This window comes from Streptococcus sp. SP1, assembly GCF_030440005.1.
Classification (GTDB): Bacteria; Bacillota; Bacilli; order Lactobacillales; family Streptococcaceae; genus Streptococcus; species Streptococcus parasanguinis.
The window spans coordinates 57,672-115,342 of the sequence record NZ_JAQFJJ010000006.1 but is presented as its reverse complement, the minus strand read 5'-3'; the positions used below and the strand labels follow the sequence as shown (position 1 = coordinate 115,342).

Sequence of the window (57,671 nt, the reverse complement as noted above, 5' to 3'; positions counted from 1 at the left end):
ATAGTGGAGCACGCCATGTTTTTCGTAAACTGGCTCCGTATGCGTTGTGACACGGTCTGCTGTTTCGATAACACCACCTTGGTCAACGGCCACATCGACGATGACTGAACCGGGACGCATTTGTTTAACCATATCGTCTGTCACTAATTTAGGAGCTTTAGCACCAGGAATCAAGACAGCACCGATGACAACATCGGCATCACGGACGCTGGCTTCAATGTTAAATGGATTAGACATAAGGGTTTGGATTTGATGACCAAAGACATCTTCCAGAACAGCCAAACGTTTAGCGCTGATATCTAAGATGGTCACTTGGGCACCGAGTCCAAGGGCGATACGAGCTGCGTGGGTTCCAACGACCCCGCCTCCGATGATGGTGACTTTCCCTTTGGGAACACCTGGCACCCCACCTAGGAGGACTCCTGATCCACCTTCTTGTTTGGTCAGGAAGTGAGCACCGATTTGCACGGCCATCCGTCCAGCAACCTCACTCATTGGCACCAAGAGTGGCAACTGTCCATCTAAGTCACGAACGGTTTCGTAGGCCACCCCAGTTGTTTTAGCTGCGACCATAGCGTCCGCTAATTCAGGTGCGGCAGCCATATGCAAGTAGGTAAAGAGCAAGAGGTCTTCGCGAAGGAAGTCGTATTCTTCAGCGAGAGGTTCTTTGACTTTGACCACCATCTCAGCGGCCCAAGCTTCTGCTGCAGTCGCAACGATGGTTGCCCCTTGCTTCGTGTAATCTTCATCCGCAAAGCCAGAACCAAGTCCAGCATTTGTTTCCACCAAAACTTGATGTCCTTTCTTGACCAAGCTTTGTACGCCTGCAGGTGTCAAACCGACCCGATTTTCGTTGTTTTTAATTTCTTTAGGAATTCCAATGAGCATTATTTTCTCCTTGCTCAGATTTAGGTGTAAAAAGGTCATTGGTGTGAGATTGCTCTCTTGACTCAATGACCTTTTCACTCCTTATCTGATTGTTTTGATTGATTTTATTGTATAGAAAAGTGGGTTAAAAAGCAAGAAAAATTTGAGCTTGCCTTCCTTTAGCTTATTTGCTAAACTAATCCCTAAAGAAGGAGAGTCAAATGGAAAATTTATATGTGAAGTTAGCGGCTTGTCGTGAAGTGGAGACAGAGCGCTTGCACTTGCGTCCGGTCACTCTTGAAGACGCACCGGCTATGTTTGAGTATGCTTCTGATGAGACAGTTACGCGCTATACCTTTGCAACCAATCAAAGTCTAGAAGAGACGCGTAATAATATTGCCCTCTTTTACCTAGCGAGCCCACTTGGAAGATGGGGGATCGAACTCAAAGAAAATGGAAAATTTATCGGGACGATTGATTTACTGGATTTGGATCTTTGTCTGAAAAAGGGGAGTATCGGCTATGTTCTGAATAAAGACTATTGGAACCAAGGTCTTGCGACAGAAGCTACCAAGGCAGTCATTGCTCTGGCTTTTGAACAGTTAGGGATGAACAAACTCATTGCCGTTCATGATCAGGACAATCCAGCTTCTGGACGGGTGATGGCCAAATCAGGTATGAAATATTCCCACGAGGAGCCCTATGCGATGCTAGACCTGCATGAAGAAGGGCGAATGGTGACGAGAGTTCATTATGTCCTCACGAAGGAAGAATATTTGGCAGAAAAATGAGTCAGGATATTGACAAAAGACCTATCTCCATGATATAGTAGATAGGTACTGCTGGTTTAGCTCAGTCGGTAGAGCGCATCCATGGTAAGGATGAGGTCGCCGGTTCAATCCCGGCAACTAGCATAGCAGAAGAGAGAAGCTTAGAGAAGATCTAGGCTTCTTTTTTTGCGAGTCCATCTTTAAAAGTCTTGCTTTTTTCAACAATTTTCAAAAAAGCGTTGACAAGCAAGGAAATAAGTGGTAAAGTTAGAACAACAAAGAGAAAGGAGAAAACCATCATGAACAAAGTAGATGTTTTGATGACACAATTGAATACACAGCTTCTCCAATCTCAGTTGAGTTCGATGTAAACTATAAATGGAACCCAAGATGGAGGAGTCTGTCTTGGGTTTTTTGTATGCATTTTTACCTGCCTTAACTGAATTGGTGATAGGCATCAGAAGGCCCAAGTGTGGACTGAGTACGTACTCAGCTCCTTGCTTGGGTTTTTTCTGTGCCATTTTGAAAAGGAGAATATATGATCAGAGCTATTTGGGAGTATATCAGGGAGCGCAAATGGCGATATGTGAAGATCGCTATGGTCCTGATTCTTTATGATTACACCTTATTGATCCCGACGCAAGTCATCCAGCGTTTAGTGGATCATTTGAGTCAGCGGACGCTGACGCAATCCAACTTTGTATGGGATATGGTCCTCTTGGTAGGATCAGCCATCCTCAATTACCTAACGGCTTTTTATTGGCAGTTGCGACTCTTTCAGTCGTCAGTCCATTTCAAGGCGACCCTCCAGGAGCAAGCATTTCGTAAGCTAGTAGCCATGCGGCGCCCTTTTTTTGAGAAATTTCGCTCAGGAGATCTCTTGACGCGCTTTACGACAGATGTCGATGGCATGGCCGATATGGCTGGTTACGGGATGATGGTGCTCCTGTTTGGCGGTGGCTTGTTTGCCTTTATTATTCCGACCATGTTTTTCATTTCTTGGCAATTAACCTTGATTTCCTTTATTCCTATGATCTTCCTCGTCGTCTCTACCTATTTTTTGAGTAGAAAGCAGGAGGAGTATGTTGAGCAAAACCGGGAAGCAGTCGCTCAGTTGAATGATGAAGTCTTGGAGTCGATCGAAGGAATTCGGGTCATGCGGGCCTATAGTAGACGGGACCAGCAGGTCAAACAGTTTCAGAAAAAAACAGCCAGTCTATCCAAAACAGGGGATAAAATTGCCTCTATCCAGTATTCTTTTGGACCTTTAGCCCTGTTGTTTATTGGATTCTCGACGGTCTTGCTCCTGCTATTTGGAGGCCAGTCCCTGGCAAGCGGGCAGTTGAGTCTTGGCAAGTTATTGGCTTTACAGTTGTATTTGGTCTTTTTAATTGAGCCTATGTGGATGATGGCGGACCTGATCTTGGTCTACCAGACAGGGCAAATGTCCTATAAAAAATTAAAAGAAGTGATTGATGAGACAGATGATCTGGAGCCAGATGGTCCTCACTACCTAGAGCAGATTGATTCGGTGCAGTTTAAGGACTATTCTTTCAGCTATCCTGGTGCTGAGCGAAAGAGCCTGTCAGGCATTGATTGGACTATCCAGCGAGGACAGACGGTAGGGATTGTTGGTCGTACCGGTGCAGGAAAGACTACCCTGGTTCGACAATTCTTGCGGCAGTACCCAGTTGGTGAGGGAGAATTCTTGATTAACCAGCAACCGATCGTGGACTACAACCGACACTCCATTGAAGATAAAATTGGCTATGTTTCCCAAGAACATATTTTATTTTCCAAGTCTATCCGTGAGAATATAGCGCTTGGTAAAAAAGGAGCCAGCCAAGAAGATTTGGTGGAAGCAATAGCCCAAGCTGCTTTTGCGGATGATCTCGAGCGGATGTCTCATGGAATGGACACCTTGATCGGTGAGAAAGGGGTCTCTGTATCAGGAGGTCAAAAACAACGGATCTCTCTGGCACGTGCCTTCTTAAGAGATGCAGAGCTCTTGCTGTTAGATGATTCCCTTTCTGCAGTGGATGCGAAGACTGAACAGGCCATTATTGACACGATTCAAAAGGAACGAAAAGACAAGACGACCATCATTGTTTCTCATCGCTTGTCTGCTGTTCATCAGGCTGATTGGATCATCGTCTTGGATCAAGGGCAGATTGTAGAAGAAGGCAGGGCTAGTGATTTATTGGCTCAAGAAGGATGGTATTATGAACAATACCAACGGCAACAAAAACAGGAAGGAGAATAAGATGAAAGTATTGAAACGATTATTATCGAGGATCACGCTTTATCCAACTGTCTTTCTTGCTGGCTTTATTTGCCTCTTGCTAGCCACCATTTTTTCTGAATTGTCACCCTTTCTTCTCCAAAAGATGATCGATGGGCCTTTGACCGCACTGACCCACGGTGGCGGGCAAGGGGACTTGCTTCAGATGGGAGGATTCTATCTCTTGGTCTTGAGCATCGGACAGCTGATTAGCTACCTAGGGAATCGGATCTTGCTACACGGAAGCAATCAAGTGACGGCTAACCTAAGAGACCAAGCCTTTCAAGTCATGCAAGGGCTGCCTATTTCTTATTTTGATGATAAGCCGGCTGGGAAGATCGCGACAAGAATTGTCAATGATACGGAGACCTTGCGGACCCAGTTTTATAACTCTTGTATGATTTTAGTCATCTACTTGGTGCGTTTCCTCTTTATCCTAGGGATTCTCTTTTACCTGAGTCCTATGATGGGCCTTCTCTTGTGTTTGGTCTTTCCGATTTTCTATGGGATCCAGTATCTCTACAAGGTCATGACGGACCAGCCTATGAAGGATTTCTTTGATGCGCGAAGCGAGGTCAATACCCAGGTCAATGAACTCTTGCATGGTGCCAGTATGATTCAGCTCTATCATCAAGAGCCTGGTGTGGTGGAGGAGTTTGAAGCCACTACCCAGAAGATGTTAGGAGCCAATGATCGAATCCTCCTGGCCGATTCCATTGCTTCTTGGACCTTAACGGAATTGCTCAAGTTTTTAGTGATTGCGGGCATTTTGACCATCGCTGGGATTTCTTTCCTACAGGGCAATATCGGTGTGACGGCTGGTTTCTTATTTATCAATATTAACTATGTGATTAATCTATTTGATCTCATGGCCAATCTCAGTCGTCAATTCCCAAATATTCGGCGATCCTTAGAAACAGGGAGCCGCGTCCTTGCTTTCTTAGACCAACCGTTAGAGGCCGATGGTGCATTGGAACTGAAGATAGAAAAGGCAGAAGTCGTGTTTAACGATGTTCAATTTGCCTATGAAGAAGGCAAGCCAGTTCTGCGGGATATTGCCTTTCAGGCAAGTCCTGGGCAAACCATTGCTCTTGTGGGTCATACTGGATCGGGTAAGTCTTCGATTATGAACCTGCTCTATCGTTTTTATGATCCTCAAGAAGGAGCGATTTTGATCGATGGTCAAGATATTCGCCAAGTCTCTCGTGAGAGCCTACGAAGCCATATGGGGATTGTTCTACAGGATCCTTATCTATTTACAGGAACCATAGCTAGTAATGTGGCCATGAGTCAGGAACACATTGATCGGGATGCGGTCAAAGATGCCTTGAAAAAAGTCGGGGCTTGGCCCTTTGTAGAGCGCCTTGAAAAGGGGATCGACCATCCAGTCGTAGAAAAAGGATCTGCCTTTTCAAGTGGCGAGCGCCAATTGATTTCCTTTGCGCGGACGCTCTATATGAATCCGCAAATTCTGATTTTGGATGAGGCAACTTCTCACATCGATACGGAAACAGAAGAAATCATCCAGAAGGCTATGGCAGTCCTGCAAAAGGGCCGGACCACCTTTATCATTGCTCATCGCTTGTCCACTATCCAAGATGCGGATCAGATCTTAGTCTTATCCGAAGGACGTATTGTGGAGCGTGGTAGACACGAGGAACTGGTTGCACAAGGCGGTATCTATGCCCAGATGAATGCCATTCAGCAAACAGTGGTGTAAGATGAGTTCCACTGTTTAAGACGAGGAAAATCCCTAGCTAATTTATCTTTGTAATAAAACAGACTATATTTTAGATATAAGCTGGTTAATATCTGGGATAAAAGATTCTTAGAAACTTTCCTTATGTGATTACGGACGTTAGGTGAAATTATCCAGTGGATGATTTCAGCAGTCCAGGAAGTTCCATGACTAAATCAAGATACAAAGGGCGTCTGCGGATAAAGTCAAAATAGGAAGTTTGACGAAGAATCTTTAGATTCTAGGAGAACTTGTCTTTTTGACACGATCCGTAGCCCGTGTTCAATTGGTTTTGAGCTCCTTCGCTCTTTAATTTCTTGGCTCAGGCTAAAACAGTTTCCCAAACTGTTTTACTCTCAAAACTCCCGAGTGCTTGAAACAGTACTGTTTCAAGCACTTTTCTCACGGCGGAAAGTTTTATTAGTGTCTTGACTGATCAAAAAAATAAAAATTATTATATCTTTCTTGATATTTTGATATGAAAAACTACGGATCTATATTTTAAACCAGTCTGTATCTAGTATATAGGCTGGTTTTTGTGATATAATAAAGTGATAATAGTGAGGTGATCCAGATGTATATTGAAATGGTAGATGAGACTGGTCAAGTCTCTGACGAAATCTTAAAACAAACGCAAGAAATTTTAGAATTTGCTGCTCAAAAAATTGGGAAAGAAGACAAGGAAATGGCTGTGACTTTTGTAACCAATGAACGCAGTCATGAACTAAATCTTGAATACCGTGATACGGATCGTCCGACGGATGTCATCAGTTTAGAATACAAGCCAGAGATGGAGATTTCTTTTGACGAGGAAGACCTTGCAGAAAATCCAGAATTGGCAGAGATGATGGCTGAATTCGATACCTATATTGGTGAGCTCTTTATTTCAATTGACAAGGCGCGTGAGCAAGCCGAAGAATATGGCCACAGTTTTGAGCGCGAAATGGGATTTTTAGCAGTGCATGGTTTTCTTCACATTAATGGCTATGATCATTATACGCCGGAAGAAGAAAAGGAAATGTTTGGCTTACAGGAAGAGATTTTGACAGCCTATGGACTCACAAGACAATAAGCGAAAATGGAAAAATCGGGACTTTATTTCCAGTTTGGAGTTTGCGATAACAGGAATTTTCACGGCGATCAAAGAAGAGCGCAATATGCGCAAACATGCCTTATCAGCCCTTGTAGCAATTCTTGCTGGTTTGGTATTTAGGATTTCTGCGACGGAGTGGCTCTTTTTGTTGCTCAGCATCACCTTGGTGATTGCTTTTGAAATTATGAATTCAGCCATTGAAAATGTGGTGGATCTAGCTAGTAACTACCATTTCTCCATGTTGGCAAAGAATGCCAAAGACATGGCGGCTGGAGCAGTCCTCGTCGTATCAGGCTTTGCCCTACTAACAGGACTGGTGATTTTTGTGCCCAAATTCTGGGCCTTGGTATTTGGATAAGAGGGAGTATGCCCTCGTGAAAGGATATTATGACATTTAAATCAGGCTTTGTAGCCATTTTAGGACGTCCCAATGTTGGGAAGTCAACGTTTTTGAACCACGTCATGGGGCAAAAAATTGCCATCATGAGTGACAAGGCGCAGACAACGCGTAATAAGATTATGGGGATTTATACGACGGATAAGGAACAGATCGTCTTTATCGATACCCCAGGGATTCACAAACCCAAGACAGCGCTTGGAGACTTCATGGTGGAGTCGGCCTATAGCACCCTTCGGGAAGTGGATACCGTTCTCTTTATGGTGCCAGCAGATGAACCACGTGGGAAGGGCGATGACATGATTATCGAACGCCTCAAGGCTGCTAAGGTGCCGGTTATTCTTGTGGTCAATAAGATCGACAAGGTGCACCCTGACCAACTCTTGGAGCAAATCGATGACTTCCGTAGTCAGATGGATTTCAAGGAAATCGTGCCGATTTCAGCCCTCCAAGGAAACAATGTTTCGCGTTTGATTGATATTTTAAGTGAAAACTTAGAAGAAGGTTTCCAATATTTCCCTGCCGACCAAATCACTGACCACCCAGAGCGCTTCTTGGTTTCTGAAATGATCCGCGAAAAGGTCTTGCACTTGACGCGGGAAGAAATTCCCCACTCTGTTGCTGTAGTGGTGGATTCTATGAAGCGGGATGAAGAGACAGATAAGGTTCATATCCGCGCAACCATCATGGTCGAGCGCGATAGCCAAAAAGGCATTGTCATCGGAAAAGGCGGGGCTATGCTTAAGAAGATCGGAACCCTTGCGCGTAAGGATATCGAGCTCATGCTAGGGGACAAGGTCTTCCTAGAAACCTGGGTGAAAGTCAAGAAAAATTGGCGGGATAAGAAATTGGATCTTGCCGATTTCGGATACAACGAAAAAGAATATTAAGAAGAGGTGGGCAGAAGGCCTGCTTCTTGTTTTTGAAAGGAGTTCTATGCCTGAATTACCAGAAGTAGAGACCGTTCGACGAGGTCTTGAGAAATTAATTCTTGGAAAAACCATCCAGTCCGTGGAAGTAAAGTATCTAAAGATGATTCAGACGGATCGGGATGCTTTTCGTCAAGATCTTCCGGGGCAAGAAATTCGGGCCATGGGGCGCCGTGGGAAATATCTCTTGTTTTATCTGACGGATCTGGTCCTCATCTCGCATTTGCGGATGGAAGGCAAGTATTTCTTTTATCCAGACGAAGTCCCTCTTCGCAAGCACGCCCATGTCTTCTTTCATTTTACAGATGGCAGCACCCTGGTCTATGAAGATGTCCGCAAGTTTGGGACCATGGAAGTCATCATACCTGAGCTTGTCGACAGCTATTTTTTGGCGAAAAAAATTGGTCCAGAGCCGACAGAAGCGGATTTTAAAGCGCCAGCCTTCCAAGCAGCTCTTAAAAAATCAAAGAAACCCATTAAATCAGCCCTTTTGGACCAAAAATTAGTGGCTGGTCTGGGCAATATCTATGTAGATGAGGTTCTCTATCGAGCCAAGGTTCATCCAGCCCGTTTGGGTCAAAGCCTGACTGCTAGAGAAGCCACAGCAATCCGCAAAGAAACGATTGCTGTGCTTGCTCAGGCTGTTGAAAAGGGTGGCTCCACCATTCGCTCCTACAGCAATGCTTTTGGAGAAGATGGTACCATGCAGGAAGAACACCAGGTCTATGGGAAAACAGGCCAGCCTTGTTTGCGCTGCGGGACACCGATCGAGAAAATCCAGCTCGGGGGACGCGGAACCCATTTTTGCCCCCACTGCCAAAAGGAGAACTAGATGGCGAGAATCATCGGATTAACAGGAGGGATTGCTTCAGGAAAGTCCACTGTGACCTCCTATCTGAGAGAAAAAGGGTATCCTGTCATTGATGCGGATCAAGTGGTTCATGATTTGCAGGCACCAGGTGGAGAACTCTACCGTGTCCTAGTGGATCATTTTGGAAAAGAGATCCTTACCAAAGAAGGAGAGCTGGATCGCCTAGCTTTGGGTCAGCGGATCTTTTCAGACCCTAGTGAAAGAGACTGGTCCAACCGCGTCCAAGGCAGACTCATTCGTGAGGCTCTAGCTGAGGTAAGAGACAGACAAGCTGCACAATCCGATCTCTTTTTTATGGATATTCCTCTCTTAATCGAGCAGCACTATGAAGGGTGGTTTGAATCTGTCTGGTTGGTAGCTGTATCAAAAGAAACCCAGCTTAAGCGCCTAATGGAACGCAACCACTTATCAGAACTGCAGGCCCAAGAACGCATCGCTGCTCAAATGCCGCTAGATGAAAAAAGAGCACATGCAGATCTGGTCTTAGACAATAATGGCGATCTAACGGCCCTCTACGCCCAATTAGATGCAGCCCTACAACAATTAGAAAGAAGATGATTTTATCACAAGAGAAATCAATTGGCGTAAAAATCTATATATTGCCTGGATCGGGTGCTTTTTCATCGGAGCTAGCCTTTCGTTAGTTGTGCCTTTTATGGCCCTCTTTGTAGAAGAGTTGGGCGTTACGGGCAAGGCTGTTCCCTTTTATGCAGGCATTGCTGTTGCGAGTTCTTCTGTGACCTCTGCGATCATGTCTCCCATCTGGGGGAGCCTGGCCGACCGCTATGGTCGAAAACCCATGATGCTCAGGGCTTCTATTGCTATGACTCTGACCATGGGAGGGATCGCCTTTGTGCCATCCGTCTTTTGGCTCTTGGTTTTGCGCTTTCTCAACGGTGTCTTTTCAGGCTTTGTCCCTAATAGTACAGCCTTGATTGCCAGTCAAGTATCAAAGGACCAATCCGGTTATGCCTTGGGGACTTTGTCAACCGGTGTTGTAGCAGGCACCTTGATGGGACCTTTGATTGGAGGACTGATTGCTGAAAATCTAGGCATGCGCAATGTCTTTCTCTTGGTCGGCTTCTTCTTATTTTTGGTTTCCCTCTTGACCTTATGGGGCATTGAGGAAGACTATGAGCCCCTTCCAAAAGAAGAACAAAAATCCAGTTGGCAGTTGCTCATGTCCATTCAGCAAAAAGATATCCTCTTGGGCCTCTTTTTGACCAGCATGACCATTCAAATGATCGCTCAATCTATTTCTCCGATCCTGCCTCTTTATGTGCGGGCTTTGGGACAAAGAGATAACCTGATCTTCGTATCAGGGATGATTGTTTCGGCTATGGGAGTCTCCAGTATGCTCTTTTCAGGTTGGATGGGAAAACTCGGAGACCGAATCGGGAATCACCGGCTTTTATTAATCGCCCTTCTTTATAGTGGATGTCTCTATATCCTTTGTGCCCAAGCACAAACACCCCTTCAATTAGGAATTTTACGCTTCCTCTTTGGGATCGGGACTGGAGCCCTACTACCAGGAGTTTCTGCATTATTGAATCGTTTAACCCCTCCTGAAGGGATTTCTCGGATCTTTAGCTATAACCAGCTCTTTTATTATTTAGGTGGCGTGTTAGGGCCAATGATGGGATCGAGTATTTTCATGCATTTTGGCTATCATTGGGTTTTTTACGGCACAGCCCTCTTGGCCTTTACCGATTTGATTTTCCTCTTATTCTTATTTAGAAAGTATTTGAAAGTGAGAGACGTACGTGCGAATTAAAGTTCAACTGACCTGCTCCAGCTGTGGGAGTCAGAATTATTTGACCAGTAAAAATACCAAAACCCATCCTGAAAAGATCGAGGTCTTGAAGTATTGTCCTAAGGAAAGAAAAGTAACCTTACATATTGAATCCAAATGATTTTCGTGGTATAATAGTAAGGATTTTAAGGAGTTTTGAATATGAGCGGAGCATTAACAACTATTTTACTAGTATTATCAGTATTGATTATTATCGCAATTTTTATGCAACCAACTAAAAACCAATCGAGCAACGTCTTTGACGCTAGCTCAAATGACTTGTTTGAACGTTCAAAAGCGCGTGGGTTCGAAGCCGTTATGCAGCGTTTGACGGCAGTTATGGTCTTTACTTGGTTATTGATTGCGATGATCTTAATGGTACTTTCTAGTAAATAAGATAGGCTCAGACAATGTCTTTGCCTATTTTTATTTTGCAAAACGATGATGACACAACTAGATAGAAAAAAGGAGGCTGGATAACCAGCAAATACATTCATGAAAACAAGTATTAAAGAATATTTACAAGAGCATGACAAAGCCCAGATCAATGATCTGGCAGCAGCTCTAGGAAAAGAAGGGTCTAAGGATTTCCGTGACTTGGTCAAAACCATCTCTCTGATGGAACGCCGTCATGAGTTGAAATTCGAAGATGATGGCTCTCTTCGTTTGGCTCAAAAGAAGGCCCCAGCCATTACCCTCAAGGGGATCTTTCATGCCCATAAAAATGGCTTTGGTTTTGTCAGTTTAGAGGGCGAAGAAGAGGATCTCTTTGTTGGCCGAAATGATGTCAATCATGCTATCGATGGTGACACCGTTGAGATCGTCATTAGCAAGGTGGCAGACCGAAACAAAGGAACGGCAGCGGAAGCTAAGATTATTGATGTCTTGGAACATAGTGTCAGAACGGTAGTTGGACAAATTGTTCTGGATGAGGAAAAGCCTAAATATGCCGGCTACATTCGTTCGAAAAATCAAAAAATCAGCCAGCTGATCTATGTGAAAAAGCCAGCCATCCAATTGGAAGGGACCGAAATCCTCAAGGTCGAAATTGATCAATACCCGAGCCGCAAGCACAATTATTTTGTGGCAACTGTGCGGGATGTGGTCGGTCATGTAACAGATCCAGGAATCGATGTTTTAGAAGTGCTAGAATCCATGGACATTGTCTCAGAATTTCCAGAAGAAGTGTTGAAAGAGGCTGAGCAGGTTCCAGATGTACCATCTGAAAAGGATTTAGAGGGACGATTGGATCTGCGAGAGGAGATTACCTTTACGATTGATGGGGCAGATGCCAAAGACTTGGACGATGCGGTCCATATCAAGCTACTCAAGAACGGCAATTTTGAGCTGGGTGTTCACATCGCAGATGTTTCTTATTATGTTACAGAAGGTTCAGCACTCGACAAGGAAGCTCTAAATCGTGCGACCTCTGTCTATGTGACCGACCGAGTAGTACCCATGCTTCCAGAACGCTTGTCCAATGGGATCTGTTCTTTGAATCCGAATGTGGACCGCCTGACCCAGTCTGCCATCATGGAGATTGATCCCCATGGAAAGGTTGTCAAGCACACCATTACCCAAACGGTGATCAATACGACCTTCCGAATGACCTATAGTGACGTCAATGATATCTTAGCAGACGACGAAGAAAAGGCTCAAGAGTTTAAGAAAATTGTCCCAAGTATTCATCAAATGGCCACCCTGCATGGTATTCTAGAAAGCATGCGGATTCGCCGAGGAGCCCTCAATTTTGATACCAATGAGGCTAAAATCCTAGTCAATAAAGAAGGAAAACCGGTCGACATTGTCCTCCGTCAAAGAGGGATTGCCGAGCGGATGATTGAGTCCTTTATGCTGATTGCCAATGAGACAGTGGCGGAGCACTTTACACGAATGAAACTGCCGTTCATCTACCGGATCCACGAAGATCCAAAGGCAGAAAAAGTACAGAAGTTTATCGATTATGCTTCTAGCTTTGGGATCCAAATCTACGGAACGGCTAGTGACATGAGCCAAGAAGCCCTGCAAGAAATTATGCGCAAGGTTGAAGGAGAACCTTATGCAGATGTCCTTTCTATGATGTTGTTGCGCTCGATGCAACAGGCCCGTTACTCAGAGCACAACCATGGCCACTATGGGCTCGCTGCGGAGTATTATACCCACTTTACTAGTCCCATTCGCCGGTATCCGGACCTGATGGTTCATCGAATGGTGCGTGAATACGGTAAATCCCAAGAAGTGGCAGAACACTTTGAACAAGTCCTTCCAGACATTGCCAGCCAATCCTCTAGTCGAGAGCGCCGGGCTATTGACGCCGAGCGCGAAGTTGAGGCTATGAAAAAGGCCGAATACATGGAAGACTATGTTGGGGAAGAGTACGATGCTGTGGTTTCCAGTGTAGTGAAATTTGGCCTCTTTGTGGAGTTGCCCAATACGGTCGAAGGCTTGATCCATATTACTAATCTTCCTGAATTCTACCATTTTAACGAACGGGATCTAACCCTTCGCGGGGAGAAATCGGGAGTGACTTTCCGTGTTGGTCAGCAAATCCGGATCAAGGTCGAAAGAGCTGACAAGATGACCGGAGAGATTGATTTCTCTTATATTCCAAGTGAATGGGATGTCGTCGAAAAAGGCCTCAAGGCCAAAGGACGTGACCGAGATGGCAATCGCAGGGATCGCAGACGCAAAGACAAAAAAGTTTCTAAGGGTTCGACTGCTAGAAAAGATGACAAACGGAAAGATTCTTCATCTAAATCCAAAAAGAAAAAAGGGAAGAAACCATTTTACAAGGAAGTAGCAAAGAAAGGAGCCAACCATGGCAAAGGGCGAAGGAAAGGTAGTCGCACAAAATAAAAAGGCGAGACATGACTACACCATCGTGGATACAATAGAAGCAGGGATGGTGCTGACAGGTACAGAGATCAAAAGTGTCCGTGCAGCACGCATTAACTTGAAAGATGGTTTTGCACAAGTTAAAAATGGAGAAGTTTGGCTCAGTAATGTCCATATTGCCCCTTATGAGGAAGGCAATATCTGGAACCAAGATCCAGACCGTCGCCGCAAGCTCCTGCTTCACAAAAAGCAAATCCAAAAGCTGGACCAAGAAACCAAAGGAACTGGGATGACCTTGGTGCCATTGAAAGTCTATCTTAAAGACGGTTATGCCAAATTGCTTTTGGGGCTTGCCAAAGGGAAACATGATTATGACAAGCGTGAATCCATCAAACGTCGGGAACAAAACCGGGATATCGCACGGGTCATGAAACAATACAATACACGTTAAACTAAAAAGGCAATTCTGAAACTTGTTTCAGAACTGTTTTTTTATGGTTTTTAATTGTAATCGCTTGCAAAATAATTACTTATATTATATACTAAAATTAAGGTGTTGGTATAGTTGTTTTTCTTAGGCTTGAAAGTTTTTCTAGTCTCTTTTGTAGTCAACAAGGAGAAAGACTATGAAGAAAATCCTATTCAAACTACTGTTTGGGCTCATGCTGATCGCTCTCTTTCCTGTGCAGGTGGCACAAGCTTGTTCGGCCTTTATTGTAGGGAAGGACTTAACCACGGATGGCTCTATGCTTTACGGTCGTACAGAGGACTATCCCTATGCACCAGATGGCGGGCGCCACAATCAAAACTTTGTTGTAGTTCCAGCAAAAGACTACAAGGAAGGGGATAAGATTGAAGATGAGTCCAATGGCTTTGCCTATCCACATTTGACTCATGAAATGAAGTACACAGCGACCTATGATGCTGCGCGTGGTGATGGTAGCAACGGAAACTTCGGAGCTCATGGTTTTAATGAAGTGGGCGTGTCGATGACAGCGACGGTATCAGCGACTCCTCATGACAAAATTTTGAAAGCCGATCCTTTGGTCAAAGATGGCCTACCAGAAGCTTCCATGATCGACTTGGTCTTGCCTCGTGCAAAAACTGCTCGAGAAGGAATCGAAATCGTTGCCAAGACTCTGGATGAAAAAGGTTCTGCTGAAGGGAATATTATTGTCGTAGCAGATAAAAATGAGCTCTGGTACATGGAAATCCTCTCAGGTCACCAATATGTTGCCATTAAATTCCCACAAGACCGCTATGCTATTTTTGCCAATACCTACTATCTGGGACATGTGGATCTCAAGGACAAGGACAATGTCATTGCTTCAAAAGATGTAGAAGCAGTAGCTAAGAAAGCAGATCACTATAAGACGGATAAGGATGGCAAGTTCCATATTGCGGATTCTTATGGTCCGGATGAATACACGGAACGCAACCGCTCACGGACCTATGCAGGGATTACCCTAATGGATCCAAAAGCGGATGTCAAATATGATGATCAACACTTTGATCTACTTCGTAAACCAACGGATCCTTCTAAAAAGTATAGTCTAGAAGATGTCTTTGCAGAACAACGGAACCGTTTTGAACACCTCAAACAATTTACAGCAGATGATTTGGCCGAACCAGGTAAAAAAGTCGATACCAAGAAATACAAGTATGCTTTGGGAAATGAAAATGTTATTGATGCCCATGTCTATCAAATCAAGAAAGACTTGCCAAGTCCATTTGGTGGAATCGTTTGGTTAGGGCTCGCCCAAAGTCGCAATACTCCGTATGTTCCATTCTATGGCTTGGTCAATGACACCTATGGTGCCTTTAAAGTCCGCTCTGCTAAGTATGATCCAACTTCATGGTATTGGGCTGTTTGGCATATCGACCAAATGGTCATGAAATATCCAGACCTCTTTGGTACCAGTATCCAAGATAAATGGAAAGAAATGGAAGCCGGCTGGATCAAGGAACAAGCTGCTTTGGATCAAAAATACAGTGGTCTTACAGATGAGCAAGCCAAAGCCCTTCAAGGTGAAGTCACCAAGGAATCCATGGACCGTGCGGATATAATCTTCAAACAAATCAAGGCCACTGAAAAGGAAATGGAAGATAAGATCCGTGAAGAAAAGGGCTTGGAAGCTGACTTTGTCTATGATGGCTATAATAAAGCGAACTTAATGGCTGCTGCTGAAAAAGGTAGTTCAGACAAGAAGCCAGAAACTTGTCAGGAAGCTCTAGGAGATACTCCTAAAAAGGCTAGCCAGACTCAAGATTCAAGTGTAGTCTTCTCAGTACTTCTTGGAATATTGGCCGTTTGTGGATTTAGTTTAGCTGGATTCTTTTATAAGAAATCAAAAAAATAAAGAGGATGAATAGATCCTAACAAGGAGGTTCCGCTAGAAAGCGAGGCCTCTTTTTCCAACTTGTAAAAAAGGTCTTTTTTCTGTATGATAAGGGTACTGAAAGAAAAAGGAGAAGCAGCATGACACAAAAATTGATCGCTTACAAACGCATGCCTATCTGGACCAAGGATACCATGCCAGAAGCTCTTCAAAGAAAGCACAATACCAAGGTAGGAACCTGGGGGAAGATTACGGTTCTAAAAGGTCAGTTAAGATTTATTGAATTGACCGAAGAGGGGGAAGAAATCGCGAGCCACCTTTTTGAAGCAGGAGCAGAGAACCCCATGGCCGAGCCCCAGGCCTGGCACCGTGTCGAAGCAGCGACTGATGATGTGGAGTGGTACTTGGAATTTTACTGTGAGCCAAAAGACTATTTTCCTAAAAAGTACAATACCAACCCTGTCCATTCAGAGGTGCTAGAAGCAGTGGATATTGTCCCAGCTGGAAAGGCGCTGGATCTAGGATGTGGGCAAGGACGCAATGCTCTCTTTTTGGCCCAACATGGCTTTGATGTGACAGCAGTAGATCAAAATGAATTGGCTCTTGAGATCTTACAAAGTATTGTCGCTGAGGAAGATATGGACATGCCAGTAGGACTTTATGATATCAATGCTGCTGCACTCACCCAAAACTATGATTTCATCGTGTCAACTGTGGTCCTTATGTTTTTAGAGGCAGAGCGGATCCCAGCGATCATTCGCAATATGCAAGAGCATACCAACCCAGGTGGCTACAATCTCATTGTCTGTGCCATGGATACAGAAGATTATCCTTGTCAGATGCCCTTCTCGTTTACCTTTAAAGAAGGAGAATTGGCGGAGTATTACAAGGATTGGGAATTGGTCAAATACAATGAAAATCCAGGCCACCTCCATCGGCGAGATGAGAATGGAAATCGAATTCAACTTCGATTTGCAACCATGTTGGCAAAGAAAAAATAAGAAATTAGGAGCTGGATAAAGAGTTTGAAAGAAAAATTATCCAGTTTTTTTCTGTAAACGAAAAACCTTCCCGCCATTATGAACTGTGACTCAAAAGTTAGATACAATAACTCTAACTTTTGGGGTCAGTACATGATGGGGAAGGTTCAGGAGACTTAGTTCCAGCTCGTGAAATCAGAAATGCTGAGAATAATAGTTGCGATTTCAATTGGATCTTCTTTTGCACCCGATTCTAGCCAGGTCACAATAACAGATTCAATCGTAGCTATGAAAATTTCTAGACCATACTTGTAAGGAACCTGGAAATCTGCAATGATGTGCTCCTTAGCATTAGGGGTATCATCTAATGCATGAAGTGTAAAGCCTCTAACAAATTTACGGAAGTCTAAGTAACTAGATTGTGAAAGAGCATAGATAAAATCGTAATTTTCTTTAATCCTTGTCAAAACGTTGAGAAAATTAACTTTTACTGGGCTTCCTTCAACAAAAAGACTATCCAATTCTTGCACTAATTCTGTTTTCATTTGTTCAAACATATCGTATTTGTCGACATAGTGCAAGTAGAAGGTACCTCGATTAATCCCAGCTTTTTCTGTCAATTCACGAATAGTGATGCTTTCAAAATTTTGCTGTAATAGTAGCTGTGAAAGTGCATTTCTTAAGTCAATCTTTGTTGTTGTTTGTCTTTGTCTTGCCATAAGATTCCTTCTATTTCAATTTGCATATATTAACATTAATTTGTTGAGTAAAATATTTTACTGTTTAAATAACTTTACCTAACCAACAATAAGCATTATACTCTAAAAAAAAAAAATGGACAACTCAATCGATTTTTCTAAAAAAAAAAAATGGCTTCAATTTTCACAAAGTTAAGAAAGACGGGCGATGAGAGCAATAGCAGTTTTTTTCATAAAAAATGGATATTTAAAAATATTCCCTCTTTAAAATTTAATCAGGAAATTTTGGGGAAAATAGTGGGTTGATGGAAATCATAAGCAAGATTTTAAAAGAAAACCAGCACGAAAAAAGTGCTGGTTTCTTTATTTGATAAAAGTTGTCACAATCAAATTGAAATTTAAGATAGTTAAGATTATGGCAACGAGGTAGCCTAAGAAAGTATTCCACTTCGCATTGACATGCTCTCCCATGATTTCTTTGTTGGAAGTAAAATAAACCAAAGGGAAGATAGAAAAAGGAAGAGCCGCTGATAGGAAGACTTGAGAATAAACCAGAAGGTCATCGAGGACATGTTCTTGGTCACCGAATAAAATTGCAACGACGATGACAGGAAGAAGGGCAATGATCCGAGTCATGAGACGAACGACCCATTGTGGTAAGCGGAATCGTAAGAAACCTTCCATAACGATTTGACCGGTTAAGGTCCCAGTAATGGTTGAATTTTGACCACTGGCTAACAATGCGATGGCAAAGAGGGTGGATAAGAAGGGACTAGCGATAGCACCGGCAATATGGTTGTCCTTGAGGGCATTGTACATGCTAGAGAAAGCACCGATTTTATCTCCATGACCAAAGAAGAGGGCCGCTCCAAGAATCAAGAGGAGGGAGTTGACGACGAAAGCCAAACTCAATTCAATATTTGAATCCCAGGTCATAAAGCGCACTGCCCGTTTGATATCTGCTGGATCCTTGTAATCAACTTTTCGCGTTTGCGAAATGGAAGAGTGGAGATAGAGATTGTGGGGCATTACGGTTGCCCCGATGATTCCAAGTGCCAAGGTCAAGGCTTCATTTCCTTTTGGAAGACCAATTCCCAGTACTTCTTTTTGAGGCAGGAATCCAGCAAAGATTCCCCCGATATCTGGTTTCGATAGGAAAACCAGATAGCCGAAAATTGCAAGGATCGTGAGGATCAAGGTTGAAACGATGGCCTCGATCTTTCGAAATCCTAGATGCATGAGCCCCAATAAGAGGAAGACATCAAAGATGGTGATCAGAATGGAAAAAAGCAAGGGCCAGCCAAAAAGAAGGTGGAGGGCAATCCCTGATCCGATGACTTCTGCTAAATCTGTCGCCATCAGGGCAAGCTCGATCACAATCCAAAGGGTATAGCGAAGCCATTTTGGCAAGTGATGGGCGGTTGTTTGGGCCAGGTCCTTACGATGGACAATTCCTAGTTTACCAGCCATTTGTTGCAACTGCATGGCGATTAAAGAGGAGAGAAGAACCACTGATAAGAGTAGGTAACGGTATTGGGCCCCTCCGACGACACTAGTAATCCAGTTTCCCGGATCCATATAGCCGACAGCTACTAGACTTCCTGGTCCTGAAAAGAGCAGGAGGGTCTTCCAAAAAGGGATGCCTTTTGGTACGTCAATAGATTGGTTGATTTCTTGAAGTGATTTCCTTTCAAACTGTTGTAAACTCACGATGAGCCTTCTTTCTAAGAATAAATCAAATTTGTCTCTAATTATAGCATAAAATTTATAATAGTTCATGATTTGGGATTACCTTGTTTTCTACTACCTCGATTCCATTGTAATCTATCGAAAAAGGATTATAATATAGTTAGGAAGTAGAGGGAGGAAAGAGAAAATGCCCTACATCGAAATGCAGCATTGTTACAAGCGCTATACGAGTGGAGAGACAGAAATTTTCGCTAACCGGGATGTTTCCTTTGAGATTGAAAAAGGCGAGTTGGTCATTATTTTAGGGGCTTCAGGAGCTGGAAAATCAACGGTTCTCAATATCTTAGGAGGGATGGACACCAATGACGAGGGTCAGGTTCTGATTGATGGGGTGGATATTGCAAAGCTAAATTCTCATCAACGAACCAATTATCGACGAGATGACGTTGGCTTTGTCTTTCAATTTTATAATTTAGTAGCCAATCTGACAGCCAAGGAAAATGTCGAATTGGCTTCAGAAATCGTCTCTGATGCCTTGGATCCGGAAGCCGTTTTAAGAGAAGTAGGACTTGGCAATCGTCTTGATAATTTTCCTGCCCAATTGTCAGGCGGAGAACAACAACGGGTGGCGATCGCTCGGGCAGTGGCGAAAAACCCTAAAATTCTCCTTTGCGATGAGCCTACGGGAGCCTTGGATTACCAGACGGGTAAGCAAGTATTGGGGATTTTACAGGATATGTCTCGAAAAAAAGGAGCGACGGTCATCATCGTAACCCATAATGCTGCTCTAGCTCCGATTGCAGACCGTGTGATTCGCATGCATGATGCCAAGGTCAAGTCGGTAGAAATCAATGAGCTTCCTCAAGATATTGCTACACTAGAGTATTAGAAGAGGTGGTAGCATGAAACGAAAAGTCTATTGGAAGGATCTATTTGGTTCTTTTACACATTCAAAAGGACGCTTTCTCTCCATCTTAACCTTGATGTTGTTGGGAAGCTTGGCCTTGGTAGGCTTAAAGGTGACTACTCCAAATATGCACCGAACGGCTAACCAGTTTATTCAGCAACAAAAGATGCTAGATCTTGCTGTCATGGGGGACTTGGGATTAGACCAGGTAGACCAAGAGGAGCTTTTAGGAGTCAAAGGGGCGCGTATCGAATTTGGTTCACTGCTAGATCTGACAGTGAAAGGAACAGGAGAGGCAATTCGACTTTTTTCTGCCCCAAAGAGCCTTTCTTCTTTTCGTGTGACCAAGGGTCGCCTACCAAAGAAAGAAGAGGAACTCGCTCTAGCTAGTTTTTTGGAGGATCGCTATCAGATAGGGGATACCCTCACACTTGAAGAAAAGGCTGGAACTCGCTCTAGTTTAAAGCGAAAGCAATTCACCATTGTTGGTTTTGTTCAATCTTCTGAGATGTGGTCTCAAAAGAATTTAGGCACTGCCATGAGTGGCAGTGGGAATCTGGATGCCTATGCTCTGGTTTCAAAAGAGGTCTTTACGACTAAACTTCCTGTGATAGCGCGGATCCAGTTTGATGATCTGCGATCTTTGGATTCTTTTTCGCAAGTCTACCAAAAACGGCTCAAAGCTCATCAAGAAGAGTTAGAAATACTTTTGAAAGACAATGGAAGGGCTCGCTATCAAAGACTCAAACAGGAGGCTGATGGACAGATTCAAAAAGGCCAGAAAGAACTCAATCGTGCCAAGGAAACACTCCAGTTAGCCAAGAGTCAGATTGATCAGGCTCAAAAGCAATTAGATTTGCAGGAGGCCCAGTTCAAGAAACTAGCCCCATTCCTGCCAGCTAAAGAGCACCTAGCCAGTCAAGAAAAGGTCCATCAAGCCAAAGAACAACTGGATCAGAAAAAGAAGGACTGGACTGCAGGTGAAACGGAGCTTGCAAAAAAAGAGGAGGAGCTAAAAAAAGCCCAAACCGAGCGAGATCAGCTGGAAATTCCAACTTATCATGTTTATAATCGCAAGACCATGCCAGGCGGACAAGGTTACCTGATGTATAGCAATGCTAGTAGCAGTATCTCTGCTGTCGGAAATATTTTTCCAGTCGTTCTTTATCTGGTAGCAGCCATGGTGACCTTTACCACGATGACCCGTTTTGTCGATGAAGAGCGGACTAATGCAGGTATTTTTAAGGCGCTGGGCTATCGTACCAAGGACATCATTCTCAAATTTGTTCTCTATGGATTCTTTGCAGGGACGATTGGTACTCTTCTAGGAAGCTTGCTGGGTCATTATTTCCTATCGGGGATCATTTCCAATATTATTACGCAAGGGATGGTTATTGGAGAGAGCAGAGAGTATTTTTATGGGGATATGACTCTGATTGCTCTCGGACTGTCTTTCGTCGCGAGTGTGCTTCCGGCTTACTGGGTTTCTCGCAAGGAATTAAAAGAAGAAGCCAATCTTTTATTACTGCCCAAACCACCGGTATCCGGTTCGAAAATTTTTCTGGAGCGTCTCCATTTTGTTTGGAAGCGTCTGAGTTTCACCCACAAGGTCACTGCTCGTAATCTCTTTCGTTACAAACAACGGATGCTGATGACCATTTTTGGAGTGGCAGGTTCTGTTGCTCTCCTCTTTGCAGGGCTAGGAATTCAATCTTCTGTAGGAGGTGTTCCCAAACGCCAATTTCAAGAGATCCTATCTTATGACGTGGTTGTGGCCACAAAAACGAATGCATCAAGCCAAGAAAGCAAAGAACTAACCAATCGTCTGGCAAAATCAGACATCAAGGATTATCGAGCCATCTATAGTAAGGTTATTGAAGCTTCTTTAAAAAATGGACACGACAAGCAGACCATTACGATGATGGTAACGGACCGTACAGATTTTTCTCCCTTTGTAAGCTTACGGTCTCTTAAGCAGGAAGAGTCTTTGTCTCTAAAGAAAGGGGTCATCATCAGTAGTAAGCTAGCGCAACTAGCAGGGGTTACAGTCGGTGATCGACTGACCTTAGATGGCCACTCTTTTAAGGTAGCAAGGATCACTGAAAATTATGTCGGCCATTTTGTCTATATGGATCAGGCAAGTTACCAAAAAATCTACGGAAAGCGGACTTCAGCAAATAGCTATTTGGTGCAGTTGAGAAATCCTTCTACACGAAAAGTGCAGACTGTCAGTCGGGACATGATGGCACTTGCAGCTGTGAAGGCGGTTAGTCAGAACGCTTCGATGATTTCCCTCTTTAATTCAGTTGCCAAATCTTTGGACACCACTATGATGATTCTAGTAGTTGTATCGATCTTACTAGCCATCGTGATCTTGTATAATTTAACCAATATCAATGTGGCAGAGCGAATCCGGGAATTATCGACTATTAAGGTCTTGGGATTCCATAATAAGGAAGTAACGCTCTATATTTACCGCGAAACCATATTATTGTCTATCATAGGGATCCTCATGGGGTTAGTGGGTGGCTATTATCTTCATCAATTTCTTATTGCCATGATTGCACCAGATGCCATTCTCTTTTACCCTAAAGTGGGACTTGGTGTTTTCCTCTTTCCTGTTGGAGGACTGATCCTTCTTTTGGTCCTGTTAGGAATTTATGTTAACCATTATCTCCGAAAAGTAGATATGCTCGAAGCCCTCAAATCAGTAGACTAAGATACAAAGCCCGTAAAATGCAAGGTGAAAATAGGGAGCGGGACAGAAGCACTGTTGTATAGAATACTTCGTTGTTTTGCCCCCACAAGGCTGATTAGGATTTTTCCGAGCTCTTAAAGCGAGAGAAAAATCCAATCAGCTACTGTGCTTTTGAAGTTAGTACTATTACAGTTTGCGTTTTTCACACAGCATTTAGGGCGTGTTCAATTTGTGTAACCGCAAGCACTATGGTGGCTTGCCTACATGAATTACTAACTCTTCGGGAGGATAGTATCGATCCTCCCTCATCCTGTCGCAATTCACTAAGATACAAAGTCCGTAGCTGATAGCAACAAAATGAGTCCTCTAGCCTTATTTTTCATTTCGAGCAGATAGAGTTCTCATAAAATTTTCACCTCAGGGTGGAAGTTTTTCTTCTCTTTGTTATAATGGAGAGTAGGAGAAGATCATGACTAAAATTGCTTTACTTTCAGATATTCATGGAAATACGACAGCTTTGGAAGCTGTCCTAGAGGATAGTCGAAAAGCCAAGGTGGATGAATATTGGCTCTTGGGAGATAGTTTGATGCCTGGAACAGGCAGACGCGCTCTTTTGGAGCTGTTAGAGGAGCTTCCTATTACGGTGAAAGTCCTTGGAAACTGGGAAGATAGTCTTTGGCGGGCTATGAGGGGGATGTTGGATGAGACCAGACCCAGCCATCGCTACCTCATGCGCCAGTGTCAATATATTCTGGAAGAAATCACACCCCAGGAAATTGAAGTCATGCAGGAAATGCCCATGCAGGTCCATAGAGAAATCGCAGGTTTAAAGATCGGTATTACCCACCACTTACCCGATAAGAATTGGGGTCGCGAATTGATTCACATTGGTGACCAGAAGGATTTTGACCGCTTGGTGACAAACCCGTCTTGTGATATTGCAGTCTACGGACACATTCACCAACAGTTTTTCCGTTACGGGACAGGCGGAGAACTGATCATCAATCCTGGCTCGATCGGTCAGCCTTTCTTTCTGGAAAAGAATCTTCGCAAGGACCTTCGGGCCATGTATGCTATTCTTGAATTTGATCAAATGGGGCTAAAAGATGTAGATTTTAGACGGGTGGATTATGATGTCCAAAAAGAACTGCAACTCGCAAAAGACCTCCATCTTCCTTATTACCAAGTGTATTATGAAAGTTTGGTCAATGGCATTCATCATACCCACAATCATGAGCTTCTTCATGAGATTGAGCAGAGAGAAGGTCATGATCGAGAAATCGATGCTTGGTTAGAGGACTTCTTTCAATAGTGTAACTGTTGACATTACAACTAAAAAGAGTATAATAGGAATAACGGAAGTCGTTCCTTGACGGTTGTTCAATAGACTCTACCTTCAAAAACGGGTAGAAAGGAGTGAAGTTATGCAAATTTCGAGTCGCTTTACCATTGGGACTCATGTCTTGATCATGATTGCTCTACAAGGAGAAAAAACAAAAGTAACCAGTGATTTTTTGGCAGGAAGTGTCGGCGTGAACCCTGTTATTATTCGAAAGACCTTGTCTCAGTTGAAGAAAGCAGGATTGATCCATGTAGCGCGTGGGACAGGCGGAGCTGAGCTCGCACAAGCAGCCGATGAGATCAGCCTGCTGGATATCTATCAAGCGGTAGAATGCTTAGGTTCGACAGGTCAATTATTTGGTTTTCATGACAATCCGAATCCTGCCTGCCCGATTGGCCACAATATCCACAATGTTTTAGATGGGAAGCTTGAGGACATTCAGACTGCTATGGAAAAAGAAATGGCCCAAATCACTTTAAAAGACGTCGTGGAAGATACGCAGAAAAGAATGAATCTCGAATCCGTTTCATAAGAAAAAGATCGAAGAAGTGTAACCTTCTTCGATCTTTTTTGCTGAGATCGGAACTTGAACCTCTATTAGTCTATAGCTTTTGCCCACTTTTTGGATAAGTGGTGAGAAAAACTAGAGAGAGCAAAGTTAAAGAGAAAATAGACTGCTACGATCAATAAGTAGAGAGTAAAGATTTGCGAGGGTTCAAAATAACCTCTTATTAGAATTTGCCAGCTTCCAGACAGGTGAACGGCTTAGAATTTTCTATTATCTTTCACTATTTCTTTTTTTGATGAGGGAGAATCCAAGGAAACCTGTTAAGGCACCCAAGAAGCTAAAGAATACATTGCTACTAGAATCTCCGGTTTTTGGCAATCCTACTTGCTCTAAATCCATTACTGATTTAGTAACAGAATTCTGAGATGGTTGAGGCTCTACAGTTCCTTCGTGAGAGAGCGGATTTTCTTTTTTAATTTCTTTTTTAACTTCTTTTTGGCTTGGTTGAACTGGTTCAGGGACTATTGGTGAAACGGGTGTTGGAGTTGGTGTTACGGGAGTAACAGGATTAGAAGCTTCCTTCACATATTCGTATACTACATGGAGCGTCCCCTCTTTCATAGGACCAATCTCTGGTGCAGATGAGGATGAAATCCCTACTAGAAGATATTTTTGTCCATTAAAAATAATATAGTCTGGGCGTTCGAGATTATTTTCTGTTGTGTTGTAGTTTTTAAGTCTACCATCCAATCCATAGATAGAAGTCATGGCAGTATCAGTATATGTAGGTTTGATGGATTGGTTAGATCCTTTGATCACATAGTCGATCAGAACGTTTCCTTGGTAAAAAGCAGATACGTCTTGATCAGCCATATCTTCTGTTTCAGATGCATAATACGTAACCGATGGATTATTCTTTAATGTAAATATTTCCACATAGTTAAAGAAAGTATTGGGATCAATATTGGTGTCATTTGGAATTTTGGTCCAGTCCCCATTATTAGGTGTAATGTAGGTATTTGGACTTGCAACGGACTTGATGAGATGACCATCCTGTACGTAACTTTCATCCACTAGGGTAGGATTGCCCAACCCACCATAACTTAGATTACCATCCTCATCAGCAAAATAAACCTGATTAGATTTATATTCTTCTAAACTCTGACAGCCTTCTTCATAACTGGCTATCCCACCTTCTTGGCTACATTTCCATGCAAAACGGGCATCAATCGGTAAGTATTTGATTTTCTTTGCCTCTTTTAATGGAAGTGTGATAGCTACACGAAAAGCAGTACTTTTAAGGGTTTTAGAGCTAATTCCATATAAATGAACGATTCCGTCTCCTGGATAAAGGTGTTCTCCAGGATAACCATTTTCATTTGCATCCATATTGACAATTGCCGGTTTTTTACCTGCTCTTAATTCTTCTGCAGTTGGAACAACTGAGGAATCTGAATTAAGGGTAGTAGTAGGATCAGTGTCAGAATCCGAAACAATTTCATCAGGAAGAATGACTTTCATTGGTACATTGACGGGAACAGGATTTTCATTGGCATCTCGTGTTCCAATCAGTGTGAAATCAACTTTAGCGCCTGGAATGTCTGGAATGCGGAGTCTGATATCGCGAACTGTTTGCCCACGATCACTAGAATGCATCCCTTTAAACGCAACTGTATAAGAATAGACAACACTTTCACCATCATCTGTTAAAGCTGCGGGATGTCCCTCAATATTGACATATCCATCTTCGTTTACGATATTACTTTTTGGAGGAGTCGCTGTACTCCTAGTAGTTTCCGAAGTGGTTGTAGCTAGAGTATAGTCTTCATCACTAGAGGGAACATTGTCCTCAGCGCTTGAAGAACCATTGTTCGTTACGATAGAATGTTCTCCCTGTGGTGCATTTGCTTGAGTTGTTGATAACTCTACTGTTACAGAAGTATCTGAACTCCTATTCTCATCAGCTTTCACAATCGTATGAGTATAAGTATTTAATACAAATACGGAAATCGATGCGATACCTAATTTCGTTAATTTTTTCATATGATGAGGTCTCCTAAATGTAATCAAAATTTCCATTATAAAAATAGAAATTTGTTAAACTTTTCATCTGCATTATAAACTAAAATCGGTTGATTTACAATCAATTATTTATAGTATAATAGCTGTTTTTCCTGTACAAAAAGAAAAAAATTAGAAAGTGACTGAGCTATTCAATAAAAAAATTAAGTTGTGAATTCCGAAGCATCTTGTTAAAGAAGAAGTAAGGAGGATATGGATGGATTTCTATGCAAGAAAAACTGACTAAGGCATCATTCATAAAGAAGGACCTAAAGATGTTCTATGGATGATTCATCGATTTTTCAGGAAATAGGAAGAACATATGATGGCAATGGAAGATTCTAGGGACGAGGTTCAAATAGGGTGTGCTTTTTTGCAGTTCATAGAGGTTATCTTATTTAAATAAGATAATTTTTTATTTCTAAGTTCTTTCAAAGAGGTTATATGACCTCTTTTGAAAGAAGGCTATAAGATTCACGTTTCAATAAAGTCTTATACTATCTTTTTTGATTATATTGAAAAGAGGCTAGGACTTTTGTCCCAGCCTCTTTTCTTAAATGATTTGTCTAATTTTTTGGGTCAGTACACTTTAGTGACCTGATTTTTTTCTAGTTGATTGCAAAAGGATTAGTCGAAGTAAAGTAAGTCTTTGCTGGTTTCTGTGAAGAGTCCAAATCCGTCTTTTGTGACATACCCACAATCTTCGATACGGACACCGACTTTACCTGGAATATAGATTCCTGGTTCGACTGAGAAGCACATTCCTTCTTCAAGCACCATATCATTTCCTTCCATAATAGAAGGGAATTCATGCACGTCCATTCCGATACCGTGTCCGAGGCGGTGGTTGAAGTATTCACCATAACCAGCTTTTTCGATGACACTCCGAGCAGCACGGTCTACGTCATGTGCTGTTACACCTGGTTTGATCATGTCAATGGCTGCTTGTTGAGCTTCTAACGTCAAGTGGTAGATTTCTTTTTTGAAATCATCAGGTTTTCCAACAGCAACGGTACGAGTCATATCTGACGCATAACCATTCACCATACAGCCAAGGTCAAAGAGCAAGAGAGCATCGTTTTCGACTTTGTTGCTTCCAGGAATTCCGTGTGGGTTAGCTGCATTATTTCCAGTCAAGACCATGGTTTCAAAGCTCATTTCATAACCCAAGCGTTTGATACCAAAGTCGATTTCTGCTACGATATCAGTTTCTGTTTTATCCAGTGAGATGGCGTCGAATCCCATATTGACAGCTTTATCTGCATATTGACCAGCCACTAACATTTTTTGGATCTCATCAGCTGATTTGATCAAGCGCATCCGATTAATCCGTGGCGTCAAGTTGGTAAATGTTGCTTTTTCAAAGACAGTGCGCAAGCCATTGTATTTTGTAAGGATCAAGTTATCATATTCAAGTGCAACGGTTTTGGCATCTGGTTTTGCGATAGCTCCTTTAATCTTTTCCCAAGGGTTTTCAGAATCTACATAGCCAACCACTTGGAAATCGACAACTGCAGTCGCCCGTTCCACTTCAAGGGCAGGAACGAAAAGAAGTGGTTCGTGGTCTGTGTAAACGAACAAAAAGAGTTGACGTTCGTGGGGATCACTGTAAAATCCAGTCAAGTAATTGATCGTGACAGGATCGGACACAACAGCGACATCTGTTTTTTCAGTTTCAAGAAAATCGACGATTTGATCTAATTTAGACATAATGCTACCTTCTTTCTATGGATCTATTTTGTCAAATTTTCCATAAAAAAGCAAGAGTTTACAAAATTTTGCCAAAATGCTTGAAAGTGTTTACAATAAGTGATAAAATAAGATTAATTAGAGAGTGAAAACGAAATTTTCAACAATGAAAGGAAATCTTATGAATACAGACGATACAGTAACGATTTATGATGTCGCCCGTGAAGCAGGGGTTTCAATGGCAACCGTTAGTCGTGTAGTAAATGGAAATAAAAATGTTAAAGAAAATACACGAAAAAAAGTTCTGGAAGTGATCGAACGTTTAGATTACCGTCCAAACGCCGTTGCACGTGGTCTTGCCAGCAAGAAAACAACAACAGTAGGTGTTGTTATTCCAAATATTACCAATAGTTATTTCTCTACATTGGCTAAAGGGATTGATGATATTGCAGAAATGTACAAGTACAACATTGTTCTTGCAAATAGCGATGAAGACGATGACAAAGAAGTTTCAGTGGTAAACAACCTTTTTTCAAAACAAGTGGATGGGATCATTTTCATGGGTTATCACTTGACTGAAAAAATTCGCTCAGAATTTTCACGCTCTCGGACGCCAGTTGTCCTTGCTGGGACCGTGGATGTTGAACACCAATTACCAAGTGTCAATATCGACTACAAGCAAGCGACCGTTGATGCTGTTACACAGTTGGCAAAACACAACAAGAAAATTGCTTTTGTAAGTGGCCCATTGGTGGATGATATCAATGGAAAAATTCGTTTGTCAGGCTATAAGGAAGCTTTGAAAGCAAAAAAATTGAGCTATAGCGAAGGGCTTGTGTTTGAATCCAAGTACCGTTACGATGAAGGTTACAACTTGGCAGAACGAATCATTGCGTCAAAAGCAACAGCTGCTTTTGTGACAGGTGATGAATTGGCTGCAGGTCTCTTGAACGGCTTGTCTGATCACGGTATCAGAGTACCAGAAGATTTCGAAATTATTACTAGTGATGATTCACAAGTAACCCGATATACGCGTCCAAATCTATCAACAATTGGACAACCTTTGTATGACCTTGGTGCGATCAGTATGCGCATGTTGACCAAGATCATGCACAAAGAAGAGTTGGAAGAACGCGAAGTACTGTTGTCTCATACGATCAACCAACGTGGAACGACCAAAAAATAAGGATTAGTAGACTAGAGTCTCGACTTGGGAAGACGTGTCTACTAGTCTGGGAAGCCAGAACAGATAGGTTCTGGCTTCTTTTTTATACTACAAACAGGTAGAAACTTGCTGGGCACTCTTTATTTCGGTATAATAGGAGGTATGAAAGTTTTACTGTATTTAGAAGGAAAATCCGTATTACAAAAATCAGGAATTGGTCGAGCCTTGCAGCATCAAATGCATGCGCTTGATTTGGCTGGGATTCCGTATACGACAGATATTTTAGGGGACTATGATGTGGTGCATATCAATACCTATGGCCCACGGAGTTTTCTTTTGCTCCATGCAGCAAAGCGTCGTGGAAAGAAAGTCATTATGCATGGCCATTCAACCCGTGAGGATTTTGAAAATTCCTTTATCGGGTCTAACTTTTTTGCACCCTTGTTTGGAAAGTATTTGGCTCACATGTATCAAAAGGCAGACTATGTGATCACGCCATCTGAGTATTCCAAACACCTGATTCAGTCTTATGGGGTGACTACACCGATTATTGCGGTCTCCAATGGGATTGATTTGGAAAAATACAAGAAGGATCCGAAAAAAGAAGAAGTCTTTCGCAAGCATTTTAAAATCCAAGAAGGTCAAAAGGTTGTCATCTGTGCAGGGCTTTATTTTAGACGTAAAGGAATTGAAGATTTCGTAGAAGTGGCTCGTCGCATGCCGGATGTGCGCTTTATTTGGCTAGGTTCGATCAACAAATGGATCATTCCGCGTAAGATTCGTCGTATCGTGGAAAAGGATCATCCTAGTAATGTGGAATTCCCTGGCTACTTCAAGGGAGCGGTCTTCCAAGGGGCTATGACGGGTTCAGATGCTTTCTTCTTCCCATCTTATGAAGAAACAGAAGGAATCGTTGTTTTGGAAGCCTTGGCCAGTCATCAGCACACGGTCTTGCGGGATATTCCAGTATACAATGGCTGGATTGACGAGACGTCATCTGAATTGTGCCACAATGTAGACGAATTTGTGGATTCCTTGAACAAGGTCTTGAACGGACAAGTAGACAAGCGGGAGGCGGGCTACAAGGTCGCTGAAAGTCGTTCGATCGACTTAGTGGCTCATCAACTGGTCGAAGCCTATCAAACAGTTTTGGAGATGTAAGATGCGTGTAGGATTATTTACAGATACCTATTTCCCGCAAGTTTCGGGAGTGGCGACCAGCATTCGGACGCTCAAAACAGAATTGGAAAAATTGGGTCACACGGTCTTTATCTTTACGACAACGGATAAAGATGTCAACCGCTATGAAGATTGGCAGATCATTCGGATTCCAAGTGTGCCTTTCTTCGCCTTTAAGGACCGCCGCGTTGCTTATCGTGGATTCTCAAAGGCGCTTGCTATTGCCAAGCAATACCAGCTGGATATTATCCATACCCAGACTGAGTTTTCACTGGGCCTTTTGGGAGTGTGGATTGGACGTGAGTTGCGGATTCCAGTCATTCATACCTATCATACCCAGTATGAGGACTATGTCCGCTATATTGCAAGAGGTATGGTCATTCGCCCAAGTATGGTCAAATACATTGTGAGAAGTTATATGAATGATCTGGATGGAGTGATCTGTCCTAGTGAGATCGTTTATGACTTGCTCCAAAAATACAAGGTCAAGGCAGAAAAACGCATTATTCCGACAGGGATTGATTTGGCTAAGTTTGACCGACCAGAAATCACTCCGATAGAGACAGCTGCTCTTCGTGAAAAATATGAAGTCGCAGAAGATGAAACGCTCTTATTGAGCCTTTCGCGGGTTTCTTATGAAAAGAATATTCAGGCTGTTATTGCGGCCCTTCCTGATGTCCTCAAGGTCAATCAAAAAGTTAAGTTGATCGTTGCTGGAGATGGTCCTTATTTGGATGATTTGAAAAAACAGGCGACGAAACTGGGAATTTCAGATGCGGTTGTCTTTACGGGGATGATCCAGCCAAATGAGACAGCTCTCTACTATAAAGTGGCTGACTTCTTTATTTCAGCTTCAACGAGTGAGACGCAAGGGTTGACTTATTTAGAGAGTATTGCGAGTGGTACCCCGATCATCGCTCATGGCAATCCTTATCTCGATCATGTGATTGATGATCCTATGTTTGGAAAGCTCTTTTATGAGGAAAGCGATCTGGCACAAGCGATTCTTGAAGCGATTGATGAGATGCCTGCAATCGATGAGACCAAGTGGGCAGAAAAGATTGATGATATTTCTGCAGCAACTTTTGGCCGTCGGGTCTACGAATTTTACCTGGATAAAATCATCTCGAAAGACTTTTCAAATGATTTGAATCCTGAGCAAAGTCGGGTTAAGCGGATGTCTAAGACCATTGTGAAAATCCCGACCAAGGTGATTGCTCTTCCGGTCAATGGATCTGTGAAGATGATGAAGGCTTCGGTCAAACAAGTGAAGAAAATCCGTAAAATCACGCATTTCTTTGATTGAAAACGAAACTTTTTCTTGCAAAATTTTTCAATCGTGCTATAATAACTGACAGAGACATATCAAATCTAGGAAATCTGATAGAGAGCGCGTGGGGCTGGAAATCGCGTAGAGGATAGGTTTGGGACTACTCGTGATTCTTTTATGCAAACATAAAACGGTGGCTACGTTAGAGCCAATCAGAGGTGTCCCTCTTTTTTGAGGAACATAAATGAAGGTGGAACCACGTTGCGACGTCCTTTCGAGGAGGTCGCTTTTTTGATTTCTTAATGAAGAAATCTAAAGAAGAGACGAAAGATACCTCCCACCCATTTAGCTACTAAAAACTTTATAAGGAGAAAATCATGATTAAGATTACTTTCCCAGATGGCGCTGTTCGTGAATTCGATTCTGGCGTTACTACTTTTGAAATTGCCCAATCTATCAGCAATTCTTTGGCTAAAAAAGCTCTTGCTGGTAAATTCAACGGCAAATTGATTGACACAACTCGTGCCATCACCGAAGATGGAAGCATTGAAATCGTGACACCTGATCACGAAGATGCTCTTCCAATCTTGCGTCACTCAGCGGCTCACTTGTTTGCTCAAGCAGCTCGTCGCCTCTTCCCAGATATCCACTTGGGTGTCGGTCCAGCGATCGAAGATGGTTTCTACTACGATACAGACAACCAAGCGGGTCAAATCTCTAACGAAGACCTTCCTCGTATCGAAGAAGAAATGAAGAAAATCGTCAAAGAAAACTTCCCATCTATTCGTGAAGAAGTGACCAAAGATGAAGCGCGTGAAATCTTCAAAAATGATCCATACAAATTGGAATTGATCGAAGAACACTCTGAAGACGAAGGTGGGTTGACTATCTACCGTCAAGGTGAATACGTTGACCTTTGCCGTGGCCCACACGTTCCATCAACTGGTCGCATCCAAATCTTCCACCTTCTTAACGTTGCTGGTGCTTACTGGCGTGGTAATAGCGACAATGCGATGATGCAACGGATCTATGGTACCGCTTGGTTTGACAAGAAAGACTTGAAGAACTACCTTCAAATGCGTGAAGAAGCTAAGGAACGTGACCACCGTAAACTTGGGAAAGAGCTTGATTTGTTCATGATTTCTCAAGAAGTTGGTCAAGGTCTTCCATTCTGGTTGCCAAATGGTGCGACCATCCGTCGTGAGTTGGAACGCTATATCGTTGATAAAGAAGTAGCAGCAGGCTACCAACACGTCTACACTCCACCAATTGCTTCTGTAGAACTTTATAAAACTTCAGGTCACTGGGATCACTACCGTGAAGACATGTTCCCACCAATGGATATGGGAGATGGAGAAGAGTTTGTTCTTCGTCCAATGAACTGCCCTCACCACATTGAAGTCTACAAACATCATGTGCATTCTTACCGTGAATTGCCAATCCGTATCGCTGAAATCGGGATGATGCACCGTTATGAAAAATCTGGTGCTCTGACAGGTCTTCAACGTGTCCGTGAAATGTCTCTGAATGATGGTCATACTTTTGTGGCTCCAGAACAAATCGAGGAAGAATTCAAAAAGATCCTTCAATTGATCATCGATGTGTATGAAGACTTTAACTTGACAGATTACCGTTTCCGCTTGTCTTATCGTGATCCTGAAGACAAACACAAATACTTTGACAACGATGAAATGTGGGAAAATGCTCAACGCATGTTGAAAGCCGCTGTTGATGATATGGGTGTTGAGTACTATGAAGCAGAAGGGGAAGCTGCCTTCTACGGACCAAAATTGGATATCCAAGTGAAAACAGCTCTTGGTAAAGAAGAAACTCTTTCAACTATCCAATTGGACTTCTTGCTTCCAGAACGCTTTGATCTTCATTACATCGGAGCAGACGGGGAAGAACACCGTCCAGTCATGATCCACCGTGGGGTTATCTCAACGATGGAACGCTTTACTGCGATCTTGATTGAAAACTACAAGGGAGCTTTCCCAACCTGGCTTGCTCCTCACCAAGTCACCCTTATTCCAGTATCGAACGAAAAACACGTAGACTATGCTTGGGAAGTAGCTAAGCAACTTCGTGACCGCGGTGTTCGTGCCGATGTGGATGAACGCAATGAAAAAATGCAGTTCAAGATCCGTGCTTCTCAAACACAAAAGATTCCTTACCAATTGATCGTTGGGGACAAGGAAATGGAAGACAAGGCTGTAAACGTGCGTCGTTATGGCCAAAAAGAAACAGAAACCATGTCAGTGGATGCATTTGTAGAATTAATTCTTACAGATATTGCAAATAAATCCCGCGTTTCAAAATAATGCAAAAAGAAAAGATTGAGATGTAATGATCTCAGTCTTTTTGCTTTCTCTTATTGGAAAGGCCAGCAATTGAGACTCCACATTTCTTCATAAGTTTGATATAATAAGAAGATAGAGATTGATAAGGAAAAGTAGCATTAGAAACAGGTATGTAAGATGAAAAAAATATTAGTAGTTGATGATGAAAAACCAATTTCAGACATTATCAAATTTAACATGGCGAAAGAGGGCTATGAGGTATTGACAGCCTTTGATGGTCGGGAAGCATTGGAAGTCTTTGCAGCTGAAAATCCAGATGTTATTATTCTAGATTTGATGTTACCAGAGATTGATGGTTTGGAAGTGGCGCGGACGATTCGTAAGACCAGTAATGTGCCGATCATTGTCCTATCTGCCAAAGATACGGAATTTGATAAGGTCATTGGGCTTGAAATTGGGGCAGATGACTATGTGACCAAACCCTTCTCGAATCGGGAATTGCAAGCGCGTGTGAAAGCCTTGTTGCGTCGTTCTGAGTTTGCGGCTGATCCTCAGCTTGAAAATGATGCCGATACGGAAATTGTCATTGGTGATCTTCACATTCTTCCAGATGCTTTTTTGGTTCAAAAAGGCAACAAAGAATTGGACTTGACCCATCGCGAATTTGAATTGCTCTATCACCTTGCGACCCATGTTGGTCAAGTGATGACCCGTGAGCACCTTCTTGAGACGGTGTGGGGCTATGATTACTTTGGTGATGTTCGGACAGTGGACGTGACGGTTCGTCGTTTGCGTGAAAAAATCGAGGACACACCGGGACGTCCAGAATATATCTTGACTCGCCGTGGTGTTGGATATTATATGAGAAACAATGATTGATCAACTAAAACAATTTGTAATGTCATCGAACTTTGTCTTTGTTCTGATTACGGTTGGGTTTATCATTGTGGTAGCCTTGCTTTTGCTAGAAAACCGTAGGGACAATATCAAGCTCAGACAATTAAACTCCAAAATTAAAGATCTGATTGCAGGGGACTATTCAGAAGTGGTCGACATGCAAGGAAGTCCAGAACTGACGGATATGACCAATAGTATCAATGATCTGTCTGAGGTTATTCGCCTGACGCATGAAAACTTGGAACAAGAAACCAAGCGTTTGACCAGTATCCTTTCTTACATGACAGATGGGGTGCTTGCGACCAACAGACGCGGTCAGATCATCATGGTTAATGAAATGGCAGCCAAGCAATTGAATGTTAATCCAGATGAGGTGCTCAATACCAGTATTCTAGATTTGCTTTCGCTTGGAGATGACTATGATCTGCGAAGCTTGATTACAGAAGTACCAGAGTTGACCATCGATTCCCAGGATGAAAATGGGGAATACTTAAGTCTTCGTGTGCGCTTTGCCTTGATTCGTCGCGAGTCAGGTTTTATCTCTGGTCTGGTAGCTGTCTTGCACGATACGACAGAGCAGGACAAGGAAGAGCGGGAACGTCGCCTCTTTGTCTCCAATGTGAGTCATGAATTACGGACACCTTTGACCAGTGTGAAATCCTATCTGGAAGCCCTGGACGATGGCGCTTTGTCAGAGCCGGTAGCACCAGATTTTGTCAAGGTTTCGCTCAATGAAACCAACCGCATGATGCGCATGGTCACAGATCTATTGAGCTTGTCACGAATCGATAATGAAACCAGTCAGTTGGACATCGAGTTGACCAACTTTACGGCCTTTATCACCTTTATTTTGAACCGCTTTGATAAGATCAAGAGTCAATCGCAAGAAGATACCAAGAAGTATGAACTGATCCGGGAATACCCGATCACTCCGATCTGGGTGGAAATTGATACGGATAAAATGACCCAGGTGATCGATAATATCTTGAACAATGCCATCAAGTACTCACCTGATGGTGGAAAAATTAAGGTAGGGATGAAAACGACAGATGCTCAGTTGATTATCTCTATCTCAGATGAGGGCTTGGGGATTCCCAAGAAAGACTTGCCACGTATTTTTGATCGCTTTTACCGAGTGGATAAGGCACGTAGCCGGGCCCAAGGTGGGACTGGTCTAGGCTTAGCCATTGCTAAGGAGATCGTTAAGCAACACAAAGGCTTTATTTGGGCCAAGAGTGAATATGGCAAGGGATCTACTTTTACCATTGTCTTGCCGTACGACAAAGATGCTATTAAAGACGACTGGGATACAGAAGAGGAAGAATAAGGAGTCAATGACAGAAAAGGGATTTAAGTATAGTATTTTAGCTTCAGGTTCTAGTGGGAATTCTTTCTACCTTGAGACACCAAAGAAAAAACTGCTTATTGATGCAGGGCTATCAGGGAAAAAGATTACGGGACTATTGGCTGAAATTGATCGCAAACCAGAAGACTTAGATGCCATTTTGATTACGCACGAACACTCAGATCATATTCATGGTGTGGGTGTTTTAGCGCGGAAATATGGCATGGATCTATATGCTAATGAAGCAACTTGGAAGGCTATGGAAGGTACCAAGTATCTAGGAAAAGTCGATGATGCTCAAAAGCATATCTTTGAAATGGGGAAGACCAAGACATTTGGCGATATCGATATCGAAAGTTTTGGGGTCAGTCACGATGCTGCTGCCCCTCAATTCTATCGCTTTATGAAGGATGGCAAGAGCTTTGTCATGCTGACGGATACGGGCTATGTGAGTGATCGCTTGGCAGGCATCGTCGCGGATGCGGATGGCTATTTGATTGAGTCCAACCATGATGTAGAGATCCTTCGAGCAGGTTCTTATGCTTGGCGCTTGAAGCAGCGGATCTTGTCAGACCTAGGCCACCTTTCTAACGAAGATGGTGCAGATGCCATGATCCGAACCTTGGGAAATCGCACCAAGAAGATTTATCTGGGGCATTTGTCAAAAGAGAACAATATCAAAGAATTGGCCCATATGACCATGGAGAATCAACTGGCTCGAGCAGATCTAGCTGTTGGCCATGATTTTGAGGTGTTAGACACCTCACCAGATACCGCGACTCCATTGACGAAGATATAAGATAAAGAAAGTAACTGTTACCTTGTTAGTTGCTTCCTTTTTTAAATATAGATGTAATTTTTTCTTTTTTTGTTTACTGAAAAGGTTCGAAAATTGTATTGTGTGAAGGAGAAGTAAATGCGCCTTGTTTATCTTACGATTGGTTTTGTGTCTTTGGGATTAGGAATTATTGGGATTCCTTTACCGATTTTACCGACGACTCCCTTTTTATTGCTATCGATGGCCTGCTTTGCTAAAAGTTCCAAACGCTTTGAAACTTGGCTCTACCAAACAAAGCTTTATCAAACCTATGTAGCGGATTACCGAGAGACCAAATCGATTGCCAAAGAACGGAAGAAATGGATTCTTCTTCAGATCTACATTCTGATGGGGATTTCAATCTATCTGGCCCCGATTATTTGGGTGAAGCTTGCTTTAGGGGCTTTGACGATTTTTATCACCTATTATCTCTTGAAAGTGATTCCCAATAAGTCCGAAAATCAAACAGAAGAAAATCCTGATTAAAATTGGAGAATTCAGGCCCTAGAACTAGGAAAAGAGGCTCTATAATATTTGTAGTGGGTAAATCCCCTATAGATATTATGGAGCCTATTTTAGAGTAGAAAAAAAGTCCCATAAGATCTATAATGAAAAGCGACGAAACCATCATTAGAAAGAATCATATGGAACATTTACATTTTATCACAAAACTGCTTGATATCAAAGACCCAAACATCAAGATTGTAGATATCATCAATATGGATACACACAAGGAAATCACTGCTAAACTGGATTATGAGGCTCCATCTTGCCCTGATTGCAGAATGCAAATGAAGAAATATGACTTTCAAAAACCGTCTAAGATTCCTTACCTTGAAACGACTGGTATGCCTACCAGAATTCTTCTTAAAAAGCGCCGTTTCAAGTGCTATCATTGCTCGAAAATGGCAGTCGCTGAGACTTCCTTAGTCGAGAAAAATCATCAAATCCCTCGTATTATCCACCAAAAGATTGCTCAAAAGTTGATTGAAAAGACTTCTATGACTGATATTGCTCATCAGCTTTCCATTTCAACGTCAACTGTCATTCGAAAGCTCGATGACTTACGCTTTAAGCATGACTTTAACCGACTTCCTGAGATTATGTCTTGGGACGAGTATGCCTTTACCAAGGGACAGATGAGTTTCATAGCGCAAGATTTTGACAATCTCAACATCATCACTGTTCTTGAGGGAAGAACACAAGCTGTTATCCGAAATCACTTTCTTCGATACGATCGAGCTGTTCGATGTCGAGTTAAAATCATTACAATGGATATGTTTAGTCCTTACTATGACTTAGCTAAACAGCTTCGCTTTCGAATTTCTAGGCTCATGCTGAAACAGTCCACTGGACTGTTTCACTTCCTAATGCAAAAATTGTACTTGATCGCTTTCACATTGTGCAACATCTTAGTCGTGCTATGAGTCGTTTGCGTGTCCAAATCATGAATCAGTTTGATCGAAAAGCCCATGAATATCGAGCTATAAAACGCTACTGGAAGCTCATTCAACAAGATAGCCGTAAACTAAGTGATAAACGTTTTTATCGCCCTACTTTTCGTATGCACTTAACGAATAAAGAGATTCTAGACAAGATTTTGAGCTATTCAGAAGACTTGAAACACCACTATAATCTCTATCAGCTCTTGCTTTTTCACTTTCAGAATAAGGAGTCTGACAAATTTTTCGGACTCATTGAGGACAATCTAAAGCAGATTCATCCTCTCTTTCAGACTGTCTTTAAAACATTTCTTAAGGATAAAGAGAAAATCGCCAACGCCCTTCAATTGCCCTATTCCAACGGAAAATTGGAAGCAACGAATAATCTCATTAAACTCATCAAGCGAAATGCATTTGGTTTTAGGAACTTTGACAACTTTAAGAAACGAATTTTTATCGCTCTGAATATAAAAATGGAGAGGACAACGATTGTCCTCTCCAGATGTTAGTTTTTCTTCAACCCCCTACAGTTGACAATGAGTCGCTTTTGTCGGCGGTTTGGAGATTTTAAAAAAATTAAAAGCCCTACTCGAAAGAGTAAGGCTAGAATTGTCCTCTCGGGACAGTATCATATATTTTGTCGTCAAGCGACCTTATAATATAATTCTAACCCTAAATGAAGTAAAAGTCAAGAAAAATAGTCGGATTTTAGAAAATCTTCTTTAACGCTTCATCTATTTTGTCCATAGTATCATCGGAAAGTACAATACCATTCAAAATTGAACTATTATTTTTGGGATCGTAGAGTCTCATTTTACTAATTGTCGTTACCTGATTTAATAGAACTATGCTATCTTTATTCATATTCTGTGTTTTTATAACAGTTTTCTGAGCATACTCTAGTTTCTCAACAATTTCTGTAAGTAACTTATTGTTCTCGTCTAATTCTTGTTTAATTTTGCCCGCCTCAATATTTGCGAAGTCTAAATTATTCTCAATGGTGCGTAACTGATTTGCAAAAGAAGGATCTATATCATTTTGTGATGAATTTTCAATATTTTCAATCGCCTTTTTATTGTCACGAACCAATGAATCTATTACCTTTGCCCTTTCATTTAATTCTTTCTTTTTTTTGGAATAGCGGTCATATAATGCAGTTAACTCATTGGTCTTTAGTATTGCCTTACTTCTTAATAATTGAAATACTTCGTCACCAATTGGCAATTGAAAATATTTTAGATTATCCATGTCTGTAGTTTCTTTTACAGATGTCAGAGGTAAAACTTGAAGAAGATGATTTAAACGGGCATCTTTTTTATTTAGAACTATTGCATAATGAAGTCCGCCATATTCCATTCCAACGTTAAATCCAAAGTCGGCATAAACAATGCTCCCCCTTTTTAAAGCCTTAATACTCCTAGAGTTAAATTTCTTTTCTGTATTTAAATACTTAGTCCAGTTTTCGACCCATTGGGCTATTTTTTCAGATCGCTTATTTTCTTGATCTCCAATTTGCTGAAGATGTTGGAGATAATCCTCTAGTTCTTGGATTACAGTTGCAGTATAGATTGCTATTTCTTGGTTGGTTCTATCACTTCCCATAATAAATGTTTCCTTTCTAGCTAATCAAATCATTATATTCGTCAACCACCATCATTTAATTCACGATGGTTTTTTATTTTTCTTCCCTATACACATCCACGACTTTACCGATGATCCTAAAATCACTGCCCGAATTGATTGGTATATCTTTGTATTTCTTGTTAAAACTTCTCAGATAGGCCTTATCTTTCTCTATAATAAGCTGTTTGATATAGGCTTCTCCCTCATAGTCAAATACTCCAACCGTACCACTTGGAAGCTCTACGGTAAGTTTTACAAACACATAGTCTCCAGACTTATAATCCGGCTCCATGGAATCTCCATAAATCGGACAAACAAAATCAGCGTCCACCTTCACAGGCAGCTGGGTTTTCTCTATCTGTACCTCATTTAGATATTGCCCAGTACCAGCAGAAACAGGCTGGTCGTAGTAGTTGTATGCTATGTACTCAACGACTATATCATGTACTTCAGCAAGTCTCTTCTTAGCTTGTTTTTGCTCCTCAAGTTGCCCTTCTGCGTAAGTTAGTACATTGCGCTGGTATGGTTCTGGGTCGAGTTGAGAAAGTATTTCCTCGACACTTTCAATAATCGAATTGTCTGATTGTTTTAAAATAGGAAACAGGTCGTCTATAGTGACATTAAGTGCGTTCGCTATTTTAAATAAAGTATTCTTCTTTGGAGTTCTAAAACCTTTTTCGTAATTAGCTATTGTTGTATTTCCCATTTCGATTAGATCGGCTAACTCCTTCTGAGTTAGACCTCTTTGGTCACGAAATTCCTTTATTTTCAACCCAATGTAAATGGCTAATTCTTGATCAGTCATATTCATCACCTTTTTTGTACATTTTATAGGTAAATTATAACAAATACTTCACGTTTTGAAAAGTTTTTTTATTTTTTCGATAAAAAACTATTGACACTCCACGAATCGTGAAGCACGATATAGTCAAGGTTAAGGAATTAACCCAAAACAAAAGAAAGGAAGGACAGTATGCTAAGGCGAAGGCAAAAGAAAAAAGACCCTTGGTTGACACAACCAAGAGCCACAGTGATATCGGCGATCATCGCACTGATAGCCGTGTTACTCCAACTCTTATTTAAATAAGAGTTACACACAGTTGTAGGAGGGGCGAAAGCCCCAACCCTACGACTTAAGTTTAGCATACTGTCCAGAGAAATGCAATGGACGACAAAAGATGGGAAATCGGTGGTTTAATCGCAGTAGGAGCGATTATTGTAATTGTAATTTTAAATTTAATTAAGTAGGAGGTTCGAGAAATGGTGAACGAAGTAGAAATAACAGCCATCAATGAAGTATTGAGGACTGTTACACTAATTAATAAAAAAATTGAAGAAGTCATTGAATTACAACGTCAACAAGATCTAGCTATTTTTTTCTTCGTGGTGTTCTTGATGCGAAGGATCAAGATCCTTAATGCTCGATAAAATATAACCATTTTCTTTATAACCAGAATCTCGAAAACGTAAAGTATCAGATGTGATCAGATTGCGATCTGAACGTTCTAGCAATGATAAAATTTTATCTAACTTTTGATTTAATTTTTTATCAATAGATTCTAGAGTTGTAGTTTTGTCAAGACGGCTAATAGGCATTTTAAAGTTTTCAAAACTTTGCATTTTAGATTTGAGATCAACTTTTGATTCTTCAATTTTTGATACATCAGTATCATAAAAAGTAGTACGGGTCATCATGACATCAAAAGGGAGTTTGCCACCAGATTCTATGATTGGTACAAGAGGGAGCTCTAACGCTTGTCTAAAACCTAGCTCGTAAAATGCATTTGGGTTGTGCTCTGTCATATCCGCAATAACCATATGAGCAGTTTTTAGGTAGTTTATAATCGTTTCATTGATATTGTCTACTGCATTGACATGATCGACACGAATCGGTTTATAACCTAAATCTTCGCAAACTGGAGCAATAAGGTATTTATATACTTTGTCAGCTCGCTCTCTTGTAGGGGTACCAGATTCCCCAATCGCGCTTATAATAAAACAGACTTTATCAGACATAAATACTAACCCCAATCGTTTTTATTTTATTATACAAAATAACGATAGGGAATGAAATAATAAGGAGGTGAAAGAAATAAAACCTTCTATAAGAAATGAATGCTAAGTTGGTAAGATATAGAAATGCGAAAGTTGAAGAAACTTAAAATTCATGGAGCAAGCTTACAAAACATGGTATTCAACTTATTGGATCGATATCCAAACAAACCTAAAATATAGTAAAATCAACTAACCGTATCTAATGGAAATCTGATGGTAATCGTATTAAAATTTTGGTATACTTAAGAGTATAAATTTATTAGAAAGTAGGCTTCCCATGGAGAAATTACAAACCCTGTTATCGGAACGGTTTCAGATCGTTTTTTCAGATAGCAGTTTATTAGATACCGCTTTTACGCACACCTCTTATGCCAATGAGCACCGCCTCTTAAAAATTTCACATAACGAACGTTTGGAATTTTTAGGAGACGCTGTTCTTCAATTAGTTATTTCCGAATATTTGTATAAGGAACACCCAAACAGACCGGAGGGAGATTTGTCTAAATTCCGTTCCATGATTGTCCGTGAAGAAAGTCTGGCTGGTTTTTCTCGGGATTGCCAATTTGATCGTTATATCAAACTAGGCAAAGGCGAAGAAAAATCTGGTGGTCGGGACCGCGATACAATTCTTGGCGATTTATTTGAAGCCTTTTTAGGTGCTCTTTTACTAGATCAAGGAGTGGAAGCAGTCAAACGCTTCATCTATCAGGTCATGATTCCAAAGGTTGAAACGGGTCAATTTTCTCAAGTCATTGACTACAAGACCCGCCTGCAAGAACTGTTACAGGTTCACGGAGATGTGGAGATCCAATACCAAGTGGTTAGCGAGTCCGGTCCAGCTCATGCGAAAGAGTTTGAAGTAGAAGTGTTCGTGAACGGTCAAACGATGGGACATGGTCATGGTCGTTCCAAGAAATTAGCGGAGCAAGAAGCAGCCCGCAATGCAGTTGAAACGAGGAATGATTCCCCATGTATCTAAAAGAGATTGAAATCCAAGGCTTTAAATCCTTTGCGGATAAGACAAAAGTCGTGTTTGACAAAGGAGTCACTGCCGTTGTAGGGCCTAATGGATCTGGAAAATCAAATATCACAGAGAGCTTGCGCTGGGCCCTGGGGGAATCCAGTGTCAAGAGTCTACGTGGGGGCAAGATGCCCGATGTCATTTTTGCAGGGACAGAATCGCGAAAACCGCTGAATTATGCTTGTGTCACAGTTGTCTTAGATAACCAGGATGGTTTTATCCAACAGGCAGGGAAAGAAATTCGTGTCGAACGCCATATTTATCGCTCGGGAGATAGTGAGTACAAGATCGATGGTAAGAAAGTACGTCTCAGAGATGTGCATGATTTGTTCATGGATACGGGATTGGGACGGGATTCTTTCTCTATTATCTCCCAAGGTCGGGTAGAGGAGATCTTTAACTCCAAACCGGAAGAACGTCGGGCAATCTTTGAAGAAGCTGCCGGTGTCTTGAAATTTAAGACGCGGCGCAAGGAAACCGAGACCAAGCTCAATCAAACCCAGGAAAATTTGGACCGTCTGGAGGATATCCTCTATGAATTAGAAGGACAAATCCAACCTCTTGAAAAGCAAGCGACTGTCGCTCGCCGTTTCTTGGAATTAGACCAAGAACGGCAGGTTCTCTTGCTGGATGTTTTGGTCGCTCAAGTCGATCTGACAAAAGAGCTCTACGAAAAGGCTGATCAAGAAGAAAAAGCCATTCAAGAACAGTTGGCTTCTTATTACCAACGTCGTCAGGTCTTAGAAGAAGATAATGTACGCATCAAGAAAGCCCGCCATCAGTTGGATGAGAGCTTAGCTGAGGACCAGGCCGGCTTGCTAGAGGTCACTCGTTTGATCAGTGATTTGGAAAAGCAAATCGAAGTAGCTAAGTTGCAATCGAGTCAAGCAGCCCATAGTCGCAGGGAAAATCTTGAGCGGCTGGATGCTGTTTTGGCCCGTCTGGAAGAAGCGAAACAAGAGCTGGCTCAAAAACAAGAGACGCTAGCTGTGCTTCAACAAAGACTGACAGAGAACCGGCAGCAACAAGAAGAGTTGGAAAAAGAATTAGCCAACTACGAAGAAGATCCGGAACAAGTCATTGAGCATCTACGCGAGCAGTATGTCGCGCTCTTGCAGACGGAGGCTGAAAAATCGAATGAGCGGACAGCTATTGAGAGCCGGATCCAAGCACTATTGCAAGAATCAAGCCATCGTCAAGAGGATTTGACCAAGGCACAAACAAACTTTGAAACTGCCAAGGAAAAAGAAGTCCGACAATTGGAAGAGTTGGATCAGGCACAAGCGACGGTCAAAGGTTTACTAGTAGAATATCAAGAGCAATTGGTAAAAGTGGAGCAGGCCAAAGCTGCCTACCAAGAGGCTCAAGAGGCCATGTTTGACTTGATGGATGAGAGCAAAAACAAACGGGCGCGGATCAATAGCTTGGAAGCCATTCAGAAGAACCATAGTAACTTCTATGCAGGCGTCAAGAGCGTTTTGCAAGAAGCAGAACGGTTAGGAGGCATCTGTGGGGCTGTTAGTGAGAATTTGAGTTTCTCAAAAGACTACCAGACGGCGCTTGAAATTGCTCTGGGAGCAAGCAGCCAACAGATCATTGTTGAGGATGAAAAGGCTGCAACGAGAGCGATTGATTTCTTGAAACGCAATCGCTGGGGACGGGCAACCTTCCTTCCGCTCACGACGATTAAAGCTCGTCAACTTTCTCCGCGGAATCTGGAGCTGATTCAAACCAGTGCAGGATTTTTAGGAATTGCGAGTGACTTAGTGACCTATGAGCATCGTTTTGAACAGATTTTCCAAAACTTGCTTGGCGTAACGGCCATCTTTGACACGACGGAGCATGCGCGTGAGGCGGCCCGTAAAGTCAATTATCAAGTTCGGATGGTGACCTTGGATGGGACCGAATTGCGGACCGGAGGATCGTATGCCGGTGGTGCCAATCGTTCCCAAAATACGGTCTTTGTCAAACCAGAATTGGATAGTTTGAAGCAGGAAATGCAAGCTCTGGATGCTCGTTTGAGAGAAGCAGAGCAGGAGGTAGAGACAAAGGACAATCTGCTCAAGCAGGCGCAAGAATACCTAGCCTCTATTCAAAGCCAGGGTGAGCAAGCGCGTCTAGAGCAACAGCGGGCCCAATTGGCCTACCAACAAAGCCAAGAGCAACTGAAAGAAATTCAGGAACTCTTAGAAGCTTTGAAGTCAGAATTGGCAACAGATGCGACCCAGTCTCTCCAAGAAGAGCTGGAGTCCCTTACTGAGCAATTGGCAGAAATTGAGCTTCAAAAAGAAAACTTAAATCGCGATATTGAAACCATGAAGTCGGATAAAGATGTTCTGCAACAAAAAGTGCAAAACTTGCAAGAGCAATTGGCAGAATTGCGACTTCAACAGACGGAATATAAGAGCCAACAAAGCTACGAACAAACAGATGCTCGTCGCTTGGAAGAAACGATCTCCCAGTTGGAAGTAGAAAAGCGTCAGTTGCAATTGCTGATTGAACAAGGCGAGGCCCAAGTTCAGACAGTCGATGTGGAGCAACTAGCTAATCAATTGACACAGGCCAAAGCCAAGAAAACGGACTTGGAACAAGGGGTCATTCGGAAACGCTTTGAGCTGGATGATTTGGAAGGCCAGGCCGAAGATGTTGCAGAACAGATGGAACAAGCTCGCAAGAAAAACGAAGAGTGGATTCGTCAACAAGCCAAGGCTGAAGCGACGCGTGAAAAGCATGCGGATCGTTTGAACAAGCTTTTAACGCAAATTACCGATGAATTCATGCAAAGCTTTGACCAAGCCAAAGAGCAGGCCAAACCTGTTGAAAATCTTGCGGCAGCTGAAAACCAGCTCAAGAGCATCGAAAAAGATATTAAGGCACTTGGTCCAGTCAATGTGGATGCGATCGGGCAGTATGACGAGGTGAAGGGACGCTTTGATTTCCTTTCGAGCCAGCGTGAGGATGTCTTGGCTGCGAAAAACATGCTTCTGTCTACTATCAACGACATGAATGACGAAGTCAAGGAACGCTTTAAATCAACTTTTGAAGCCATTCGTGAATCCTTTAAAGTTACTTTCCGTCAAATGTTTGGTGGGGGTTCTGCTGATTTGATTCTGACAGAGCCAGATCTTCTGACAGCTGGTGTTGAGATTTCTGTGCAGCCACCTGGTAAAAAGATCCAATCCTTAAACCTCATGAGTGGTGGAGAAAAGGCCTTGTCTGCCTTGGCTCTCTTGTTCTCGATTATTCGTGTCAAGACTATTCCATTTGTCATTCTGGATGAGGTAGAGGCTGCCCTAGATGAGGCCAATGTCAAGCGCTTTGGGGATTATCTGAACCGCTTTGATAAGGAAAGCCAATTTATTGTCGTGACGCACCGGAAGGGAACCATGTCAGCTGCAGATTCCATCTATGGTGTGACCATGCAGGAATCAGGGGTTTCTAAAATCGTCTCAGTAAAATTGAAAGACTTAGAAAATGAAGAATAATGATATTAAATTGATCGCTACGGATATGGATGGAACCTTTCTAAATGACCAACATCAGTACGATCAAGACCTTTTACGCAAGGTATTAGCAAGCTGCAAAGAAAAAGGCATCTATTTTGCTGCTGCAAGTGGCCGTGCCCTCCTTTCTCTCAAATCTCTCTTTAAAGGATTTGAGGACCAGATGATTTTCATTGCTGAAAATGGTAGTGTGGTAGAATTTCATGGAGAAGATCTCTACGAAGCGACCATGTCCAAAGACTTTTATTTGTGTGTTTTTGAGGCTTTGAAATCCTCACCTTATGCAGACCCGAATAAGCTTCTTTTGACTGGGAAAAAAGGGAGCTATGTATTAGAAACAGTAGATCCCGACTATCTGGCCTTGAGTCAGCACTACAATGAAAACATTCAAAAAGTGAAAAGCCTAGCAGATATTCAGGATGAAATTTTCAAATTGACCACCAACTTTGATGCAGCTCTTGTACTTGAAGGTGAACAATGGGTCACTGAGAATATCCCCGGTGTCAAAGCGATGACGACAGGTTTTGAATCGATTGATATTGTCCTCGATTATGTCGATAAGGGAGTGGCCATTACCGCCTTAGCGGATAAACTAGGGATCTCGATGGATCAGGTGATGGCTTTCGGGGATAACTTAAATGACCTCCATATGATGCAAGTCGTGGGCCATCCTGTAGCGCCAGAAAATGCACGTCCTGAAATCTTAGCGATTGCTGAAACAGTCATCGGTCACCATGTAACTGGTTCTGTCCTACGCTACATGGAGGAAATTGTATGAGTAAGATTTCCTTGATTGCGCTGGATTTAGATGGGACCCTTCTCAATTCTGAAAAAAAGATCTCCCCTCGCAATAGAGCAGCCCTCGCTGCTGCACAAGCCCAAGGTGTCAAGGTGGTTCTAACCACTGGTCGTCCCTTGAAAGCCATGGATTTTCTTTTGGAAGAATTGGGAACAGCAGGCCTCGAAGAAGAGTATACGATTACCTTCAATGGTGGCTTGGTGCAGCGAAATAATGGAGAAATCCTCTCAAAAGTTGTCCTGGCACCAGAAGATGTCGCAACCATTCATGATGAAACAGCCCGTCTAGGCCTTCCGCTGGATGCTATCAGTGAGGGAACGGTTTATGAGATTCATGCAGATCGAAAGTCTCTCTATTCCCTTTACAATCCCTACCTAAACTTTATTGAAACAGATTTTAAAGACCTGCCATCCACGATTTCCTACAACAAGTGTGTGACAGCCGTCGATCAAGACTTTTTAGATGCAGCTATCAAGCAGATTAGGCCGGACTTATTTCAAGACTATGAAATATTTAAATCTCGGGAAATGTTGCTGGAATGGTGCCCTAAAAATGTTCACAAAGCGACAGGTTTAGAGGCACTGGCAACTATTTTGGGTCTTAAGGCAGATCAAGTCATGGCCTGTGGAGATGAAGCCAATGACCTGTCTATGATCCAGTGGGCTGGACTGGGGGTTGCCATGGGCAATGCGATTCCAGCAGTAAAGGAAGTTGCAGCGCTTGTGGCCCCTGTGACCAATGACCAAGATGCTGTCGCATGGGCGATTGAAAATTATGTGCTAAAGGAGAGTGAATAAATGGGATTATTTGATCGTTTATTTGGAAAAAAAGAAGAAACTGAAAAAGTGCTTCCGTCTTCTGAAGAAGTGACGGAAAGTACGGAGGGTGAAGAAACTGTCAAAGAGGAGCCGGCGGCTACCCGAAATGACAAGGAAGAGCAAAAAATCGCTGATATGGAGGCTTATTACCAAGAGCTCAAAGCGCGAATTGCAGCCACTCATCAACCTGTTTCAACTGTCGCTCAAGAAGAGCCAGCAGAGGAACCTCATGTTGAAGAAATAGGAACTTCAGAGACTCATGAAGATCAAGCACCAGTAGAGGAGTCTCCAGTTGTCTTTGAACCTGCTCAAACAGAGGCCAGTCCTGAAGAAGTTTCACCACTAGCTGATGAAACGGAGACTGAGCCTCTTGAAGAAGTGAAAATTGAAGCGGAAGAAACTGAAACCGTTGGAGAAGCAGATAAGATTGATGTTGTAGACCTGGAAGAAGAGTCACCGATTGCCTCTCCATCACCTGACGCTGAGCCAGTAGAAGAGAGCACGACAGAAGAGGAGTCTCCAGAACTAGTAGAAGCTCAGGGTGAAGTATCAGAAGCCGAGTCCAGACTTCCTCAAGGAGAAGCTGCATCAGTCGTTGAGGAAAAGACTGTTGAAGAGGCAGAGCAGCCAATTCCAGACGAGGTTGAGCCTCAGCAAGAAACCATTCAGGAAAAATACGATCGTAGCTTGAAAAAGACACGAACTGGATTTGGAGCACGCCTCAATGCCTTCTTTGCCAATTTCCGTTCAGTCGATGAAGAGTTCTTTGAAGCATTGGAAGAACTCTTGATCATGAGTGACGTTGGGGTTCAAGTGGCCTCTAATTTAACCGAAGAGTTGCGTTATGAAGCCCGTTTGGAAAATGCCAAAAAACCAGATGCTCTCAAGCGCGTGATCATCGAAAAATTGGTGGACTTGTATGAAAAGGATGGCCAATTTAATGAAGCCATTCGTTTTCAAGATGGTCTCACGGTCATGCTCTTTGTTGGGGTCAATGGAGTTGGTAAAACCACATCTATCGGGAAGTTAGCCCACCGATATAAACAAAAGGGCAAGAAAGTCATGTTGGTTGCAGCAGATACTTTCCGTGCAGGAGCAGTGGCTCAACTGGCAGAATGGGGACGCCGCGTAGATGTTCCAGTTGTAACAGGTCCTGAAAAATCAGATCCTGCTAGCGTCGTCTTTGATGGAATGGAACGCGCGATCGCTGAAAACATCGATGTTCTGATGATTGATACAGCTGGTCGTCTGCAAAACAAGGACAACCTCATGGCGGAGCTTGAAAAAATCGGCCGGATTATCAAACGTGTGGTACCTGATGCACCGCATGAAACCTTGCTGGCCCTCGATGCATCAACTGGTCAAAATGCCTTGGTGCAAGCTAAAGAATTTTCAAAAATTACGCCTGTGACAGGGATTGTATTGACCAAGATCGATGGAACGGCTCGAGGTGGGGTCGTCCTTGCGATTCGAGAAGAGTTGGACATTCCAGTGAAGTTGATTGGATTCGGAGAAAAGATTGATGACATCGGACCATTCCACTCAGAAAACTTCATGAGAGGCCTCTTGGAAGGCTTGATTTAAGAGTCGAATAGAAAAAGACAAATTGTTGGAAGGACAATTTGTCTTTTTGTTTCCTTGCACTATCAAAAAAACCACCCGAGGGTGGCTTTCCTTAATTCTTAGGTTCGGGTTTCCAAACCCATTCGGCTCCGTATTCTGCAAGGAGATCATCGGATGCAGTTGGTCCCATGGATCCAGACTTGTATTCATAGAGCGGTGCACCATTTTCGGCCCATAGTTTTTCAATCCGGTCAATCAATTGCCATGAAGCACGAACTTCGTGCCAGTGGCTGTAATTGGTTGAGTCATTGTTCAAAACGTCGAAAATTAATTTTTCATAAGGCTCTGGTGAAGCTCCAGTTGCGGTCGCATCTGTTTCGTAGTCAAAGGAAATTGGTGTGATGCTGAATTTTTCTCCGACCTCTTTTCCGTTGATGCTCAATGAGAAGCCTTCATTTGGTTGGATATAAATGGTCAAAACATTTGGTTCCAAACTATGTCCAAAGATGGAGTCGGTTTGCTTGAAGACCACATTGACTATGGTTCCTTTTTGCGTCAAGCGTTTTCCGGTACGGAAGAAGAAAGGCACTCCGCGGAAGCGATCGCTATCAACAAAGAACGTACCAGAAGCATAGGTTTCTGTAGTAGATTCAGGGTCGACATTGGGCTCACTGCGATAAGAGATATCTTTTTTCCCTTCGATCGTACCTGAATGGTATTGACCACGGATAAAGAATTTCTTCAATTCGTCATCTGTTGGATTGTGCAATTGCTCAAAAACTTTAACCTTTTCTGCCCGAATCGCATCCTTAGTAAAGGTAGCTGGTTTATCCATGGCAAGCAATGACAAAAGCTGGAGGGTATGGTTTTGCACCATATCTCGAAGGGCCCCCGAGTGATCATAGTAGCCACCGCGTTCTTCAACCCCTAAGCGTTCAGCAAAAGTAATTTGGATATTGTCAATAAAATCTCGGTTCCAAAGATTATCAAAAATAAGATTTCCAAAACGAATGGCAAAGATATTTTGGATCATTTCTTTTCCAAGGTAATGGTCGATCCGGAAGATTTGTTCTTCATCAAAGGTTTCTTCCAATTCCTTGTTGAGCTGACTTGCCGTTTCTAGGTCTGTACCGAAAGGTTTTTCAACGATCAAGCGCTCAAAGCCTTGCCCATCCACAATGCCTTCTGATTTGAGGTGTTTGGCAATGGTTCCAAAAAATTGAGGAGCCATGGACAAGAAGAAAACCTTGTTGTGTTCCGTTTGGTATTTTTCATCCAAGCTGTTTTGCAATTCGCGCAGGGCGATGTAATGTTCGGTATCATTGACATCATGGCTTTGGTAGTAGAAATGACTAGCGAATTCTTGAGCTTGTTGAGGGCTATCTGCCAGATCTGTGATAGATTCTACCACAACTGATTCAAAGTATTCCTTGCTCCATGGTCTGCGGGCTGTTCCGATAACCGCAAAGTTTTCAGATAGATTTCCTGATTTATAGAGTCTAAAAAGGGATGGGTAGAGTTTGCGCTTGGCTAAATCTCCACTGGCCCCGAAAATGGTTACAATAACTTTTGAAGACATTTAAGTACCTATTTCCTATTTTATTAACCATATTTTACCATAAAATCTACAAGATTTCTTTGATGGAATCGTTGTTCCGAATATTTTCCGCTTGGATTAGAGGATTTGAGAGGAAAGCATAGAAAAAGCTAGAACCAATGTGGATTCTAGCTTGAGCTGTTATAAAATGTTTGGATCGACCACCGAAGAAACTTGGTGACTCCATCAGAATACGCGGTAGACATATGGATTGGCCGGTTTCGTAATGGTCTGGCAATCGCTAATGTGGAGGACAGGCAAGCTTTGCTTGAGTTGCTTGTGGTATTCAATGGACAAGGTTCCTTTCGCATGGATCCAGGTGTTGTTTTCGAAATGCTGCGGAGCCCCCGTCGTTAAGAGACCGTAGACTCCGGAATCTGCGATACAGTGGATGATACCAAAGCGAAAGAGAAATTGGCTGTTCTTGTTATTGGGGTCATTGTATACAAAGCCGGTCAACTCGATTGTCTTTCCTGCAAATTGGTCAGGATAATCATAAAGTACTTCCATGACTTCCATGTAATTCTCAGTGGTCACCTGGATTACTTTTTTATCAACATATTTCTTTGCAGCCTGCTTCATTTCTGACTCATAGGCAGATTTGGTAAAATAGCTACTAGTATCTGGTTTGAGATACTGGGTTGTTGTCCCTTCGTCCTGCTGGATTTCCTTGGAAGAACCGGCCGCAACCGGAAAGTGGTAGCCTTTGGCAGAGACTGTTTGGGAATCCAGTGTCACTGTAGGGAAAAATAGCCCGACAAACAAAGGAATACAGAGCAAGAAGATACTCGCCACTTTTGCCCAGAAGCCAGAGAGATGACTGTGGATCTTCATCTGCTTGACCCAGATGATCAGCTGCACAAGAGCTAAAACAAAGGACAAGAACATGGAAATATAAGCCAAGTAAGAATAGTGTAAGTTGATGTATTGATTGAGCTTACCAGATAATTGCAGGTACATGGTGAGCTCAAAATAGCCAGCTAATATAAAGAAACGAATCATAGCACTACCCCCACAAACCAAGCATAAAGGAGCACGACTCCACTCACAATTCCGATAAATTGCCAGATAAAACGGGTCTTGAGATAATTTTTCATCATGAGGAGATTTTTGACATCAAGCATAGGCCCAATCACCAAAAAGGCAAGAACAGGCGCTACTCCAAAACTTGTTAGAAGAGAGGATCCAACAAAGGCGTCCGCCTCGCTACAAAGTGAGAGGAGAAAGGACAAGACCATGAGAAGGAGAATAGCAATAACCGGTGTCGCGCTGATCGAAGTGAGGATCCGTGTTGGGACATAGACTTGGACGAGGCTGGCAAAGAGGCAACCAAATACCAGGTAACGTCCCGTATCAAAGAATTCATCAATGGCTTGTACCAAGACTTGGAAGAGCTTTTGACCCTTGCTCAAGTCCCTAAAATCATGTTCATGTACAGCCTTACGATGTTCTTTTTGGATCGAATCTGTCTGAATAAAACCAAGAAAGATTCCAAGTACCGTTGCGACCAGTAGGGAACCAAGGGCGCGGTAGAGGGCCATCTTGACAGAATTCCCAAAGGCTGAGTAGGTTGCAAAGAGAACGATAGGATTGATGACCGGTGCTGTCACCAGAAAGGGAACAGCAGTATAACTTGGGACTTTCTTTTCTAGAAAGCGATTGATAATGGGAACAATTCCACATTCACAGGAAGGAAAGATAAAGCCGATAAAGGTCCCAAAGAAGATCCGCCCAAATTTATTCTTAGGAAGAAAGCGGTAGACCCTCTCGGGGGTGATATAGACCTCAATCATCCCTGAAATGATACTTCCGATTAGGACAAAAGGTAGGGCCTCGATAATAATCGAGAGAAAAATAGCCCCAGCCTGCAAGACGCTAGAGGGAAGGTGTTGAAAGAATGCCATTACTTAACCTTCTTTGCTTCTTTAGTTGTAGCAGTTTCTGACTTCTTTTTTTCTTCGGGGAATTCGACTGTTTTTTCTACATCTGGAAAACTTGCAAAGTTTTCAAACATTTTATCAAGATCATCTGTTTTTGAGAATTTAATAGCCATTGTTGGGCCTCCTTTTTATTTTCTTTCATTATAACAAAAAGGAAAGAGCAAGGGGGAAATGGAGCATAAAAGGAAAGAACATGAGGGTCAAAATTATTCTATGAAAAATCCCTGAAACAGAGACCAGAACAGGCGATCTCACCCCTTGATGGTAGCAAAATATGCTATAATAGAAGCTATGGATAAATATGAAAAAATAGCCCAGGAATTGGGTGTTAGCTTAAAACAAATCGATACTGTATTGAGTCTGACCGCAGAAGGCTCAACCATTCCTTTTATTGCCCGCTATCGAAAAGATATGACGGGAAATTTAGATGAAGTAGCGATCAAGGCCATTATTGACCGGGACAAATCGTTAACGGCTCTAGCTGAACGAAAGGAAACCGTCCTTGCTAAGATTGAGGAACAAGGCAAACTGACAGAGGCGCTCAAGCAGGCTATTGAAGCTGCTGAAAAATTAGCGGATGTCGAAGAACTTTATCTCCCTTATAAGGAAAAACGACGGACCAAGGCGACGATTGCTCGAGAAGCAGGACTTTTCCCCCTGGCACGTCTCATTTTGCAAAATAGTCCAGACTTGGAAGCAGAGGCTCGGAAATTTACCTGCGAGGCCTTCCCAACAGAAACCGCAGCATTAGCTGGTGCAGTGGATATTCTGGTAGAAGCTATTTCAGAGGATACCCAATTACGGGCCCTCACCTATCAAGAAATTCATGGGCATTCCCTCATGACGTCAACCTTGAAGGATGAAAGTTTAGATCCTAAGAGAACCTTTGAAATCTACTATGATTTTTCTGAAAAGATCAAGAATATGCAAGGCTACCGGACTCTAGCTCTCAATCGTGGGGAAAAATTGGGCGTTCTTAAAGTCGGATTCGAGCACCATTTGGATCGAATCATTCGTATTTTTGAGGCTCGTTTTAAAACTAAAAATGCCTATGTCGATGAGGTTATTCAACAAGCGGTTAAGAAAAAAATCGTTCCTGCGATTGAACGTCGGATTCGGACAGAGTTGACGGAGGTGGCAGAAGACGGAGCCATTCAATTGTTCTCTGAGAATTTACGGAATCTATTGCTCATTCCTCCATTAAAAGGGCGCGTGGTCCTTGGATTTGACCCAGCCTTTCGGACTGGTGCTAAACTAGCCGTTGTCGATGAGACAGGAAAGATGCTTGCCACCCAGGTCATCTATCCAGTTGCTCCTGCAAAACCAGCTCAGATCGAGAAGGCTAAAAAGGATCTGTCCTCCTTGATCAAGGAGTTTGGAGTAGAAATTATTGCGATTGGAAATGGAACCGCCAGCCGTGAAAGTGAGGCCTTTGTCGCAGAGGTCCTCCATGACCATCCAGGAGTTCGCTATGTTATTGTCAATGAAAGCGGAGCATCTGTCTATTCAGCTAGTGAGTTGGCCCGTCATGAGTTCCCAGAGCTAACCGTTGAAAAACGCTCGGCCATCTCCATTGCCCGTCGCTTACAAGATCCGCTAGCAGAATTGGTGAAAATCGATGCCAAATCCATCGGTGTCGGTCAATACCAGCACGATGTCAATCAGAAAAAACTGACGGAAAGTTTAGATTTCGTGGTAGATACCGTGGTCAACCAAGTTGGGGTCAATATCAATACGGCTAGTCCTTCTCTCTTAGCGCATGTAGCAGGACTCAATAAAACCATCTCTGAAAATATCGTGAAATACCGGGAAGAAGAAGGAATGATTCTTTCACGAGCACAGATTAAAAAAGTTCCTCGCCTCGGAGCCAAGGCTTTCGAGCAGGCTGCTGGATTCTTACGCATCCCTGAAAGTAAAAACATCTTGGACAATACCGGGGTTCACCCTGAAAGTTATAAGGAAGTTGAAAAACTTTTTCAACTTCTTGAAATTACCGAACTCGATGCATCAGCTCAGGAAAAATTAAAAGCTGTGAACATAAAGGAGATGTCTACTCAGCTGGATCTGGGACCAGAAACCTTGAAAGATATCATTGCCGATCTCCTAAAACCAGGTCGCGATTTGCGGGATTCCTTTGATGCACCTGTGCTCCGCCAGGATGTCTTGGATATTAAAGACCTGCATATTGGCCAAAAATTAGAAGGGGTTGTGCGCAATGTGGTTGACTTCGGAGCCTTTGTCGATATTGGCATTCACGAGGATGGCTTAATTCATATCTCCCATATGAGCAAGCAGTTTATCAAGCATCCAAGCCAAGTCGTCTCTGTAGGAGATTTAGTGACGGTCTGGGTGAAGAAGATTGATGTGGAACGCGAAAAAGTCAATCTCAGTTTGGTAGCTCCGAATGAATCTGACTGAGTATGTGCGCCAAGTATCCAAAGAAGATTTTGGGAGAGAATTCCGCCATCGAGCAGAGTGGAATTCACGTCTTCAAACCACTGGAGGTCGTTTCTTTCCCAAGGATCGACACCTTGATTTTAACCCGAAAATATACCAAGCTTTCGGGTTAGAGGTCTTTCGCAAAATCGTCCGCCACGAGCTCTGCCATTACCATCTTTACGATCAAGGTAAAGGATATCGCCATAAAGATCTAGCCTTTAAGCAACTCCTCCAGCAAGTGGACGGTCTTCGTTTCACACCTCCTCTACCAGATAGAACTGGGCGAGTCAAGCGGATCTATCTCTATCAATGTCCCCATTGTGGCCAAGAGTATAGACGAAAGCGAAAAATCGATCTGAAGAAATATGCTTGCGGTCGCTGTCACAGTCGCCTGCAATTCCTTGAAATGAGACAAGAGTAAGAATCGGTCTTTAGGCGGATCTCTTTCCAGTTCGACTCTGCTAAAATAGGTCTAACTAGAAAGAGGAAAATCAAATGACAGCATCATTTTACAAATTAAAACGACATCGCCTGGTTTCAGGTGTGCTAGCTGGCTTAGCCGATAAATTTGGTCTTAGCGTAACTCTCCTACGCTTCTTGTTTATTCTTTTTACGGTTTCTCATGCCTTTATCGGTGTGATTATCTATTTACTGTTAGATACGACCTTGCCTTATAAGGACGAGGAGGAGCAGGAAATGTTTGACTATGGCCCTCGACCTCGTCGAAGAAAAGAGGCTGAACCCATCCATGATCAGAATGATAGTCCATTTTTTTAAAAGGAGATCCGAGTGAAGCAGAAGTTCTATTACCTTGCTTTTATTCTATATCTCTTCTTCAGTTTTATAGGACAGTTTTTCATTTTAAATCGTGTTTTTGGTGAAGGAGTTGGAACAGTTTTGATCGGAATGCTCCTTTTTCCACTGGGTATTTGGAATAGTCTCTTCTACCTCTTGTTTCTGCCAACAGAAATGGCTAGAAAGCCACAAATTTATCGGTTTTCGATTTTATTTCTTCCGATTTTGTATCTGGTTTTGTCCTTGCTGGGGGGAGGACCTACCACCTTTATGCACGGCTTGATCGCATTTCCTTCAAATGCGGTGGTCTATGCGGTCTCTACCGGAATCAAATCTATGATCAAAGATTTTTTGCAAGGCGAAGACTAGAGCATTCTTCATATGTTCCCATCATTTTCTAGAGGTTGGAGACCTTTGTCTTGGCCTCTTTTTGCTTGCCTTAAAAAGGAGTTGAAAATGGATCTTTCAAATGACACTTCAGTCTCTCGTCTGAAGAGAAAATCTGCTATAATAGAGAGAGAATTTGAAAAGGGAGAATGATATGGCAGTTACTGTTCGCGATATACAGGAAAAGCTTCGTCTATCGGTTGTTTATGGGGATGATAGCCTCTTAAGTAAG

Annotated in this window: 49 protein-coding genes, 1 tRNA gene and 1 pseudogene (2 of these 51 cut by a window edge); 39 read left to right on the top strand and 12 right to left on the bottom strand. The window is 42.6% G+C overall.

Annotated features, from left to right (window positions below; genetic code table 11):
- Nucleotides 1–888, bottom strand: the 5' portion of a protein-coding gene (gene ald / locus PCY07_RS04730; RefSeq protein WP_118227930.1) for an alanine dehydrogenase. 225 nt of this gene lie to the left of the window's left edge; only the first 888 of its 1,113 coding nucleotides appear in the window; the start codon lies at nt 886–888; the stop codon falls past the left edge of the window.
- Between the two features lie 200 nt (nt 889–1,088).
- Here ald and PCY07_RS04725 point away from each other — a divergent pair, with 200 nt between their 5' ends.
- From PCY07_RS04725 to tehB, 16 genes are all read left to right on the top strand, one after another.
- A complete protein-coding gene (locus PCY07_RS04725; RefSeq protein WP_049517801.1) occupies nt 1,089–1,658 on the top strand; it encodes a GNAT family N-acetyltransferase in 570 nt (189 codons plus the stop codon).
- 50 nt (nt 1,659–1,708) lie between these two features.
- Nucleotides 1,709–1,781 (top strand) — tRNA-Thr (locus tag PCY07_RS04720).
- A 394-nt stretch (nt 1,782–2,175) separates the two neighbouring features.
- Entirely contained in the window at nt 2,176–3,900 is a 1,725-nt protein-coding gene (gene tetA(46) / locus PCY07_RS04715; RefSeq protein WP_003018861.1) for a tetracycline efflux ABC transporter Tet(46) subunit A, read from the top strand.
- Between the two features lies 1 nt (nt 3,901).
- The gene (gene tetB(46), locus PCY07_RS04710) at nt 3,902–5,638 is read left to right on the top strand and encodes a tetracycline efflux ABC transporter Tet(46) subunit B (RefSeq protein WP_227197740.1); all 1,737 of its coding nucleotides are present in this window, start codon (nt 3,902–3,904) and stop codon (nt 5,636–5,638) included.
- A gap of 592 nt (nt 5,639–6,230) precedes the next feature.
- Nucleotides 6,231–6,728 carry an rRNA maturation RNase YbeY gene (gene ybeY, locus PCY07_RS04705; RefSeq protein WP_003005431.1) on the top strand — a complete coding sequence of 166 codons (498 nt, stop codon included), beginning with the start codon at nt 6,231–6,233 and terminating at the stop codon, nt 6,726–6,728.
- The gene (locus PCY07_RS04700; protein WP_013903931.1) at nt 6,709–7,107 is read left to right on the top strand and encodes a diacylglycerol kinase family protein; all 399 of its coding nucleotides are present in this window, start codon (nt 6,709–6,711) and stop codon (nt 7,105–7,107) included. Before ybeY ends, PCY07_RS04700 begins: the two co-directional genes overlap by 20 nt.
- 29 nt (nt 7,108–7,136) lie before the next feature.
- Nucleotides 7,137–8,036, top strand: a complete 900-nt coding sequence (gene era / locus PCY07_RS04695) for a GTPase Era (RefSeq protein WP_301355489.1) — start codon at nt 7,137–7,139, stop codon at nt 8,034–8,036.
- Nucleotides 8,037–8,082: 46 nt separating this feature from the next.
- Nucleotides 8,083–8,907 carry a DNA-formamidopyrimidine glycosylase gene (mutM, locus tag PCY07_RS04690; protein WP_301355488.1) on the top strand — a complete coding sequence of 275 codons (825 nt, stop codon included), beginning with the start codon at nt 8,083–8,085 and terminating at the stop codon, nt 8,905–8,907.
- Nucleotides 8,908–9,504 (top strand): dephospho-CoA kinase, encoded by a 597-nt coding sequence (gene coaE, locus PCY07_RS04685; RefSeq protein WP_049488904.1) that lies wholly within the window; start codon nt 8,908–8,910, stop codon nt 9,502–9,504.
- A gap of 16 nt (nt 9,505–9,520) precedes the next feature.
- Nucleotides 9,521–10,720: a multidrug efflux MFS transporter gene (locus PCY07_RS04680; protein WP_301355503.1), complete on the top strand. Its 1,200-nt coding sequence runs from the start codon at nt 9,521–9,523 to the stop codon at nt 10,718–10,720.
- Nucleotides 10,710–10,859, top strand: a complete 150-nt coding sequence (rpmG, locus tag PCY07_RS04675) for a 50S ribosomal protein L33 (protein ID WP_003014605.1) — start codon at nt 10,710–10,712, stop codon at nt 10,857–10,859. Before PCY07_RS04680 ends, rpmG begins: the two co-directional genes overlap by 11 nt.
- A 41-nt stretch (nt 10,860–10,900) precedes the next feature.
- Nucleotides 10,901–11,134 carry a preprotein translocase subunit SecG gene (gene secG / locus PCY07_RS04670; protein WP_003014596.1) on the top strand — a complete coding sequence of 78 codons (234 nt, stop codon included), beginning with the start codon at nt 10,901–10,903 and terminating at the stop codon, nt 11,132–11,134.
- A 99-nt stretch (nt 11,135–11,233) separates the two neighbouring features.
- A complete protein-coding gene (gene rnr / locus PCY07_RS04665; protein ID WP_301355487.1) occupies nt 11,234–13,594 on the top strand; it encodes a ribonuclease R in 2,361 nt (786 codons plus the stop codon).
- Entirely contained in the window at nt 13,557–14,024 is a 468-nt protein-coding gene (gene smpB, locus PCY07_RS04660; RefSeq protein ID WP_009731435.1) for an SsrA-binding protein SmpB, read from the top strand. Before rnr ends, smpB begins: the two co-directional genes overlap by 38 nt.
- Nucleotides 14,025–14,199: 175 nt before the next feature.
- Nucleotides 14,200–15,933: a C69 family dipeptidase gene (locus PCY07_RS04655; protein ID WP_301355486.1), complete on the top strand. Its 1,734-nt coding sequence runs from the start codon at nt 14,200–14,202 to the stop codon at nt 15,931–15,933.
- 119 nt (nt 15,934–16,052) lie between these two features.
- Entirely contained in the window at nt 16,053–16,913 is an 861-nt protein-coding gene (tehB, locus tag PCY07_RS04650) for an SAM-dependent methyltransferase TehB (protein ID WP_301355484.1), read from the top strand.
- 155 nt (nt 16,914–17,068) lie between these two features.
- On the opposite strand, the gene PCY07_RS04645 is transcribed toward tehB, so the two are convergent.
- A complete protein-coding gene (locus PCY07_RS04645) occupies nt 17,069–17,611 on the bottom strand; it encodes a TetR/AcrR family transcriptional regulator (RefSeq protein ID WP_003014599.1) in 543 nt (180 codons plus the stop codon).
- Nucleotides 17,612–17,953: 342 nt separating this feature from the next.
- Complete coding sequence (locus PCY07_RS04640) at nt 17,954–19,300, bottom strand: Nramp family divalent metal transporter (RefSeq protein WP_003014625.1); 1,347 nt, start codon at nt 19,298–19,300, stop codon at nt 17,954–17,956.
- 166 nt (nt 19,301–19,466) lie between these two features.
- On the opposite strand from PCY07_RS04640, the gene PCY07_RS04635 reads away from it, so the two are divergent.
- From PCY07_RS04635 to PCY07_RS04620, 4 genes are all read left to right on the top strand, one after another.
- On the top strand, nt 19,467–20,168 hold the full coding sequence (locus PCY07_RS04635; RefSeq protein WP_049498629.1) for an ABC transporter ATP-binding protein: 702 nt from the start codon (nt 19,467–19,469) through the stop codon (nt 20,166–20,168).
- 13 nt (nt 20,169–20,181) lie between these two features.
- Nucleotides 20,182–22,905 (top strand): ABC transporter permease, encoded by a 2,724-nt coding sequence (locus tag PCY07_RS04630; protein ID WP_156671910.1) that lies wholly within the window; start codon nt 20,182–20,184, stop codon nt 22,903–22,905.
- Between the two features lie 448 nt (nt 22,906–23,353).
- Nucleotides 23,354–24,196: a metallophosphoesterase family protein gene (locus tag PCY07_RS04625; protein WP_014713664.1), complete on the top strand. Its 843-nt coding sequence runs from the start codon at nt 23,354–23,356 to the stop codon at nt 24,194–24,196.
- A gap of 112 nt (nt 24,197–24,308) precedes the next feature.
- Nucleotides 24,309–24,758: an Rrf2 family transcriptional regulator gene (locus PCY07_RS04620; protein WP_070506739.1), complete on the top strand. Its 450-nt coding sequence runs from the start codon at nt 24,309–24,311 to the stop codon at nt 24,756–24,758.
- A gap of 246 nt (nt 24,759–25,004) precedes the next feature.
- On the opposite strand, the gene PCY07_RS04615 is transcribed toward PCY07_RS04620, so the two are convergent.
- A complete protein-coding gene (locus PCY07_RS04615; protein WP_301355480.1) occupies nt 25,005–26,777 on the bottom strand; it encodes an LPXTG cell wall anchor domain-containing protein in 1,773 nt (590 codons plus the stop codon).
- Between the two features lie 645 nt (nt 26,778–27,422).
- Complete coding sequence (locus tag PCY07_RS04610) at nt 27,423–28,505, bottom strand: Xaa-Pro peptidase family protein (RefSeq protein ID WP_003015591.1); 1,083 nt, start codon at nt 28,503–28,505, stop codon at nt 27,423–27,425.
- A 160-nt stretch (nt 28,506–28,665) separates the two neighbouring features.
- On the opposite strand from PCY07_RS04610, the gene ccpA reads away from it, so the two are divergent.
- The 9 genes and pseudogenes from ccpA (at nt 28,666) to PCY07_RS04565 (ending at nt 39,408) form a co-directional block, all read left to right on the top strand.
- Complete coding sequence (gene ccpA / locus PCY07_RS04605; protein WP_041818325.1) at nt 28,666–29,670, top strand: catabolite control protein A; 1,005 nt, start codon at nt 28,666–28,668, stop codon at nt 29,668–29,670.
- Nucleotides 29,671–29,811: 141 nt separating this feature from the next.
- A complete protein-coding gene (locus tag PCY07_RS04600; protein ID WP_301355477.1) occupies nt 29,812–30,810 on the top strand; it encodes a glycosyltransferase family 4 protein in 999 nt (332 codons plus the stop codon).
- Nucleotide 30,811: 1 nt separating this feature from the next.
- A complete protein-coding gene (locus tag PCY07_RS04595; RefSeq protein ID WP_301355475.1) occupies nt 30,812–32,134 on the top strand; it encodes a glycosyltransferase family 4 protein in 1,323 nt (440 codons plus the stop codon).
- Nucleotides 32,135–32,475: 341 nt separating this feature from the next.
- On the top strand, nt 32,476–34,419 hold the full coding sequence (thrS, locus tag PCY07_RS04590) for a threonine--tRNA ligase (RefSeq protein ID WP_070588792.1): 1,944 nt from the start codon (nt 32,476–32,478) through the stop codon (nt 34,417–34,419).
- A 156-nt stretch (nt 34,420–34,575) separates the two neighbouring features.
- Nucleotides 34,576–35,277, top strand: coding sequence for a response regulator YycF (gene yycF / locus PCY07_RS04585; RefSeq protein WP_003015620.1), 702 nt, complete (start codon nt 34,576–34,578; stop codon nt 35,275–35,277).
- Entirely contained in the window at nt 35,270–36,622 is a 1,353-nt protein-coding gene (gene vicK / locus PCY07_RS04580; protein ID WP_014713656.1) for a cell wall metabolism sensor histidine kinase VicK, read from the top strand. The genes yycF and vicK overlap by 8 nt, the downstream gene beginning before the upstream one ends.
- A gap of 7 nt (nt 36,623–36,629) precedes the next feature.
- Complete coding sequence (locus tag PCY07_RS04575) at nt 36,630–37,439, top strand: MBL fold metallo-hydrolase (protein ID WP_003015609.1); 810 nt, start codon at nt 36,630–36,632, stop codon at nt 37,437–37,439.
- A gap of 117 nt (nt 37,440–37,556) precedes the next feature.
- Entirely contained in the window at nt 37,557–37,943 is a 387-nt protein-coding gene (locus PCY07_RS04570; RefSeq protein WP_156671915.1) for a YbaN family protein, read from the top strand.
- Between the two features lie 158 nt (nt 37,944–38,101).
- Nucleotides 38,102–39,408 (top strand): annotated as a pseudogene (locus tag PCY07_RS04565) (ISL3 family transposase).
- Between the two features lie 199 nt (nt 39,409–39,607).
- Here the strand turns inward: PCY07_RS04565 and PCY07_RS04560 are convergent.
- The 3 genes from PCY07_RS04560 to PCY07_RS04550 form a co-directional block, all read right to left on the bottom strand.
- Nucleotides 39,608–40,501 carry a type II toxin-antitoxin system PemK/MazF family toxin gene (locus tag PCY07_RS04560; protein ID WP_195227731.1) on the bottom strand — a complete coding sequence of 298 codons (894 nt, stop codon included), beginning with the start codon at nt 40,499–40,501 and terminating at the stop codon, nt 39,608–39,610.
- Nucleotides 40,502–40,574: 73 nt separating this feature from the next.
- The gene (locus PCY07_RS04555; RefSeq protein WP_301355469.1) at nt 40,575–41,327 is read right to left on the bottom strand and encodes an XRE family transcriptional regulator; all 753 of its coding nucleotides are present in this window, start codon (nt 41,325–41,327) and stop codon (nt 40,575–40,577) included.
- A 560-nt stretch (nt 41,328–41,887) separates the two neighbouring features.
- Entirely contained in the window at nt 41,888–42,538 is a 651-nt protein-coding gene (locus PCY07_RS04550; protein WP_229040393.1) for a hypothetical protein, read from the bottom strand.
- Nucleotides 42,539–42,854: 316 nt separating this feature from the next.
- Between PCY07_RS04550 and rnc the strand changes: the two genes are divergently transcribed.
- From rnc to ftsY, 5 genes are read left to right on the top strand one after another with little or no spacing between them, the layout of a single operon-like run.
- Nucleotides 42,855–43,556 carry a ribonuclease III gene (rnc, locus tag PCY07_RS04545; RefSeq protein ID WP_041826398.1) on the top strand — a complete coding sequence of 234 codons (702 nt, stop codon included), beginning with the start codon at nt 42,855–42,857 and terminating at the stop codon, nt 43,554–43,556.
- Nucleotides 43,547–47,083 (top strand): chromosome segregation protein SMC, encoded by a 3,537-nt coding sequence (gene smc, locus PCY07_RS04540; protein ID WP_301355466.1) that lies wholly within the window; start codon nt 43,547–43,549, stop codon nt 47,081–47,083. Before rnc ends, smc begins: the two co-directional genes overlap by 10 nt.
- On the top strand, nt 47,073–47,879 hold the full coding sequence (locus tag PCY07_RS04535; RefSeq protein WP_301355464.1) for a Cof-type HAD-IIB family hydrolase: 807 nt from the start codon (nt 47,073–47,075) through the stop codon (nt 47,877–47,879). The genes smc and PCY07_RS04535 overlap by 11 nt, the downstream gene beginning before the upstream one ends.
- Nucleotides 47,876–48,697: a Cof-type HAD-IIB family hydrolase gene (locus PCY07_RS04530; protein WP_049488883.1), complete on the top strand. Its 822-nt coding sequence runs from the start codon at nt 47,876–47,878 to the stop codon at nt 48,695–48,697. The genes PCY07_RS04535 and PCY07_RS04530 overlap by 4 nt, the downstream gene beginning before the upstream one ends.
- Complete coding sequence (gene ftsY / locus PCY07_RS04525; RefSeq protein ID WP_301355462.1) at nt 48,698–50,302, top strand: signal recognition particle-docking protein FtsY; 1,605 nt, start codon at nt 48,698–48,700, stop codon at nt 50,300–50,302.
- Nucleotides 50,303–50,393: 91 nt separating this feature from the next.
- Here the strand turns inward: ftsY and zwf are convergent, their stop codons facing one another.
- The 4 genes from zwf to PCY07_RS04505 form a co-directional block, all read right to left on the bottom strand.
- On the bottom strand, nt 50,394–51,860 hold the full coding sequence (zwf, locus tag PCY07_RS04520; protein ID WP_301355460.1) for a glucose-6-phosphate dehydrogenase: 1,467 nt from the start codon (nt 51,858–51,860) through the stop codon (nt 50,394–50,396).
- Between the two features lie 204 nt (nt 51,861–52,064).
- Nucleotides 52,065–52,880 carry a TIGR03943 family protein gene (locus PCY07_RS04515; protein ID WP_301355458.1) on the bottom strand — a complete coding sequence of 272 codons (816 nt, stop codon included), beginning with the start codon at nt 52,878–52,880 and terminating at the stop codon, nt 52,065–52,067.
- A complete protein-coding gene (locus PCY07_RS04510) occupies nt 52,877–53,782 on the bottom strand; it encodes a permease (protein ID WP_301355456.1) in 906 nt (301 codons plus the stop codon). The genes PCY07_RS04515 and PCY07_RS04510 overlap by 4 nt, the downstream gene beginning before the upstream one ends.
- Nucleotides 53,782–53,931, bottom strand: coding sequence for an SPJ_0845 family protein (locus tag PCY07_RS04505; RefSeq protein WP_301355455.1), 150 nt, complete (start codon nt 53,929–53,931; stop codon nt 53,782–53,784). Before PCY07_RS04505 ends, PCY07_RS04510 begins: the two co-directional genes overlap by 1 nt.
- Before the next feature lie 178 nt (nt 53,932–54,109).
- Here PCY07_RS04505 and PCY07_RS04500 point away from each other — a divergent pair, with 178 nt between their 5' ends.
- The 5 genes from PCY07_RS04500 to hprK all read left to right on the top strand — a co-directional run.
- Complete coding sequence (locus PCY07_RS04500) at nt 54,110–56,236, top strand: Tex family protein (protein WP_301355453.1); 2,127 nt, start codon at nt 54,110–54,112, stop codon at nt 56,234–56,236.
- The gene (locus tag PCY07_RS04495; RefSeq protein ID WP_301355451.1) at nt 56,223–56,678 is read left to right on the top strand and encodes a SprT family protein; all 456 of its coding nucleotides are present in this window, start codon (nt 56,223–56,225) and stop codon (nt 56,676–56,678) included. The genes PCY07_RS04500 and PCY07_RS04495 overlap by 14 nt, the downstream gene beginning before the upstream one ends.
- Nucleotides 56,679–56,752: 74 nt before the next feature.
- Complete coding sequence (locus tag PCY07_RS04490; RefSeq protein WP_013903896.1) at nt 56,753–57,034, top strand: PspC domain-containing protein; 282 nt, start codon at nt 56,753–56,755, stop codon at nt 57,032–57,034.
- 12 nt (nt 57,035–57,046) lie between these two features.
- On the top strand, nt 57,047–57,421 hold the full coding sequence (locus tag PCY07_RS04485; protein ID WP_301355449.1) for a hypothetical protein: 375 nt from the start codon (nt 57,047–57,049) through the stop codon (nt 57,419–57,421).
- 172 nt (nt 57,422–57,593) lie between these two features.
- Nucleotides 57,594–57,671 carry the beginning of an HPr(Ser) kinase/phosphatase gene (hprK, locus tag PCY07_RS04480; protein WP_003008114.1) on the top strand. 855 nt of this gene lie beyond the right edge of the window, so only the first 78 of its 933 coding nucleotides appear in the window; the start codon lies at nt 57,594–57,596; its stop codon lies off the right edge, out of view.

Coding starts and splice junctions, on each gene's coding strand:
- PCY07_RS04725 (WP_049517801.1), top strand. CDS start 1,089: ATGGAAAATTTATATGTGAAGTTAGCGGCTTGTCGTGAAGTGGAGACA.
- ybeY (WP_003005431.1), top strand. CDS start 6,231: ATGTATATTGAAATGGTAGATGAGACTGGTCAAGTCTCTGACGAAATC.
- PCY07_RS04700 (WP_013903931.1), top strand. CDS start 6,709: ATGGACTCACAAGACAATAAGCGAAAATGGAAAAATCGGGACTTTATT.
- era (WP_301355489.1), top strand. CDS start 7,137: ATGACATTTAAATCAGGCTTTGTAGCCATTTTAGGACGTCCCAATGTT.
- mutM (WP_301355488.1), top strand. CDS start 8,083: ATGCCTGAATTACCAGAAGTAGAGACCGTTCGACGAGGTCTTGAGAAA.
- coaE (WP_049488904.1), top strand. CDS start 8,908: ATGGCGAGAATCATCGGATTAACAGGAGGGATTGCTTCAGGAAAGTCC.
- secG (WP_003014596.1), top strand. CDS start 10,901: ATGAGCGGAGCATTAACAACTATTTTACTAGTATTATCAGTATTGATT.
- rnr (WP_301355487.1), top strand. CDS start 11,234: ATGAAAACAAGTATTAAAGAATATTTACAAGAGCATGACAAAGCCCAG.
- smpB (WP_009731435.1), top strand. CDS start 13,557: ATGGCAAAGGGCGAAGGAAAGGTAGTCGCACAAAATAAAAAGGCGAGA.
- PCY07_RS04655 (WP_301355486.1), top strand. CDS start 14,200: ATGAAGAAAATCCTATTCAAACTACTGTTTGGGCTCATGCTGATCGCT.
- tehB (WP_301355484.1), top strand. CDS start 16,053: ATGACACAAAAATTGATCGCTTACAAACGCATGCCTATCTGGACCAAG.
- PCY07_RS04645 (WP_003014599.1), bottom strand. CDS start 17,611: ATGGCAAGACAAAGACAAACAACAACAAAGATTGACTTAAGAAATGCA.
- PCY07_RS04635 (WP_049498629.1), top strand. CDS start 19,467: ATGCCCTACATCGAAATGCAGCATTGTTACAAGCGCTATACGAGTGGA.
- PCY07_RS04630 (WP_156671910.1), top strand. CDS start 20,182: ATGAAACGAAAAGTCTATTGGAAGGATCTATTTGGTTCTTTTACACAT.
- PCY07_RS04625 (WP_014713664.1), top strand. CDS start 23,354: ATGACTAAAATTGCTTTACTTTCAGATATTCATGGAAATACGACAGCT.
- PCY07_RS04620 (WP_070506739.1), top strand. CDS start 24,309: ATGCAAATTTCGAGTCGCTTTACCATTGGGACTCATGTCTTGATCATG.
- PCY07_RS04615 (WP_301355480.1), bottom strand. CDS start 26,777: ATGAAAAAATTAACGAAATTAGGTATCGCATCGATTTCCGTATTTGTA.
- PCY07_RS04610 (WP_003015591.1), bottom strand. CDS start 28,505: ATGTCTAAATTAGATCAAATCGTCGATTTTCTTGAAACTGAAAAAACA.
- ccpA (WP_041818325.1), top strand. CDS start 28,666: ATGAATACAGACGATACAGTAACGATTTATGATGTCGCCCGTGAAGCA.
- PCY07_RS04600 (WP_301355477.1), top strand. CDS start 29,812: ATGAAAGTTTTACTGTATTTAGAAGGAAAATCCGTATTACAAAAATCA.
- PCY07_RS04595 (WP_301355475.1), top strand. CDS start 30,812: ATGCGTGTAGGATTATTTACAGATACCTATTTCCCGCAAGTTTCGGGA.
- thrS (WP_070588792.1), top strand. CDS start 32,476: ATGATTAAGATTACTTTCCCAGATGGCGCTGTTCGTGAATTCGATTCT.
- yycF (WP_003015620.1), top strand. CDS start 34,576: ATGAAAAAAATATTAGTAGTTGATGATGAAAAACCAATTTCAGACATT.
- vicK (WP_014713656.1), top strand. CDS start 35,270: ATGATTGATCAACTAAAACAATTTGTAATGTCATCGAACTTTGTCTTT.
- PCY07_RS04575 (WP_003015609.1), top strand. CDS start 36,630: ATGACAGAAAAGGGATTTAAGTATAGTATTTTAGCTTCAGGTTCTAGT.
- PCY07_RS04570 (WP_156671915.1), top strand. CDS start 37,557: ATGCGCCTTGTTTATCTTACGATTGGTTTTGTGTCTTTGGGATTAGGA.
- PCY07_RS04560 (WP_195227731.1), bottom strand. CDS start 40,501: ATGGGAAGTGATAGAACCAACCAAGAAATAGCAATCTATACTGCAACT.
- PCY07_RS04555 (WP_301355469.1), bottom strand. CDS start 41,327: ATGACTGATCAAGAATTAGCCATTTACATTGGGTTGAAAATAAAGGAA.
- PCY07_RS04550 (WP_229040393.1), bottom strand. CDS start 42,538: ATGTCTGATAAAGTCTGTTTTATTATAAGCGCGATTGGGGAATCTGGT.
- rnc (WP_041826398.1), top strand. CDS start 42,855: ATGGAGAAATTACAAACCCTGTTATCGGAACGGTTTCAGATCGTTTTT.
- smc (WP_301355466.1), top strand. CDS start 43,547: ATGTATCTAAAAGAGATTGAAATCCAAGGCTTTAAATCCTTTGCGGAT.
- PCY07_RS04535 (WP_301355464.1), top strand. CDS start 47,073: ATGAAGAATAATGATATTAAATTGATCGCTACGGATATGGATGGAACC.
- PCY07_RS04530 (WP_049488883.1), top strand. CDS start 47,876: ATGAGTAAGATTTCCTTGATTGCGCTGGATTTAGATGGGACCCTTCTC.
- ftsY (WP_301355462.1), top strand. CDS start 48,698: ATGGGATTATTTGATCGTTTATTTGGAAAAAAAGAAGAAACTGAAAAA.
- zwf (WP_301355460.1), bottom strand. CDS start 51,860: ATGTCTTCAAAAGTTATTGTAACCATTTTCGGGGCCAGTGGAGATTTA.
- PCY07_RS04515 (WP_301355458.1), bottom strand. CDS start 52,880: ATGATTCGTTTCTTTATATTAGCTGGCTATTTTGAGCTCACCATGTAC.
- PCY07_RS04510 (WP_301355456.1), bottom strand. CDS start 53,782: ATGGCATTCTTTCAACACCTTCCCTCTAGCGTCTTGCAGGCTGGGGCT.
- PCY07_RS04505 (WP_301355455.1), bottom strand. CDS start 53,931: ATGGCTATTAAATTCTCAAAAACAGATGATCTTGATAAAATGTTTGAA.
- PCY07_RS04500 (WP_301355453.1), top strand. CDS start 54,110: ATGGATAAATATGAAAAAATAGCCCAGGAATTGGGTGTTAGCTTAAAA.
- PCY07_RS04495 (WP_301355451.1), top strand. CDS start 56,223: ATGAATCTGACTGAGTATGTGCGCCAAGTATCCAAAGAAGATTTTGGG.
- PCY07_RS04490 (WP_013903896.1), top strand. CDS start 56,753: ATGACAGCATCATTTTACAAATTAAAACGACATCGCCTGGTTTCAGGT.